Origin of the sequence: Exiguobacterium sp. s127, from assembly GCF_018618695.1 — a bacterium.
In the GTDB taxonomy this organism is placed as follows: domain Bacteria; phylum Bacillota; class Bacilli; order Exiguobacteriales; family Exiguobacteriaceae; genus Exiguobacterium_A; species Exiguobacterium_A oxidotolerans.
In genome coordinates, this window is record NZ_JACSMO010000006.1 from 114,682 (window position 1) to 165,153 (window position 50,472).

Genomic DNA, 50,472 nt, shown 5'->3' on the forward strand with positions numbered 1-50,472 from the left:
CGAGACGCCACCTTTATACGTTTTTTGCATCTCCGTACAGTTTTTAAATGCCTTCGCCTTAGTCGCTGCGTCACTTTGACCAGATGTAGCGCTAAGTAATGAAATACTAAGTACACCTGTCATGACAATCTTTAATGCTTTTTTCATCAGGTTACCTCCGTTTCTAAAAAACCAAATCTTAGTGATAATTTGATTATAATAGATTTCTTTAGAAATAGTTTCCTATTTTTAAAATTTAGAGATATGACTTATCTGACAGTTTAAAAGACAAAAAAAGACCCGCTTCATAATGAAGCGGGCCCTAGCGTGTAGACAAACGCTTATTAAATGTGAACATGCCGATTTGAGACGGATTGCGCTCAACTGTCTGCATGCCCGGCTTTCCGTCACGGTATTACCTAAAAAGCGTCACGTCTCGTTGTCTCCTACGGGAAAAAGTGCGTTTTTAACGCGACTTGCCAGAGGCAGGCAAGACCCTGCTCGTTGTCCGTGAGGATCAAGGAGCAACAGCTTGTGCCTCGCCCGAGGAAAGCAACGAATAAAGACGATTTATCTCCAGATAGCACATCGTTCGTTGTCTACAGTCTGAGACCCGCTTCGTTATGAAGCGAGCCCTATTTGTAATTACTATTCAGTAACGTAACCGTTCAATCTTGATTTTCTTATACCGTAGGCTTAGACCAAAGGCGATCAAGAGATAGAGGAAACCAATTAAAAATGAAAAATCACCATACGGAATTGCAGCAAAGGCATTCCAACCAAACATCGGCACGACAAACAGAACATACAGTGGATATTGGATTCCTGACATCATGTCAAACCACGTCTGATCCCAAAGGTGATTCTCAAACAATGTAATCAAGTAGACGACCATCCCGCCGATGAAACCAAAACGAAGGTAGTTAAACAGAAAACGGATGAGCGATGTGTTTTTAAGGATGAGGATTGATCCCATCAAGAAAGCAAACCAGCCAATCGACGTAAGAATTTGTACTATACCAATCGAGCCATCCGGATAAATTCCAGCTGGCCAGCCGTTCAACGCAATCGAAACGAGTAATAGCGTACAAAAAAGTACGAGATAAGACTTTGTTCCCTTCGGCATTTTCAAATTCCTCCATTACTTTTGATATGAACTAGTATTCGCTATTCCCACCGCTAAACCTTCCATAAAAAGTAAAAATATTTAATTTCACAACAAACGAGCCCTAACAGGTCAGGGCTCGTCCGGTTTATTTTACTTCCAGCTTCACATCATCAATCATCACGTCATGCGCGGTAAACGGAGAGCCTGCCGCTTTTCCCAGCAAGAACTTTAGACCAGCTGTATCGTCTTGTCCCATCGTGAACTCGTACTGGTACGTGTTCACCGTCGGACTGACTGCTACAACCTGACTGAAGTAACGCGTATACGCCGCATTTTCGACCGTCACTTCGAGCGGCCGTGCAACCGTCGACGACGCCTTAAACGTCAACTGGTACGTCTGTCCTTTGACGAGCGCTAAGTTCCCTTGCTCAAGCAGGACGCTCCATGGCTCTTGTCCTTCTGAAGCAATCGCGATTTTTGCAGCTCCATTTACCGTCGAGACGACCGCTTGTGCATCATAATGAACGTATGAACTCCAGAAGTTCAGCCCTTCCGTGAACGAGCCGTTTTTTAACGGCGACTTGTCGATCTCGATCGGCGTCGTGTCAAAGAGTTCAACATCATCGATGGTCACTTCCCCTTTCTCTGATCCAAGAATGAACTGGAGACGACTTTTTAAATCCGTCGCTTCTGTCATCGTAAACGGTACTTCAAACGTCTCCATCTTACCGCTCAGCGCAATCCGTTGTTCCGGCAGGTAAGTCGTCGTTCCTGTCGCATCCGTCAACTGAACATTTATCTTGTTCACCCGTTTTGCTGCTGCTTTGAAACGCAGCACATATTGATGGTCTTTTACGAGTTGTACGCCTTGTTGCGACAGTGTCGCGTTTTGTCCTTTTTTCGTATTCGTTTTGAATGTGAAGACGCGTGTTACAGGATCGACTACTCCCGTCCCCTTCGTTTTCCCGGCATCAAACTGCCAGTACGTCAAACGATCCATCGCTCCTTGGTCAAACGTTCCGTTGTAGATTTGATTGCCGTCCGGTAAAGCCGGTTTTGTTGCCGCTTCATCGATTTCACCGCGTGGAATCTGTTCGACACGGACGTTGCCGATTTTAACGCCCGCTTGCGCGAGACCTAAATTGAATTCGAGCCGGGCCGCAAGATCCGTTTCACCCGTCATGTCGAACGTAAACGTGTACGGCTTGACGGTCGTCGTTAAATCAATTGATTCTTCATTCGAGTATTTCGTATAACCGCGTTCAGCACCACCACCGACTTTGACCACCATCTTCCGCGCCTGGTCGCTACTCGCGTCGAAGCTGACTTGATAACGGCCACCTTGTGCGAGCGACACGTTTTGAATCAATTGGTGCGAGTACGTCTGTGCCCCAGGCTTTGTGATCATCACGTCAGCAAAACGTGTTCCGTCCTGCTCCGTCACGTCGACTGATCCCGTGCCGCCAAAGTCAGGCAACGTCACATAGTTCCAGTAGGTCGGATCAAGTGTCTGCGCGCCGTCCGTAATCGTCTTAATCGCTTTTTCGTACGCTTGGTCATAGACGAGGTTTCCGTCTTCAAGCGGTTGCTTCGCCCCGTCCGGTAACGTCACGTCTTCATAGACCGGCTCGACCGGTTCCCGGTAGGCGCGGTTCTTCAGGTCATAGACCCGGACATAATCGACTTCCATCTCAGCCGGGAACTTCGTCGTCGCGTCGACTTCCCCGTCGAACCAGCCGCCGACAGCGAGGTTCATCACGAGATAGAAATTTTGGTCGAACGGTGCCGGATAACTGTAGTTCGTCGCCGTATTTTTTCCTTTGCTGTACCAATCGTTTTGTGTCTGATAGAGGTTTCCGTCGACGTACCAACGGAGTTCACCCGGCTCCCACTCAACGGCATATGTATGCCACTGGTCAATCCGCTCACCGTCCGGGAAATGATAATCCTTACCGGTATATTTATTATTCGGCCAGTTTTCGCCGTAATGAATTGTCCCCGCGACCTTTTCAGGCTGACTGCCCCAGGATTCCATCACATCGATTTCACCGGACGATGCCCAGGCACCATACTTGTCCTGCTCCGGCAACATCCAAAACGCTGGCCACAGTCCTTTACCGGTCGGCAGTTTCGCTTTGATTTCATAACGGCCGTACGTCTTGCTGAACAGTCCTTTTGTCTTCAATTTTGCCGAAGTGTAGTCATAACTTCCGAAGGCGTCCGTCGTCTTTTCCTGTTTTGCGCGGATGACGAGTTTTCCGTCACGGATGAAGGCATTGTCTTTTTTGTCGGTATAATATTGTTTTTCGTTATTTCCCCACCCGGATGAAACGCCGTTGCCGTCCGCATCGACGATCCAGTTTCCCGTGTCGTAGTTCCATTTCGTCCGGTCAAGTTGTTGTTTCGTAAACTCGTCCGACCAGACCATTTTCCATTTCGTTTTGTCCTGTTTGTCTGCTTTTTCAGCATGCCCTGTCCCGGCATAAGTTAAGACTAAGCCTGTCCCAAGGGCGACTGCGAGCCATTTCTTCATCTGTAATCCTCCTTTGACAAAAAACAGGCAAGACCGATGTAATTCGACCTTGCCTGCGACTGAGTTACGCTTCCTGTGAGAGTGTTGCTTTATGTGTCTGGATGACATCGGCATACCAATGCGCGCTGTCCTTCCATGTCCGTTCCTGTGTTTCGAAATCGACATAGATGATGCCGAATCGTTTGTCGTATCCGAAGCTCCACTCGAAGTTATCGAGCAGCGACCAAAGGTAGTAGCCTTCGATGTTCATTCCCTCGTCGTTCAAGTCGGAGACCGCTTGCAAGTGTTGCGCAACATAGTCGATCCGGTTTTGGTCATGGACACGACCATCGACGAGTTGATCGTCGAACGCTGCCCCGTTCTCCGTGATGAAGATCGGGAGTGACGTATATTCCGCGCGAAGGCGACGAATCAAGTCCTTGAACTCGTTTGGTGCGATGTCCCAGCCCATGCCCGTCTTATCGTAGTCCGAGTACGCATCTTTGTGCAAGAAGTCATTCGCGGCACTGAATTCAACTAAGTTGCGGCTGTAGAAGTTGATCCCGAAGAAGTCACAGCCGACCGAAATCGTTGCCATGTCGCCTTCTTGGATGAAGTCGTAGGTATGGACGTATTTCGAGAACAGGTTCATCATGTCGACCGGATACTGTCCCTTGAAGATTGGGTCGAGGAACCAGCGATTCGCGTACCCGTCGGCGTTGTTCATCGCCAACTGATCATTGACGGAATCCGTCTTCGCGTACTTCGGTGCGAGATTCAATGTGATGCCGATCGGTGTCGCCGAGTTGAACTCCCCTTTGAGCAGTTCGACCGCTTTTCCGTGTGACAACAGCATGTGGTGAACGGCACGGACGGCTTCGTTCATGTCCGTGTGACCGGGTGCATGGTGCCCGAGGTGGTAGCTGAGGAAACCGGCACACCACGGTTCATTGTGCGTGATCCACGAATCGACGATGTCGTCGAGTTCTTCGAAGCAGACACGGGCGAAGTCGAGGAACCAGTCGACCGAGTCACGGTTGACCCAGCCCCCTTCGTCGTATGCCCACATCGGTAAATCCCAGTGGTAGAGCGTGACGGCCGGTTTGATCCCTTCTTCGCGTAAGCGTGTCGCGAGTGTCCGGTAAAACGCCATGCCTTCCGGGTTGTAGTGACCTTTCGCCGGGAAGATCCGTGGCCAGGCAATCGAGAAGCGGTACGTATCGACGCCTAACTGTTTGATGTGCTGGATGTCTTCTTCAAACCGGTGGTAATGGTCGCAGGCGACATCGCCATTGTGTTTTTCAAAAACTTTTCCGTCCGTATCGCAGAACGTATCCCAAATTGATGGTGTCCGTCCCCCCTCGTCGTGTGCGCCCTCGATTTGATACGAAGACGTAGCCGTTCCGAAGACGAAGTTTGATGCAAATTTCATACGCGTACTCCCCTTTAACTAACAGATTATTCTTTGACGGCACCAGCTGAGATGCTGCTGACGATGTATTTTGATAGGAACAAGAAAGCGATCATGATTGGGACGACAGAAATCGCGATCCCGAGATAAAGTGCCCCTAAGTTTTCTGCGACTTGTGAACCTTTCAAGAAGCCCATCAAGACCGGTAACGTGTATTTTTCTGGTGAGAACAATAGGACGAGCGGCATGATGTAGTTGTTCCACGAACCGATGAACGTAAAGATCGACATCGTCGCGATCGCCGGCATCATCATTGGCAAGGCGATCGTATGGAAGATACGCCATTCGCTTGCACCATCCATTCGCGCCGCCTCAATCAAACTTGGGTGCATGACGGTCTGTAAATACTGACGGACGAAGAAGACCGTGAATGGACTGGCAATCGCCGGAACGATCAGCGGGATGAAGCTGTCGAGAATACCTAAATTCTTACTGAGTTCGTAGAACCCGATCAATCCGAGTTGTCCCGGAATCATCATCATGACGAGCATGAAGACGAACAGGACGTTTTTTCCTTTGAACTGATAAAAAGCAAATCCGAACGCTGTCATCGCTGAGAAGTAACCCGACAAGACAGTGACGAGGATGGCGATGATCAGACTGTTCTTGAAGCCGGACCAGATGTTGACGTAGGAGCTTAACGCCGCATAGTTCTCAGCGAGCGAGTTCCCGGGAATCAAGGAGAAACCGGACAGGACTTCTTCGTTCGACCGGGTCGCGTTGATGATCATCATTAAAAATGGAATGATACAGGCGATGGTCAAGGCAATCAGGCTGACATAAATCAGGCTCTTGCCGAACCAGGCTTTTTTCTGTTTCGGTGGTGCCAACTTCAGCGGACGTTCTGAACGCTCCGGTTGTTCCTCCGTTTGCGGGACGATCCGCCGTGCTTCTGCATTTCGTTCCATCGGTCAGGCTCCTTTCGGTGAACGTTCTTTTCGGAACATCCCTTTGAAGACGATGATTGAAAAGACGAGCGTGATAGCAAACAATCCATAGGCGACGGCAGCAGCGTAGCCATAGTTGTTGTACTTAAAGGCTTGATTGTAGAGATAGAGGACCATCGTGTTCAAGGCACCATCCGGCGCACCGACACCGTCCGTAATCAACATCGGGAGATCAAACAGTTGCAGTCCACCGATCAGTGACGTGATCATGATGTAAAGCAGGATCGGTTTTAACAGCGGCAACGTGATTCGCGAGAAGATTTGCCAGCGTGTCGCACCATCAATCAAGGCCGCTTCGAAATAATCTTTCGAGATGCCGGATACACCGGCCATGACGACGATGAACGAGTGACCAAGCCACATCCAGGTCAGGATGAGTGAAACGGAAATCTGGGCTGTGACCGGTTGTGTCAACCAGTTGATCGGGTCGGAAATGATTCCGACTTTCATCAACATCATGTTGAGTGATCCGTGTTGCCAGTCGAGTAAAATCCCGAACAACAAGGCAACCGAGCTAATCGTGATTAAGTTCGGTAAGTAGAACGTCGCCCGGAAGAAAGCAAGTCCTTTTAACTTGAGTTGTAAGTCTGAGAACAGTAAGGCGAGCATCAACGCTCCACCAATTTGCAGGATGAAGTTCAGTCCCCAAATCTTGATCGTATTGAAGAAGGCTTCAATGAAGTACGTATCTCCGAGCAAACGCGTATAGTTCGCGAGTCCGACGAGTTGTTCGCCTTCTGCGCCTGTATAGTTCGTGAAGCTGTAATAGAACGTCAACGCGACCGGATAGATGCTGAAGATTAAGAAGACGATCCAAAACGGTGCGATGAACAGATAACCATGGCGATCGAGTTTTTTCACAGGTCAAACCCCTTTCTTAAACAAGAAGAGGTAGGGCGAGGTCCGCCCCACCCAGTCTCCTTATTCCGGTACTTTGACGTCCGGATACGCATTTTTGACTTTTTTGTAGAATTCAGCAAGTGCTTCGTCTTTTGATTTTTTGCCTTGGACGTATTCCATGACTGACGCACCGTATAATGTATCGAGCTGTTGGTCGTACTTCGTCACGATACCCGGTGTGATTTGATCCGCTTGATCGAGGAAGAACTCATAGTTGTTCTGTCCGCCGAGGAACTCATCTTTGAAGTCGGTTTTGATTTTGTCGGTAACCGGTGTATACGCAAGGACGTCACCTGTTTCTTTCGCCCAATCCGTCAAGAACTCTTCGTCTTGCGTCATCATTTTGACGAAATCATACGCAAGTTTTTGTTTCTTCGAATCTTTGTAGACACCTAACCATGTACCGCCCCAGAAGTATGGGCTCGGTCCGCTTGTGACTGCCCAGTCACCGGCTGATTTCTTCGCATTTTCTTTTAAGACACTGTGTAAGCCCCATGTTGGAAGGACGTACGAGAAGATTTCTGTTTCGGTTTCTTTACCGTTTTCTTTGACTTTGACCGGCTTATCCATCCCGGCGAACCATGATGGTGACCACTCTGGCGCAAGTGCTGTGTATTGTTTTGTCCGTAATTCTTTTGCGTAATCCATGTAGTTCTTCTTGTCTTCTGTCAAGACGAGCTCTTGCTTATCGTTGACCCAGGCCTGCGGATCATTACCTTGTGCGAACCAACGGATTGAACCTTCATCCGGGAACATTTTGTAGCCTTTGCCTTTCATTTTCTCAGCGACATCGAAGACGCCGTCCATCGAGTTCATCATCGCACCGATTTCTTTTGGATCATCTGTGCCGAGGACCTTTTTGGCGATGCTGCGTTTGTAATAGATACCACCCGGTGTTGTTTGCCATGACAGCGCACGGACGTTACCGTCTTTGTCTTTCCCCATGTCATAGACGTACGGAATGTAGTCATCTTTGACTTCGTCTGCGTTAAACGGTTTTTCAGATAGGTTCGCCCAGTAACCGGCGTCGACCCATTGTTTCAAGAAGGCGATCTCACCTGTGAAGATATCCGGTGCACCGACGCCGCTCTCAAGTGCCGGTTTTAATTTCGTTGGGTAATCCGCGATCGGAACGATCGTCAATTCGACTTTGACATCATTGTTCTCTTCGAACTTTTTGATTGGTTCTTTTAACTCATCCGTGAATGACCAGATTTTCAAGACTTGTTTCCCATCACTTGTCGTTGCTTCTTTACTATCTGAACATCCTGCTAAAACGCTTGCTGTTAACGCGCCGACTGTCAAAACACTGACTAACTTCTTACGCATGTCATCCCATCCTTTTTCTGATGTACTCGCTCACTAATTTAGTAAGCGGTTTCATTTCTTATCCAAAAATATCGAAAGCGCTTTCGAAAACTCCTAGAAAAAAGTTCCGAAAGCCCTTTCGGAAAGCTTTAAAAAAATATACTGTTTCGAAACCGCTCTCGCTTGTCCTCGCCTTCCACCTGCGAGAGCGATTTCGAAATCGATTGTTAGTCGTTGACGGGTCCCGTTGAATGGCGGACGATCAACTCGACGGGAATGATGTCCGTCGTCTTGAGACGTTGCTTGTTGACGATTTGTTCGATCAATAAATCCGCTGCATGTTGTCCGATCCGTTCCGTATCCTGCCGGACGGTCGTCAACTTCGGTGTGACGTATTTCGACATTTCGATATCATCGTAGCCGACGATTGAAATATCTGCTGGTACGTGTAACCCGGCTTCATGTATTGCTTCCATCGCACCGATCGCCATTTGGTCACCGGCAACGAATACTGCCGTTGGACGTTGTGGTAAGGCAAGTAACGTCTGCATCGCTTGTTTACCTTCTTCGACCGAGAAAAAACCACCGTTGATTAAGTAACCTTCTAAAATCGGTAGTGCGAGTTCAGCCATTGCCCGTTCGTACCCAGCAATCCGTGCACTTCCTGCGTCAATCGTCGTATCTCCCGCGATATGGGCGATTCGGCGATGACCGAGTTCATGCAAGTGATTGACAGCGAGTGCTCCCCCTGTCAGATTGTCCGAGAAGACGACGCTACAATCCGCGCTGTCCATATCGACGACGACGATTGGAATCGTGCTCTGAATTAACTCTTGGACGTGCTGGTCCATTTGATCGGAACAGATGACGACGATACCGTCGACCGCCCGGTGCTGAAAATGCTCGAGGTAACTCATGTCGCGGTTGCGGAGATTACGTGAAGCAAAGATTAAGTCGTATCCTTGTTGCTCCGTCGCTTGACGGAAGCTTTCGATGATCGCGTTGAAGAACGGATGCATCATCCCGACTTCGTTCGCTTCCGAGAACATGACCCCGATCGTCCAGGACCGTTTCGTCGAAAGGGACTGAGCATGCGCATTGGGTAAGTACCCCATATCCGCTGCCGCCTGAATGATTTTTGCTTTCGTTTTCTCACTGACATCGGAATAGTTGTTTAATGCCTTTGAGACTGTCGTAATCGAAAAACCTGTTAATTTTGCTAAATCATAAATTGTGCCCATCGTTAAAACCTCATTTCACCGAAAGCGCTTTCGATAAACTTAGTATAGACGGGAATTTGGAAAGACACAACCATTTTTTTCGAATTTATTTGGAATTAAAAAAATAAATGATATCGCTTTCATTAAGATAAGGCAACATACGCTAAACGATTCTAAATACCATAGAGTTTAACGTAAGTCCTGAAGAGACGTTCAATCATTCTTCCAGCATTACAGTTCTTCATTTCCAAAACACGATTAATGTTTTCTGATGAGATGAAGCATGACTCATTCAATTCCCAGCCAAAATATTACATTATCACTTCACTTACCCGACCGTCTTGAGTGCGACGTTTGAAAAAACTTCGTATGACAACCATTTCATCATAGAGATTAAAAAAACATTTAAACGAGAGTATTATGGGATTATTGAAAATTCGTTTGACATCTAGTAACAGCATAATCATGAAATGAATGAAGTCACAATGTTGAAAGTTCAAGCATTTCTTTCAAGATTGTAAGATTACAATCTGTCAAAATCACTTCATATTTTCACATTTTATGTTAGTTTATTTTAAGTAAAGATTGTAAGATTAACAATTTTTTAAATATTAATAATAAGGAGGGAAACAATGAACAAATCTTTTGTCACATCTGGAATCGTTTCAATTTTACTAGGAATTATTGTTTTGTTTACCACCAAAATATTTACAGCTTATTTAGAACTCACAAAAAGTGTAGGTATTGAAGATATTAAAACGTATGGTCTCAACAATTATGCGATTTATCTTTTCGTTATCGGAGCAGTTTTGATTTTATTGGGATTCTTCATAAACAAATTGCAAAAAAATTAATAAATTCTAAAATCAATAATTATTTTGTTTTTATTAATTAACTTTTGATGAATTGTAATATTAAGTGCAACACTAGAAGACACAAAAACCATAACGACCTTGTATAGAATAAAGCTACCTACCACACCAGATTCAACAGAGGATTCGTTATGAGCTGTGTTCAACTTACCATATCAGAAAGAGTCAAAATAGAGGCGTATCTTGAGTTAGATTTCTCTATCCGAAAGATTGCGGAAAGTTTATTCCAAGAAGAAAAACTATCGTTCAAGACGATTTATCGCTGGATCTATGCGGACCTCGTCGAGGTCGATTCTGGACTCCTTCGTCAAAAGGGAAAGCATCAGAAACCACGTGAGACAAGTAGATGCTTCAACATCGGACTGTCTATCAGTAAACGTCCGTCTGACGTCAAAAAGGCGCCAAATGCTCAGACATCGGGAGCTAAATACCGCCGTCTCAGGCAGAAGGGAAATCCAAGGCCTATGTCGCGACGTTCATAGAGCGGTAAAATCGTTTCTATATCGCTGTACCGAGGGAAGATCGGTCTGCTGCATCGATGGAGTCTGCAATTTGAGAATTGTATCTCTATTTCCCACTAGGAACGTTCAAGACCGCGGCGACAGACCGTGGAAAAGAGTTTAGCTGTCATGAATGTATTCGTGAAGCGTCAGACTTACCGATGTACTTCACTGATCTGTATTCTTTTTGGTAACGTTGGAGTAACGAGAACTCCAATAATCTTCTCCATGAATTCTTCCTGGAAGGGACGGATTTTAACAAGGTCAGTCGCTCTCCTGCATTAATGGTAGACCAAAAAAGTGTTTCAACTAGAAAACTGCATACGAGGTCTTCTCGGAAGAAGTGTTGCACTTAATATGATAAACTAACTTTTTTAAAAATATTCTTTTAAAATTCTTTTTGATAACAATTACATATTTTTGATTATCTTTTATTTACGAAGCATACTTTCAAACCTCGGAGGGATTTTAACGTGATTAAAAACAAGCAAATCGTATTAGGGATTGCTTCATTATCCTTATTTACTACGTTTTCAGTTAGTGTTCCCAATGCTGAAGCAAACGAGCTTTCTGAACAAAAATCATTTTATTCAGAAGAGTTCGGAAATTATATAATTCCATTCACAGAGACAGAGGATGGTGAAATGAAAACGTTATCTGAAAAATAAGTTGAAGAAGAATTTTCCTTAAATGTTTCTGGTAACCAGTTAGCTGATACTGAATCTAAAGAGGAAATAAATTCTTTTTCTTTGAATGATTCTATCATTTCAGAAGAAAGAGGTTCTACAAAAGCAGCTTATTATGAGTATCTTAAGTTTAAACCTACAAAAAGCACTAGTTATGTAGGAGATCCGTTAAAGGTGGTTGCTGACATTGGTTGTACAACCAGCACTTGTTCTATTGGACACGGTGTTACATATACAAAAACTATAACAGTAACTTACGGTGCAGCTACCGACATTCAAAAATCAGCAATAAAATCTTCATTAGGTATTAGTTATTCTTCAGCAAAAGCTAGTACTAGTTCATATACTTTTAATTTGAAAAAGGGAGAATACGGCTATATTGCATTCAAGCCTTATAAAATTAAAAAAAGTGGATATTTTTTAAATTGTGGAAACCAAGGGACAGGTTGTCATAAAAATGGTAAAACAGGGTATGTTCGTTTACCTAAAAAACTTGCTAATGGTAAGGCAGATGGAATGTTCTACTTTGTTTACACAACAAAAAAATGATTTAAAATTATATCATTGTCTTAATAACTAGAACTTTTAGTGTCAAAAATATTTCCTGAGCGTTCTTAGTTCTAAAAAATTAAGTTTCAAATTATTTATTCGATTTTCAAAACGTAATCTTGTTTGATTAAACTTTTAATTTTGAATGTATGATTTAACTTACAAACAGAAAAAAGAGCGGTCCGATAGTGGACCGTTCTTTTTATCTGCGTTCGAAAACTTCCTTTAAATAACAATTATGTTTTGAGCATGCTATATTTAATTTGTAATTTTTTATTCCATCACTAAGGATTTCGGAAGGACTGACGTTTGATTTGAAGAACCTTTACTTCGAGAAACACCGTTTCACCTACAGTGAAGTAACCAATCGGAAAACACTCTACATAGACGACTATCCGATTGTGTATTTGTTATACAATCGGAAAAAGGAACAAGCCTATGTCGGGCAAACTGTCCAAAAGAACCAGCGCTTAAAGGCACATTTAAAAGACGTGCGCCGAAAGCACCTCGACGAAACGATTTTGATTGGGCATGAACAATTTAACCAATCGGCAACATACAATATCGAATCCAATCTGATTAATTTCTTAATTGCAGATGGCCGGTATGTCTTACAAAATGTCAGTCAGACGACCTCCCGCCAGATGCACAACTATTTCCGGAAAGATTTTTTCAACGAGACCGTCTTCGAAAACATTTGGGAACAGTTACGGATAGAACAGATTGCAAAAGGAACGCTCGATCAATTACGCAATAAGGATGTTTACAAGCTGTCACCGTTTAAAGAACTTTCCGAGCAGCAACTTGAAGTCAAACAAACAATCCTTACATACTGTAAAACACACATCACTCAACCAGGCCATCATGTCTTTGTGATCGAAGGTGATGCCGGAACAGGTAAAAGCGTGTTGCTCAGCTCCCTGTTCAACACGATTCAAGACTTGACGAAAGAAGCGGATTCTCCGTTATACCGTACGGACAACTATCTGCTTGTTAACCACGGTGAAATGCTGAAGACATATAAATCGATTGCCGGCAGTTTACCAAACCTGAAGAAAAAACAGTTTCAAAAACCAACACCCTTCTTAAATACACTCGAGAAGCAGCAACATACAGCAGATATCGTACTCGTGGATGAAGCCCATCTGTTATTAACGAAAGAAGATGCTTACAATAACTTCAAACAACAAAATCAACTGCACGAAATCATCACTCGCAGTAAAATCACGATTCTGATTTTCGATCCGAAGCAAGTATTGAAGATTAAGAGTTACTGGGGACGGACGACTTTGCAGGACATCGTCGGTTCATTTTCAACGGCGACACTTCCCTTGACCAATCAATTTCGGATGCAGGCGAGTCCAGAGACGCTGCACTGGATCAACCGGTTCGTCGAGCAGGAGATTCTCCCGCTTCCAACTGATCCGCAGTACGATTTTCAAATCTTCCATGACCCGGAAGCCTTTAAGCAAGCAATCTTCCTGAAAAATGAGCAATATGGTCTCTCACGCATCGTTTCAACGTTTGATTACCTCCATAAAAAAGACGGTGCTGATTATGTAGTCGATGCAGGCGGGATTAATCTGCCCTGGAATCGAAGTTATCCCAATCAGACATGGGCAGAACAACGAGAAACGATTCAGGAAGTCGGTTCCATCTATACGATTCAAGGCTTTGATTTGAATTACGTCGGTGTCGTCCTAGGTCCATCCGTTCAGTATGACGAGCAGACGAAACGATTGAAACTGGAGCCGACACTTTACCAAGACACGGGTGCTTTCGTCGCCCGCCAAGATTTGAGCCAGGTAGAAAACGACCGGGCCAAAGAGGAAATCATTTTGAACTCACTGAATGTCCTGATGAAGCGTGGTGTCAAAGGACTCTATCTATACGCAACAAATCCCGCTTTACGTGAGCGACTATTACAACTAAAGGAGCAGCACACATGAATGAAATCAAAACTTTAATCCAAAAAATCGACGACTTCCGGGACGAGCGCAACTGGCGTCCCCATCATAATCCAAAAGACTTAGCGATTTCTTTATCAATCGAAGCGTCCGAATTACTCGAAGCCTTCCAATGGCGGAGCAGCGAAGAAGCATGGGAAGAAAATCAGGAGAACATCAAAGAAGAGATTGCCGACGTGCTGATTTACGCGCTGACGTTATGTAGCGAGTTGAATGTCGATGTGGAAGAGATTGTCGTAGATAAGATTAGGAAGAATGGGGAGAAATATCCTTCTATAAAATGAGTAAAATTCTGTTTTATTATACGAGGTGATTTTATTGGGTTGGAGATTAGATATTGCTGAAGCAAGCGAGAACTACTTAACAGAGAGCGATTTATGGCGCATTACACAACAATTTTTGTTGAATGCAACGCACACTACTACTTATAAGCATGTATTAATGAAAGCTCTATTAGAGTGTACAACAGAAATTGATGAGACAGGAAAAGTCACTTTTTTAGAAATTTCAAAGCATGTCACAAAAATTTATTAGAATTTAGTGGTCACAAATGGATTGCGCCAAGTTAATACGAAAACTGTAGAAAGCTCTGTAGAGAAAGTTCTAAAAAAATTTCAAGTCAAGCACAATATTCCTTTAGAATGGAGCTTCGAAAATTTATCAGGGTCTCTAAAAGAAGAACTCTGTAAAAGTGTTAATCAAGTCTATAAAAATTATGTATACGGTTCATTTTACTCGTCGTTTAATGGAACTGTTTACTCCTTTAACAAAAAAGAAGAGTGGATTAAAATTGTTCCAGTTTATATTGTTTTTTTCGAAAAATATAAACGGATTTTAATGAATGTTACAAACTATCAACTATCTATTTTTTTAGAAAAATACAACTCAAGTGAATTAATGCAGAATATTTTAAACAAAGTTGAATTCATTTCCGCAAGACACTCATTAAAAGAGTTTAAGGAAATCCTTTTACAATTTGGTCAGGATAAATGTTTTTATTGCCATAAAACACTTAAAAAAATTCATGTAGATCACTTCATTCCATGGTCCTATATTCAAAACGATGTACTTTGGAATTTCGTATTATCTTGTCCAAGATGCAATTCAAGTAAAAACAATTGAATTGCGGAAACTAAATTTTTAATTAAACTAGTTGACCGTAACAAAGAGATACAAAATTTAGAGTATATGACCAATTATACTGAACAAAAGTTACAATACGTATATGAGTATGCTATTCAAAATGGATTTGATACATGGGTTCCAAACAAAAACCTCTAAACTCTATGCACATATGACATAGACTTAGAGGTTTTTCGTATTTTTATTAATATTGGTCTTTAAAGGCAGTCTCGGTTAGTGAGCGATTTCTATAGTTCTCTAATGACTCCTCATCTTTAAAATCATATAGTAATTCAATGTAACGATCGATAGCATTACTTCCACTATTCTTAATCAGTAATTCATATAAATGAGAAACTCCACCTGCAGCGTAATTTTCAATTCTTTGAAATTCTTCTTTCCCAGGCTCTACTTCCCCAAACTCCTCATAAATAATAGAGTTAATTAGTAATTCATCGTCATTTGAAAAAACAGACTCGTTAAATGATTCTGTATTTTTCCCTCTTTTAAACAGTATAATTTTCCCAGTGCCCTTCCCTATCATCAATCCAGCCATAAAAATATCTTTGAAGGTATTGAAAAAACCAAATTCTCCGTCACGATGCAATTCATCGTATTCGTACTGTTGTGCTAAGCTGCGGGATAGCCTCATATTAGATTCTCCCTTCCATAATTTGCGTATATTCTAGATTATTTTCATCCTCAATATATCGTAATGTATACTCTTTACCTGCATGCTTATTTAATTGATTTTCTACTTCACCATCCCACTGTGATGTAGATACAATAACGATAACTTGATCAGATAATTGGTGTATGCCTTCCGCTACACGCTTTCGGTGATCTGCGTCTAATGCACCAAATGGCGAGTCCATTACAAGAGGATATACAGCCTTCATATTTGCACCTTTTATTTGAAGACTTCCACTCGGTTTTTCTACTTTTTTACGTTGCATATCAACAATAGCACCAATAAATGCAAGACTAGTTAATTGACCTTCCCCTTGAGACATTCCCACTTCTTCATGACCGTTGTCAGTAACAATCAATTCATATTCATTGGTCATTGTTACGTTGTAGTTTTTTCGTAAGAACTTAGAAAATACTTCTTTGATTTGAAAAGCAAGACGTTTCCGTACGTCTTCTTCCTGGAATTTAAGAAGGCGATCAATCACGTTTTCAAATTTCAGAGCTGTATTTAAGCTATTTTGAAGATTTAACTCTTTTAAATTCTCTCTTTCTTTTTTAATAATCTGTTTTTCAAGAACATCGAATTTTGCAATCAATTCTTCCCGTTGTTTTTCGTAATAGATAATCATCGCTTTTTGTTCTTGAATAGAACTTTCAAGTTGTGTAAATTTCTTTTGCAAATCAACTAGTTCTGGATTGTCTCTCGTACTTTTACTTATATTAAGTTCTGCAATTTCTTGTTGCACTGTCGTTATATCTTTTAATTGCTGATTTCTTTGATTTGAGTAAGCGCGTACTTGCTCAAATATGCCATTTCTTTTTTCTTTAATTATACTCATTTTTTTATGCAGGGCATTAATTCCGTTATCTTGTGAATAAACAGATGACGTTCTCAAATGTATAATATGTTCTTTTTCATGTTCTGAAATAGGACGACCACATATACAAATCTCCTCTTTTTCAAGCTTTTCTAGGAATGCTTCTTCTATATAAGACTCGATTCGATCATCATTTTCAGATTTATGTTCAATCTGCTGAATTAACGGCAGAGCGATAACAAGATGACCATTACTACTTAATAATTTAGCTAAATCAGTTTCAATTAAAATCAAATTTTTTTGCAGTCGTTCTAATTCTTTTTTCTTTGAATCGTACTCTATTTGTAATGCACCGATTTCTGCATCTGCTTGTAGTTTCTCATCAATCACTTTAAGTTCCTCTTGTAGTGCTGCTGTGTTATTTCTAGTATCTGAAAGATTCTTTTCAATCGTTTCTTTTTCGCCATAAAAAACTTTTCTTTTATTTATTAGCTCCTCATATTCGCCTCCATTTTTTTGCGCAAGTTCTACTTGTAGCTTATTTTTAGCTGATCGAAGATCTCTCCTTGCTGACACAAATAAATCAAGACCCATCATTAACTTAATCGAGTCTTTAATTTCTGTTTTAGCTCTTTGTTTACCTAAGTTATCAATTCTTTCACCATCAAAGAAGAAAAAAGAACTTAATTTTTGTGGAATAATTTTATCAATTGTATCTGTCACGCTCTTGATAATTTCACCTTCGCCTAACTCGTTAATTCTTTTTAAAAGTACTTCTGATTTTTTAGAGGGATTGTAAGCAGCACCATCAAATTTATGATTTAAAAATCGTTCAATCTCAAATTGATGATTTCCATCTTCAAAATAGAGTTTCACTGATGTATTAATTTCAGGTAGTCCGCCTAATATAGATTCCCGAGCAAATCGTCTATTTATCACTTCATTGGGATTTGGTAAATTTAGAGGTTTTCCGTATAAAACCCATAACAACGCATTAATTAAAGCGGTTTTCCCAGATCCATTTTCACCATGTATAACTGTTACATTATCTGTTTCTCCATGAGCAAAACTCATAGACTGTTCACCATAATATTGTCTGAAATTAGTTAACACTAATTTTTTTATAATCATTAGTTATACAACCCTTTCAGAAGACGTACAATTTCTCCTACTATATCACCGTTTGTTCCACTTTTCGTGCTTAAAAAAGTATCTTCAAGATTTATAATTTTTGAAAACACAAATGCTTCTTCTTTAGTAAAACCACTTAATTCTTCTTCTAGTATATCGTGTAAAGTTCTTTCTTCTTCCATTCATCCCCACTCCTTAATTAAAGATGTTGTAAGTTATATAAATTTTTCAATTCAAGTAATGTCTGAGAAGCTTGTGGTCCATTAATCGCTAATGAAGCAAATTCTTGGACTCTCTTCAACTCTTTCTCAAGTAAACTTCGCTCAATATTAAAATCGGTATCCGGTAATTGATTTGTATCTGAAATTTCCTGAGAAATAACGATAAAATCATGCAAAATAGCAAAATCTTTACCTTCTGCTCTTCTCAAAACTCGTCCTCTACGTTGAATAAATTCTTTTGGATTCGAACTACTGGCTAAAATATATGCAGTACGTGTATTAGGAACATCAACACCTTCATCCAAACAACGAATAGCAACTAGTGCTTCAATTTCACCAGAATCAAATTGACTAAGTAATTCTCGCCTCTGCTTATTATTTTCATGAGACGTATAACTGCTACTGTAAACACCTAACTCCTTCCCCATCATTTGAACAAGTCGATCAACTTGGCGTTCTCCTTCTTTTTTTTGATCGCCACAATAAACAATCGTATGTCTCATTTCTCCGCTATTTTTTTGCTCTTTTAATAAGTTTTCAAGTATCTCTTCTTTATTTTCAGCGCTATTTACTAATCGAGCACGCTTTATTAAAAGTTGTTCTAAATACTCATTTTTAGTATCTTCTCCTTGAGAAGCAAACAACTTCGCAATTTTTTTACTTAATTCCATGTATTCTTCTCTTTCCTGCTCTGTTAAAACCACAATATGCGGATAATAATAATAGGGTGTTAAGTACCCTGCTTGAATAGCATCTTTCAATTCGTACTTAAAGATGGGTTCTCCGCCGAAGTAAGAAAAAATAGCATCTGTTCCATTGTCATCATTCCATCGTCGTGGAGTAGCAGATAAAGCCAACCTGTATTTAAAATGATTTGGTAATGATTCAATTGATCTTGAAGTTCCTATGTTATGTGCTTCATCAACGACAATTAAGCTTTCTTTTGAAAGTCTACCCAATTGTAGTTGCACATCTTTTGACATTTTTAAGGTCTGCATTGTTGTAATAAAACATAATACATCTTGGTTCCCAATATTATATTGAGTGATTTCACTACTTGTTAAATCAAACCATTGCTTTCGATTTTGATAAATACGGACTGGTTGCAGACCAAATTGCTCCGCATTTTTCGCCCATTGATCCACCAAATCAATCAATGGACACACAATGATAATAGCTAATCGTTTTCTTTCTTGAAATAATTTGCATCCAGCTGAAAGAGCTGTTAGTGTTTTTCCTGTTCCAGTAGCCATCTCAAACAACCCCTGGTGTCTATTCTCTTGCCAACTTTCAATAGCTTTTTTTTGATAGGGATGTAGATTTAACCACCTTGGCATTTCATAAGATGTAGATTGCATAATTTTATCAACTCCATCATCAGAAAGAAAAATTTTGTTATACTTTGATTGTAATCTTTTTAGCAAATAATTGTTATTTTTTCTATAGTAAGTCCCAATAAATAATAAATTGAACTTATATAAGGAGTAAGAGTTATGAATGAAAGCACTTTTGATTTTTTAAATGAGTGGAATGAAGATGCATTTAAATTAGCACTCGATATGGAACGGCAATATTATATTGATTCTGACGCCTCTTTGACGTATTCACGCAAATTCATTGAAGAACTAGCAAAAGATATGGTTTGGCGAAGAAAGTTACCTACAGGATCATTAATGGAAATGATTCGGTCACTCCAGGTGTCTCATGTCCTTTCAAGCAAATCAATCGATGACTTACACTATGTAAGAAAACTTGGAAATAATGCTGCTCATAACCACTCAACAGAAAGCAGTACGCATTTAGCACGTGTACATAAAGCAATGTTTGATATTGCAGTTGACTACTGTACGCGACATTTTGATATGCCGAATATTCCACACTATACATTACCTTCAGTTCCTGCATTATCTACACCACAAATGGATGAACAGAGCGTAAAGGATCTCTTTATGCAATTGATTGGTGATGTTGGCTTGGCCGTTTCTCCAAACGCAGTACCTGAAGAAAGCCTGCAGGTTGAAGACGTAAAACGTCCTGCTCTTCGCTTTTTAAATGGAGATGTACAAGATAACTATCTGTTCACTTATATTTCTCGCTTACAAGAAACTTCTAAGGATGCTGTAGAAAACGGTAACGATCCATTGAGTGAACTGAGTGATTACTTACATGTCGATCGTAAAATTCAATTGGAGCTTGTTGAACAATTAAAAAATAATACCGGAAACCAACTTATTCTATTATGCGGAAATGTTGGGGATGGCAAATCCCATCTATTGAGTTATTTGCAAAAAACATATCCTGAACTTCTTTCAGATTATAAAATCTACAATGATGCTACAGAAAGTTTTGATCCTACTAAAAATGCTGTAGATACTCTGTCGGAACGATTAAAAGATTTTTCCGATCAATTTTTACAAGATAATTCGAACCCTTCAAAAATGATTCTTGCTATCAATATTGGAATGCTTGCAAAATTCCTTGAATACACAAAAGACGAATCTGAATATACTTACAGCGCACTTCGAGAGTTTGTTGAAGAAACAAATGTACTTAAACCAGGAGCAACTGTTAACGTACACTCCAAATCCTTTAAATTGTTTAATTTTTTGAGTTATCAACCGTATGAATTGACGGAGAAGGGCCCTAAATCTTCCTTTTACTCTACACTTCTTAAAAAGATTTGTTCTGACTCTGTAGATAATCCTTTTTACGATGCATATCGACTCGATAGAGAAAATGAAATTGATACGATTTTACATCGTAACTATGCACTATTGAGTCAAAAAGATATCCAAGACCAGATTGTACAAGTATTGATTGAATTGATTGTAAAACATCACGAATTAATTTCTGTACGGGCCTTCTTTAATCTGATTTCTGATTTATTGATTCCTGTAAACTGGAGCGAGCTAAAGCATGTTTCTGTTAAACCTTCTATTATGCTTAAAAACGGCTTGCCTGAACAACTATTCAATCGTCCGGAACGTTCGACCTTACTAAATCAAATCTCTAAACTTGACCCTTTGAGAACACGTCATCGCCCCATTGATGATTTGTATCTTTCACTCTATACCGGTGGAGATGTCGATGAAATCTTAGCGCATCTAGATGAGAACGCTCAATCTTTCTACTCTCCAGATCAAGTAGATGGTATCCAAGAGTGGACCGGACAATTGATTCGATTAATGGTCTTAAGCAATCCTGAATTCGCAGAAACAGTTCTAGATTCAGTTTATCGAGACTATCTTCAATATCTCTATCAATATAATAAAGGAGACACTCGCCGATTACAGCCTTTGTACGATATAAGTAGCGCGGCTTACTATAAATGGTTTGGATCTCCGAAACCAAACTATGTATACAAGAAAAAGATTACGAGTCGCCATCGACTTGCTTTTAAAGCGGAAATCGAAGGTAATCCAATGAGGATTAAGTCAAGTACAGAAAATATTTTGAGTAAATTCAGTTCAACTATTCTTTTAGATTTCAATAAAAAAGGTAACGATCATGACACGGCTGAACTTGAAATAGACTATCCGTTATTCCAGTTATTCATGGATATCCAAGATGGTTATCGTCCAACTATAGAAGATGATCATCGCTCTATAAAGTTTTTAGAATTTGCGGAAAAAATTCATGAAATGTGTACATCATCAACAGAGGTCATGATTGTAACTGAGGATTCTAAACAAGCATATTTATTAAGTCAAGATCGTTTTGGAACTAAAACCTTTAAACATATGGGAACAGCGGAGGATTAACATGGAACTGCAACGAGGAATAATCGAGAAAAAAGTTATCACGAGTACAAAGAGAGATTTGAATGCATTTCGTCAGATGTTTCCTTTTAATACTCTTGTCTCAAAAATAAAAGTAGATGAAACTTTTAAAGAGAATTGGACAGGAGAGTTTGCTTCTTTCGCTCGTTTGATTAGTGGATACGAAGCTGAATACTCTGACAGAATTCAAACAAAAGACTTTGAACCGCTTTTAAATGAAATGTCTATCGATTCAAAAGATCAAGATGAATTCGTTTCTTTACTAAACGAATTATTACTTGCTGGAGAAACCAAACAACAACTTCAACATCCAAGCATGTTACTTCATTTAGAACGAGCTAGCTCTAAAAATCGTATTTTCAAAATTTCAGATTATCTTTATGATTTGTGTAAAAATCATGTTGCACTTCAAAATATGTTCAAAATAGATGAACAAAAAGATGTTCTACAAAACATTATGGAGGACTTTAAACCGCAACTTGATAAGAGAAAAAAAACATATTCTTCTTTTGATCATAAACTACCATGGATTAGCGAGTTGTTTGCCGACGATCTATTATTTTTAAGAAAACACCCGGACTTCTTTATAAAATATGCTGATTTGGTTACGTATTACTATACCTTCTTTTTATTAAGTCAAAATATTATCAAGCTTTCGTTGCATGAACATGCTGATTATCGAAAAGGTAGTGTAGAACAGCTCTATTTTACACTTGATTGGGAATCTACCGTTTCAAGCAGACGTGATGCCGTTCGAAAAGGCTTTAAATACCTACAGGAAATGTCCGGTAAGTTATTTAGTACACAACTTACCTTAGCCCAACTGAGTTGTAATACGAAAAACCCTGAACTAGAAATCATGATGGACTTTCCTACTATTAAGTCACTATTCGATGATCTCTCAAGCTCTGATCAAGACAAGTGGCTAAAAGAAGTCGATGCACAGTCTACTTCGCTTATTGAAAAATCTAAATTACAGCGTGACATTACACAAAGCCAGACATTCTCTGATGCTGTAAAACAATTAATTTCTGTTATGGAAGTTTCTTCTCCTGATGAAGCTCAAAAGCGATATGGTAGTGGCGTCACTGAAATTGCAAAAGTTCGTCTTGTAAAGCAACGTGGACGAAATGGTAATGTCTTTTCACTGAATCAAGAAATTTTAACTATGTTTCTTATAGTCATCGTTCGTTCTTCAAAAATGCGTCTTCAAGATGTTTATAAAGAACTTGAAGTAAGAGGAGTCTTTTTAGACCGTTACAGCCGTATTGAATTCGAACATACATTGGAAAAAATGAATTTACTCATCAAAATGAGTGATAGTGGGGAGGCTCAGTATGTCAAATCAATTTTATGATTATCTATCATTACACATTAATGATTATTTTATTCAACATCCACCTAGCTCGGGAGATAAATATTTTATTCGTTTCGATCATCAAGAAGAAGTTACACAGTTCCTTGCATCTATTCAAAATAAAATATCATCAGATTTTTTAAACCCTTTCGAATATACACATGAAGAGCAAACCGCTTTCAATTCTTACACTATTCGTTATGGCAATACAAAGTTAATACTAGCTGCTCAAACTTCTGATGTTACAGCCGACTATTTAGTATTACTACGAAACTTAGTAAGTCAGCAACAAGAAGGATGGCAAAATACAGCACTTTTGATGCTTCTTCCTCAGCAATTAGATAGTATCGAAGGTGGTAGCCGAAATTTGCAAAAACAAGGAATGCCGCTTCACGTGAAGTCGCTTATTCAATCGTTAAAAAAAGATGTGGAACAGAAACTCTTCAATGAATCTGATCAAGCGTTGATGTCTTTCTATCTATCACAATTTATAGAAGACCATGGTGATGCTGGAAATGTGAACTTTATGGACTTTGAGCCTATTCTTGATGTTTTAGCAAAAGGAAAAGTTTCCACAAATGATTATGAAAAGCTCGGTTTTTTTAAAGATGACTTGACTCAATACGTTGGAACAAAAAATATTGAGTTACGACTTAAAGAAAATCAAGAACTCTATCAAATTATTCAAGACTATCACATTTATAATATCGAAAAAGTGCTGGATAAAAAATTCACACCAGAAGGACAAAAAAAAGTAAAAGCTGACGATTGGAAAGAATTGAGCTATTCTCAAGTAAATTCATATGTTGAACAAACGAAGAAAAAATTCGAACTCATAGCGACTTCAGCTAAACAAAATAATAAAAAATTGTGTGTTTGGGAATTACCTAAAAGTACGACTGCTGCTGGTAAAAAACATCGTCACATTGTTGTTTTTAATCCAGAAGGACTGGATCAAATGACGCTCACTCTGGAATTCAATATTGATGGTGATCATAAAATGCCTAAAAATATTAAGTCTTCTGGTGCTCAAAGTAAGAACACTTCAGGACAAGCACGAGTTTCATTCGAACATAGTGGAAAAAAATTAAAAATTATTTTGAATGAATTAGAAAACCAACCGTTTCATTTACATGCTGAGTATCTACATGTTACTGGTCTAAAAAATAACTTTTATGTCACTGTTCTTCCTTTTGACGAAGAGGTACTTTCAAGTTATAAAGCCACCTATTCGAATGGCTGGACAGATGGTCGTCCATTCCTCTCCTTAGAAGACCCAGAAGGTGTAATTCGTATCGGAAATCCTAGCTTCTCACTTCCTGAAGAACATACGATTACAAATTCCAAAGAAACTATTAAAGTATTAAAAGAAACAAATGCTGTGTTTTCTTTTGATTCCGAATTGATGGATGGTGATCAACTATTACGAATCAACCTTCAAGTAGAGGATTTTACTCCTGTCGAGTTACTTATTTCTGATTTACCAAATAAACCTCATCCAATCACAGGTACCCGTCTTTGGCAATTGAAACGGGAAAAAACTTCTTCTGTTGTTGTTGATGGAAAACGCCTCATTATCGGAAATGAGCAATTTTATGACCATGCGGAGTATCGCTTATTTGTCGAGCGGGAAAAGCATTGGATGGAAGAAAACATGTTTTCTGGTGTCATTCAGAATGGTGAACTGTTCTCTAATGACGACTATGAGGTAGAAAACCTTTTACTACGCGAGGCATACAATCGGTTCATTAATTACTTTAAAGGGACCCAAGTTCCACCTTTTTATACACAAATCGATGAGGGTTATTTAAGTGTTGCGATTCCTTATCTAAATGCTTATCTAGAATTCGTACAAAACCTTGAAACAAACGACAAATTAATGGAAGATGGACTCGGTACAGATCGCTTAGGAACAATTTATTCAATCGATCAAAACCAGATTTTTTTAACACCTTTCCATCCATTGAATGTCGCATATCAAATTGAACTTTATAGACAGCTGCAGAATAGCCATGTCAATTATTCCATCATAAACCGTCTACGACCTGATGCTCTCTTACCACTATTAAGTTATCAACCCGACGGTCAAAATCAACAATGGTACAAACCAGAGAGTCAGAATGTTGCTCCAGAATGGATCGTATATAAACCGCTCGATGAACTTGCTATCGTAGATGCCGAAAAATTCCTCGACAAAGTTATACTCGATAAAATGAATCAGTTCATCAATCATTTTGATTTCCTTTTTAATACCGACACGAAAGCCTCTTTGAAGCTAAACATTATTGAAATTTCAAGTGGACGTCCTATTCTCAAAGGAATTGTTTCTTGGATGTTTAAACAAATCGAAAAGCATGGTGCTGATCGGCTAATTCCTGTAGAAGTTCGATTATATAACCATCATCACGAACCTGGACATAAAGATTTAGATGAGTTTTCACAGTACGACTTTTTCAATGACCTTGAGAATCAATTTGATGATTTACGTTCTTTGATGAAGAGAAGTAGCAATTATTTATTTGAAGATTTGATTCGGGTTGTACGATCTAACTTAAAATTTTATCGGTTCAATCAGAGTAATAACTTCGAATATGCACATATTAGTTTTTATAAGATGCGAGGAAAAGAAAACATTTATCCAGACCGCGCGGATAACATGAAGACTGGAATGGCTTTGGGTGGTCTTTATTCTACTTTATCAGCGACCATTAATAAGAGTTCCTATTTAAGCGGATTCGGAACCAAGTTATACCCAATAGAGTCTGATGAGATTCTCGCAAAAATTGCATATTCCGTTAATGAGTTTAATTTCAATATGCGCGATAGCGGAAACAATCCGTATACAAAAGGTACAGTCGCTGTTTCCTCGATGAAAGTTTTACCGGATGACACGTTTAATGAGATTTATGAACAGTCCCACTGGGTAACTTTTATTGAACCGACAGTAGATTTAGGTTATTTTCATGGAAATAAAAATACAGACCAAGACTTACTCGTCATCCACTACAGTGATCAGTACACCTCATCATTCCGCTATGATGCGATTACTGTTACGAATAAAGCTGGCCAATATCAATCAATCGTTAAAGAATTCTTTAAATCGAATCCGATGATTCATCATGAACCAACGGACCAACACATTGTTCAGGCAATCAAAGCCTTTAATACCATTAACGGTGAGTGGCTTCTTGAAATGATTCGACGTGGTATCGAAAGTCCTGATAAACGAAAACACTTCAGTCGAGAAAAATTTAGTATTCTTTCGGCGGTTCGCTATGCGCTTGCCCTATTTGATCACCCTGCAATCACATGGGTTCCTATATCCCTTGAAGAAGTACTTAGAGTTGCCGGTGCTGCTGGTTTTACGCGTGATAGTGTATTCTCAGCTAAATCATTGAATCGTTCTGGAACTCATTCTGATGATTTACTTTTAATCGGTCTCGAAGAAGCTTCAAATGGACTTAAATTGCACTTCTTCCCAATTGAAGTAAAGATTGGTATCAACGATGAGAGTGTAATCAAAAAAGCAATTGAACAAACGAAACACACAAAAGATCTTTTCCGTACTAATCTCTACAACCGAATCGAGGATACGTTTGAAAATGATTACTATCGCCTCTTTTTCGCTCAACTTTTCTTGACAAATGCTAAAAAAATTCATGAAAGTGAACTTTGGCCTGAGCGAACGAACTATGACTTCGAAAATAATCGTCAATCAGTCATCACATCTTTATTAAAAGGAGATTTTACAATTGATGATTCACTTGAGCCTTACCTTGGCGATGGAATTGTTCTATCCTTCAAACATGATGTTCCAAATGCATCTCTCATAAAGCGAGAAGACCATACATTAGTCCATTTGCCAGAAGCATTTGGAATTAGAGGAGTCCTTCAACCGATTCAGCAAATTAAAGAAAATATCGATAAAATTACAAGTGACATAAAAAAAGAAGACTTATTAGAGACTCTTTATATTCCTTAATAAAAAAATCAGCATCGGGTAACCCGATGCTGATTTTTTTATAAGTCCAAAAAGACATCTAATTCTTTTTCTGATTGATAAGGAGAAAGCGAGAAACGAATTGTTGAACGTAGCTGTTCCATCGAACAGCCAATCTCTTGAAGTACGTGACTTGGTTTGCTTGAACTACATGCAGATCCAGTTGAAACTGCCATTACTGGTGCAAGTTCCTTACAAAGTACTTCGTTGTTCAATCCCTTGAATTGAACACTTAAAATTCCTGGGATTTTATTTTGCTTATCATTGTTGAAGTGAATGACATCTCCAAATTGTTGCATCAATAACTTACTGAGTCTATCTTCAAGCTTAACTAACTGCTCAATGTGTTCATCCAATTTCGTATGAGCTATTTCAGCTGCCTTACCCATTCCTACAATCAGTGGAACCGCATGTGTTCCACTACGATAACCGTTTTCCTGTGCCCCTCCATGTAAGAGAGGTGTTACCTTCAAGGACAATCCCATGTCGTCTTTTCGAACAATTGCTGCACCAATTCCTTTAGGTCCATAAAACTTGTGAGCTGATGCCGACAAAAATTGAACATATGGTAGCTTCTCTAAATCAACGTTAACCTTTCCAATTACTTGAGTCGCATCTGTATGAAAAAAAGAACCATATAGATTAGCAAGTTCAGATGCTTCTTTAATCGGATTTAATGAACCTAATTCATTATTACCCCATAAAAGTGTTACGAGTACAGTAGGTTTTTCTAACAGAGCTCGTTCTAAATCTTTTAAATCAATTCTTCCAAATGAATCTACTGAAAGATATACGACATCGAATCCTTGAGTTTCCAGATACTGAAGTGTTTCTAACACAGACGGATGTTCTGCAACACTGGAAATAATTTGATTGCCACGACTCGAATGTGCCGTAGCAATTCCTTTCAACAAAAAGTTATTACTTTCAGTTGCGCCACTTGTAAAAATCACTTCATCTGCTTTGACATTAACCAATTCCGCTACAGACTGTCTTGCTTGATTTACTGCTATTTTTGCATCAACAGCTTGAGAGTAGTATTTACTAGATGGGTTACCAAATACATCCGTCCAATAAGGTAGCATTGCATCCACTACTTCTTGGTGTGTTGGTGTTGTCGCACTGTTATCTAAATACAGCATGCCATTCCCCTTCTCTATTCAGTCTCTAAAATCTTCATCCAAAATTTTTGAGCATTTCCTGAATATTGATAAATTTTAAATAGTTCACTTGCTCCACGATCAATGTGCGCATTAAAGAGATCTGGAAAATATTTTTCTTCTTCAATCGCTTGGTTTGCGTGTTGTAGAATCATAGCCTTGTATGAAAAGTCATGTTCCCCAGTCAGTGTGGCTCTTGAGATTTCAAAATTAGAAATTTCATTAGTGTTCACTTTTGGGACTTGTTCATTTTTTAATGAGAATGCAACTGCTATTCTTGCTAATACATTAGGAGTGATATTTGTACTCGCTTGTAATTGTTGGAATATTTCTAATGTAGGCTTCGATAATTTTAAACGATGATTCATGATATTTTCTCCGTTTCATTAAAGCGGAAGTAACTCGGTACTACCTTGATTGAACGATCTGCTGTATCAAAGTTCAAACTATACTCTTTATTTATTACAGGCTTAAGCAATTTATAGTTTGCTTCAGTAACTTCAGAATCCGTTGATAGAATCAATACCTGTTCGCCAAAAGCAGGAATAAGTTCCGTCAATAGATTCTCACGGTGCTCTACATCTAAACGTCCCAAAAGTGTATCAAAAATAAACGGTAGTTTATTTCCAGATACATCGAATACGGCCCAGACAAGAGACATGAGTAATAATTGTTTTTCTCCTGCCGAAAGTGTAGATTGTGGAATTCGTTTTTGATCTTCAGCGTATAAAGTAACCTCATACGTACTTGAATTAATTACAAGGCGGTGGAGATATCCTCTTTTCCGGAAGAGACGATTAATCATTTTTAATGCCTGTTTTTCAATTAATTGAATCCCTTTTTGTTGCTGCTGATTTTGAAATTCTAAAAGAAGTGCTCGCATCGCTGTAGCATTATGCATAACACTACTAGACTGATTAGCTTCTCTATCAATTTCTTCACTCATTTGATTATATTCTTCTTGTAATTTGAGACGCTCCTCTTGTACAACACTCCACTGTTTAGTCGTTACTTTCAGTTCATGATTCTTTTCAGCATATTGCTCTTGTAACTGTTCAAGTGCAGATAACATATCCATAAAATCTTCAACGCTATCACTTTGAACCGTAAGCTTTTGTTTAATTAATTTAATTTCTTCATCCATGTTTTGTTGATCACTTATTTTTTTTCTGTAATAAGAAAAATCAATATTTTTAATTCCTTCAAACAAAGATTCGATTTGAGATTTTTCACCAAAAGATGCACGATGAATAATTGATTGGCTCTTCGGTTGAATTGCAGTTAGAGACTCACGAAGTGCTTCTTCTAACCGCTTAGAATTAGTTGAAGTACGTTCTGATAATTCACTAGCTAGTTCTTCAAGCATTTCTCTTTTTACATCATCAATACTTTCAATCAATTTCTCTTCTTTTAATTGCTCTCTTACCGTTGCAATTAAATCGCGGTTCATGAGAAAAGGTAAGTCCCCATTTATGAGTTCTTGAACACTCGCTTTGTTCTCTTTTTTCTTACGTTCTAACTCATTCAATTCATTTTTTAATTGATCTTCTTCTTCTTTTAAAAGACCACCAAATGATTTAAGCTCACTTTTCTGTGCATTCACAGTTAAAGTAATTTCTTCTACATTGTTAGATAAATCATCATATCGTTTTTGCAATCTATGATCTTCTTGAATTATGTCGTTTAAAGCTGATTTTAAGTTTTCAAACTTGCTTTGCTTATTTATATCAACGGTATTTTTAGTTTCGTCACTGATGACACGATTAATCGTGTCTTGTAATAAAAACGGGACTTCTAATTTCAATGCGCTTTTAATAAGCCGTTCTAAGTGATTCGATAACTCGTCTTGCTGAATGATTCGGTTAATCTCTTCCCCATCAAATAGGCAAACATCATATAAATATGGCGGAAGTGATTCACAAAAACGATTGAAAATCAAATCTCGTTTCTCTTCGCTCACCGGAAGACTTGAACCATCTTTATAGATTGAAAAAAACTCTTTTCCACCTGTTTCAGTGAAGTTCCATTCTCTCACAAAACGAATTTCTTCCCTTACAGAAGACTCTACTTGTTCAAAAGTTAAATCAATTTTGAACCAAGGTATCGATATTTTTAACCCCTCTATTTTTTCTAGCTCATCATGATTCATTAATCCTTTAATTCGCTTAAAATATGTTGATGAAGCAGTCTTCATGTCGTAAGCGAGTGGTCCAAATAGTCCTAACTTCATTGCAGATAAAAATGTCGTTTTCCCTGCACCATTTTTCCCACCAATCAATGTCACATTCTGCTTACTACGTTTACTTGAAAAATCAAAAGTTTGCTGTTTATACGCACCAATATTCTTAAGCGTCAATGACTTTAGTTTCATGTTCTGTCTCTCCTTCATGATACAACTGAAGGTAATCCTGCTTGAGCAAAGATGTCACTTCTTTTTGGAATCCACGTTTTACTTTAAGGCTCACGTACTCATTTCCCACATGGAACAATTTTTTTACAGTGTTTAAATCGAGTTGATGTTTTTGAACTAGTAATTCTAAATCTGACATTTGATCTGCAGTCATCAATGGTCGATCATCGTGTTCCCAATCTAGTTCTGTACCGAATACTTCCATATAAATTTGTGGAAGTGAATCATTCCAATCTCCTTCACGCAACCACATTCTTCTAATCATCCGAAGCTCTTCTTCTTGAATCAGTGGAATATCATGTGTTGTTGGTGCATTTAAGTCGCGTTGTACTTCTAATAATTCTTTTAATAACATTTGTCGTGCTTCGAGCGTAAACGGTCCTAAACCTAATTGTGAATACGTAACAGTTCCCTCATGGTCAGTTTGACGAATGAAAAAGTCCCGATGTTTCTCTGGGCGACTCAAATCGATTTGATTGTTTACAATGTATGAATTCAAGTTATACTCATCTACAACTTCAGCTGTCTCTACTTCATTTGCTTCTACGTATTCTGTAGAGTAAAGTTTTGCCTGTCTGCCACCTTTTTTCTTAATCGAAAGGTATGTGATTCCGTCTTTTTCGTAATCTTCAACGCCAATTAAATAAAATTTACCATTCATTCGACGGTGCATTCTCAAGTTTCGATCATCACGTACATGTACTAAGCGATTTCTATACTTTAATAAAGGTGTCATCCACTCTTCACCACTATTGATGAATCCAGTTAACGATTTATCTTCAGACACTACTGGGCATACCCAACATCCGAAACGACTGTTACCACATGAACCAGCGCTTTCTTTAATGGATTGGTCGACTACTAGCGGACACTCACCACTAGAGTTTAAATACATTTCTTGTAATTTCGCATTATCTTCTCCCCATGGTGAAGGATTTGATAAAAGATATCCCCATACATCATCTAATCCAAATTCTTTTATAGGTGCAAAAACAAAAGCATTGTTCAAAGTCGTATGTTTCAATAATTCTGTACCTTGGATTTCATGCTCTTTGATTGAGTTCCCCCGACTCTGACTTTCTTTAGAGCGGACACCTAAAACCATAATCACTTCGCCAAACCGGTTCACTTTATCTTTGATGAAGCGATCTGCCGGATCAATTTTCAGTCGATCCGTACACCATCTGAATGTTTGGTTAGGTGTTGGATAGCCTCGACCAATAATATTTGACCAGAATGTTTTCTCTGTTAATGGCTTTACTTTTTGTGTTTCTAACGGTAAACCTACTCTTAATGCAGTATCTTGCATTCGTTGTAACGAACCATTGATCATCGCTGCGACCAAAGGATTTTCCACCATTGTATCTGATGAAATGACATAGATTTTTTTATGCCACTGTTCGGGAGTCATTTCTAACAACGCCTCAAATATAAGCTGAACTGTTAAGGTAGAATCTTTTCCACCACTGTATCCAATTACCCATGGTCGCTCATCTTGTGCGTATACACGTTTAATCAATTCTTTAGATTGTTTTGCTAAAGGATTGTCTTCTTTCTTTGCTAGTTGATTACTAATAATCCCCATTTAACTTAACTTCCTCTCTACAGAAAACTCCTGCTCCATCGACATTTCTTTATCATTTAATTCAATATTTAATAGCTGTTTAATACGTATAGATGTCAGTGCAATCGTTCGACGATTCTTAATTATTCTTCCAGAGTCATCATAAGCTCGACCCTTCCAATCCTTCTCATTATTTCGACTCCAATCAATACGTGAAAGTTCTTTAATACCTAGTAACCACGAATCCGGTCTTTGAGCAATCAATGTTCTTCCTACTTCTGCTACTGCTTCAATGAATAATCCTTGTGCAGTTATCGACTGTAATCTTAATGTTCTAGGCGAAATATTTCTTTTGAGAACTTCTTCCCATTCCGGAATGGTCTCACAAAGTGTGCTCCAAAACAAATTAATCACCTCAACATCTTCTTCAGTGATTGGTTCTCCTTTAGATTTTTCGATTAACCTTAAATTGGCGTTATATACATGGTTGATTGAAAGAAGCTTAGGTGAATTTTTTGAAAGCGACGTTCTTTCTTTTTCGGTATATCGAGCTAGTAGTGGTATTTCACTTAGCAAGTTTTTCGTGACCATAGATAATTGATCGCGATGGTCATACAAAATGCCAATTGATGAGGTCGTATTAACAGCATGACGGTTCAAATCCGAGAAAATTTGTTGCGATCGCTTCAAGCCAGCGTCTTGAAAGAAAACAACAGATATCGTCTCATTTCCAAGCTCAGGTGCAAGTTTCAAGGCTTCTTCAATCGCTGCTCTACGATGCTGACCGTCATTTATCAAGAACCGCGACTCTAGAGATATAGAAAGCTGTCCTAAATTTTGATAGTTAGGATGATCATTAAATGGTTCGAAATTCATTTCACCATCAACTGATGCAGTTAAAGAGGAGAAGACATAATCTTCAGGATGATGTACGATATACTCTGTTATTTCTGGAATACGTCCCTTGTTAATAATTCGCTGAGCACGATACTCAACTGGAACTTCTTCTTCATCAAATAAAAAAATTTTAGGAATAAGTTTTAAAGGGCACATCACTACAAAGTATTCTTTATTCGCCTGATATCCTTTTAAAGCCGGAAAATTATAATTAAATGTAGCATTCATGTCGTATATAATCCCCTCTCATTACGTACGTAACTTTGTAATAAGTATAAAAAAATAAAGACTAATATTCAAGTGAATACAGCCTTTATTTGGATTTTATTCATTTAATATTTAATTTAAATTCTTTTAGCTAAGAATTTTGATTTTAAATTCCTCTAAATCACCACTATTATGATGGTCTTCCCATATTTGATACAACGATGAAATTCCATACTCTATGAATGTTCTCATATATTTTTTGATTTCAGAGTCCGTTAAAGAACGCTTGGCTTCATTAATGATTAAATGTTTAAAAATCATGAAATCATCACCTGAAATTATAGATCCCATCTCCCAGTCACTCGTCTCGCAACCAGAAGGGAGTTTTTCATACAACCCTTTACTATTAGCAATTCCAGTAGAGAGTCCTAACTTTATAACAAACGGTCGAATTTCTTTTGAAGCATCATCGAAAGAGTCAGCGAACTCACCCATCAAATCATCTATTCTTGCCTTAGTTAACTTAGAAAGTTTTATGCCCTTAGAATCCATTACGATACCCCCTTCGCAAACTCGAAGTATCCTTCACGAATTACTGTATACTTCTCTTCTTCGTTATAATCTAACATCAGTTGTTTTGCAGTATTCTGCTCCATCAATTCCATGTACTCTTTTGTAATTTCTGTATCCGTTGATAGAATAACTACTTGCTTACTTAATTTTCTATAAAAATGTGTGATCAAATTATTGCGATGATGACTATCTAGTCGTCCCAATGGTGTATCAATCACTACGGGTAAGTCTAAATCAGATGCTTTTGTCATTGCCCATATGAATGCTGAAGATATAATTTGTTTCTCACCAGCTGAACGTTCTTCGATAGGAATTTCCGTCCCGACTTCGTTTTTTATTCTGATGCACATGCTTTGTTCATCAAAATATGCATTACCGAATTCATTTTGCTTTCTAAATAAGGCAGATAACATCTCTTTAAATTCGAAACTAATCAAAGCAACCTTCCAATTTAATACTTGCTCTGTGTAATGATTAACAGCCTTTTGAACTTTCTTTGAAAAATCATATTTTTGTTGTAGATCAGCGTCTACTTCTGCTGTTTCACCCAAACGTCTTAATTCATTCAGAAGTTTTGTAAGTTCTTCTTTAATTTGGTTAACTTTATTCCTTCTAACTCGCCGAGTTTTTTCTTTGTCTCCCACATCCCGATTTAAAACCTCGATTTCGCGTTCGATCTCAGAAACATCAATCGCTGAAGGCGCTAAACTCACTCGTCTATTAAGGTTTTTTAACTCATTTTCATATTTAGAAATATTACGAATCGAAGCTTTAATTTGATCGGATTTAGCATTTGAAGCTAAGCTAGATAACATGCGCTTTGTATCATTCGTAACATCATGAAGAATTTCAATTTCTTCTACTTTTGAGATCTTATGATCTTCCATCCAAATCGTCTTACCTAATTCCTGAATTTGAATTAGTTGTTGATCAGTTAATGCCGGTGTTAATGGTTTGGATAATAACTGCTTCATGAATTCGTCATAAGGCTTTAATGCTGCTGTAGAGCGAATTAACTTCTCTTGCGAAAGCTGCTCTTCCTTCATTCGATTAGAGAGTAACTCTATTTTATTTTTTAAAATCGTCGGAATAATATTTTTCTTATATAAAATATTTAAGTTGTTTTTTTCATTCTTTAATCGTTCCTCTAATTGACTAACCTCTTTCACAATTACATCACGTGTGTCTCTGTTCTTCATCAAAGTATCGTTTTTTTGTTTACGTAGGTCCGTTAATTTTTTATTACGCCCATCTAAATAAGTATCTACTCGGCTTAACTTTCCCTCCGCTTCTCTTAACTCTTCTTTAAGAGTTTGAATAACTTTATTAATGCGACTTACTTTTGCTGAATCTGTCATTCTAGCAAGTGATTTTTCATAATCTTTTACTATCGAATCGATATCACTTTTAAGATTGTCATAGAACATCAAACCAATCATTCTGTTAATAGCATCTTTAAATTTCGTTGAATTTCTAGAGGCTACAAGTGTACTAATCTCTTCTCCATCAAATATAAAGTAAGGTGATGATTCTAAAGGAAGCCATCCATCAATCAGTCGGTTAAAAGTATCCAAATTTTGATTCGTAATAATATTTTTGCTAATTGGTCTTACTGAACCATTCCTTTTTTTCTCCAAGGTTCTTGTTTCACTAATCATTCTTTTAGCATGATCATATTGCCATGTTAATCTTATTGTGTGGGTATAATTATCATCTACTGAAAGGGTCAACTCCGCACTCGATTCGCGCCCTCCTTCAGAAAAGAAGCGATTGTTAATCGTATTTGCAAATTGTTCTTTGTATTCAATATCTGTCATATTTCGTTTTCCATACAATAAAACACGTAATGCTTTTAAAATAGTAGTTTTACCAGCACCATTCATTCCGCCTACTAGGATGATATTTTCTTCTGAATGCGTAGGCATCTTAAAATTTAACTTTTGTTTCCCATAATAAGTTTTATAGTTATTTAATTTTAACTCAATAAAATCAACAGCCTGTACCTGCAGCTTTAGAGCTGAGTCATCTGCTAAGATTTTTTTTCTTTAGAATACAAAACAATTTCTTCTCTTATTCGCTTTCTTCTTTTTGCATCTGTACCCTTTTCAGAGTAATGATCAATTTTTGCACTTTGTAATATTTTATACAAAGTGTTCGGAAAAATATTGTTATTAAGTGCCGCCTCTTTTAAAATATCGACTTCTGTTTTACTTCTCAGAGAATCGTCATACATATTTATTAACCTCCGTTATTCTCATGAAGAACTGAAACACTTTTAAAATAATCATGTTATATTTAAAGTTCTATAAATTAACTTTATCATTTGTTTCTATTTGTTAATAGATACCTTGTATTTTTTTTGAAAAGGTATAAGTTTGAATTTAAAATTTTATTTTATCAAATTTAATGGGAATACTTTTATAAAAAATCTATACTTAGATAAAAAGGGGACTTATGTTAATGAAGACACTTAAAAAAATCAACACAGACCAGGCACCTGCTGCCATCGGTCCCTATTCCCAAGGTTTCATCGCCAACGGTACGTTCTATGCCTCCGGTCAGATTCCGATTGACCCAGCGACCGGTGAACTCGTTGCCGGCGGGATTGCCGAACAGACGGAGCAGGTCATGAAAAATGTCGATGCGATCTTAAAAGAAGCCGGCCTGACGCCGGACCGTGTCGTCAAGACGACGTGTTACTTAACGAGCATGGAGCACTTCGCGGCCTTCAATAAAGTTTATGCCGCGTACTTCGAACCGAATCACCATTTCCCGGCCCGCTCTTGTATTGCCGTTAAAGAATTACCAAAAGGTGCTTTGGTCGAAGTTGAGATTTTAGGATTAGTATGATTTAAAGCCATCCTCTTCATTCGAGGGTGGTTTATATTTGTTCACCAACTCTTGTTTTATTCTAGATACGTACTTGTCTAATTTTTTTATTTCTTAAAATGGTAAATTAATGGATTGTATGCTAATATATTTTCAAAGGTATTGTTTTTCAAATATGGTATTTTATATCTATAGTAAAATTCCAATAAGAAAAATTAGTGTTGATTACATACGAGTTTCTCTGAAACTCAAGAAAAGGAAGGTATTTATAGAATGAAAAAGTTTTTCAAGCTCGTCATTGGTTTTATTATCGCATTGGTCATCTTAATCATCGCCATGGTCGCGTGCACATCATTTTTTGCAAATGAAGTTGACAAAGAATTGAAGAAAAGTGATTCTGTTTCATCGGTCGATAGTAAGGATGATTCAAAGGAATCCGCTAAAGATGAATCTCCAAAAGAATTTAAATTAGGAGATACAGTAAAAGTCGGCGATATCCAATTAACTATTTCTCAAGCTCAAAATCAATCGCCTGATCAATATAGTGAAACTAAAAATAACAATGTTGTTGTATTTGATATTACTGCTGTGAACAAAGGTACTGACTCAGCCTATATAGATAACACAGAATTTGACCTCTATATCAATGACGAAAAAGTTGAATCTTATTATGGTAGTGATGAAATGGCAATTAGTGATGATCTAAACAAAGGAAAAACACTCAAAGGCAAGATTTTCTTTGATGCTCCAAAAGGACAGCAATTAGAACTTATTTACAAACCATCGTTCTCTTGGAATGATAACGAAGTCGTTTTCACAGGTAAAAACTAAGTTATCATTTGATGTCATCTGTCTATCATGGCAGATGACATTTTTTATTTTGGTAATTCTTTTTATTCTTTCAGCAGTTAATGGTTCGAAGTATCCATCCCAACTAAATTTGTCTAGCCAACGTCGATCTAATCGTTTAGATTTTTTTCATGATGAAAGAAAATTTTAAAATGGAGGCCTTTCCCATGACCAATCAACATCTCTTCTTATTCGGCGGTGGTCCACCGTTTACGGAAGGACTCGCCCGTCGTTTCGCGAGCGTTTGTGCATCGGCCGGTCCCATCGCTTTACTGTACGTTCCGCGTGAAGGTACGTCATGGATGTCTTACGCCCCCGTCTTGACCGGTCCGCTCGAAACGCATGGGAAGACGGACTTTTTCCACTTTCCGCTCTCCGGGCATCCGACTGCTGCTCAGCTTGCGACGCTGAAACAAAGCGCCGGGATCATCATCGCCGGTGGTGAAACGGAGCGGTATCAACAGTTCATCGTTCACACACCAATCGGCGCCGTCATCCAAGAACGGTATCAGTCTGGTGTCCCGGTCGCCGGTTTTTCTGCCGGGGCATTACTCGCACCGGACGAGTGCCGGATTCCGGCGATTGATCAGTGGGACGGCCGGGACTTAGTCCTTGAAGGACTCGGCCTCTTACCGGACGCCGTCCTCTCCGTCCATTACGATACTTGGGATGAAGCCGCGAATTTACAACAGGCATTTATTACGACCGGAAGCCTATACGGTTACGGTTTACCGGAACGGACAGGGATTTACCTTAACAACAATCAACTCGTACGACAGGAAGGCCCCCTGCCTGTCGTGCTCAAGCGAACGGAGGAACACATATGCCAACCATCATCACCGCCGTCAAAGGCATCATCCGGCAAGATCACCGAATCCTGATCGTCCAGCGTGCCGCTGCCGACTCGGGTGGCGGGACCTGGGAATGTCCGGGCGGGAAGATTGATTTCGGGGAGCAACCGGAAGCGAGTCTGATCCGTGAAGTCCGGGAGGAAACGGGACTCTCAGTCACGGTCGACCGGATTGCGTATGCCTCCAGTTTCCTGACCCATCCCGATCGTCAAGTCATCTTACTCGTCTATTTCTGTACGGCGGAAACCGATGCTGTCAGCTTATCCGACGAACACGACGCCTATCTTTGGGCTGACGAAGCAATGATTCGGAAACAGATTGCACCGAACATCTTAACGGACTTTGAGCGGTATCAGATATTTCCTCAGCTCGTCTCGACTTGAAAACACGTCACGTGAAGTGGCGTGTTTTTTTGTTGTCCTGCCCACCAGGACAGATCGTCTTTTTCCTGAAATGCAACTTCCTTGATTGCATCACGTCACAATGTTGACGTCGTCATTCCTTAAGTAAATTTACATATTTGTTTAATCGCACCCAAATATATATTAAGATTGTTATATATTGAAAATCAGCTTAGCGCCAGCTTCAGGGATGTTGAGAAAACAGACGGGTGTGCTTAAGTGAAAGGAGTGCGGCATGAAAAAACGAATGTACCTTGCATTACCGCTAGCGGCCCTGTTACTGACGGGATGTGCGAGCGACGAGGAGACAGTTTCTTCGACAGACACGAAGACGGAGGAACGTGCTCCAAAAGAAGAGACGCCGCAGACGAGCGACGTCAAAAAACCGACAGCGGACATCGTTAAAGAAGACGCGAAACAGGAGACGCCTCCTGCAGAGCCGGTTGCGAAAGAGACGACCGAAAAAAAATCAGATACGACAACGGATCAAAAAGAAACAGAAGACAAGCCCTCGGTCACGGCGTCCAGCAATGATCCGTTCACCGGATACAAACAGATTCAAGTCGATGGCGGCGACCAGTCCGGCTCGCGTCAGGCGAACGTCGTCGTCGATATCGGGTTCGGGGACCGCGAGTACTGGGCATTTACGAACAAGCATGGACAACTCGTCAAAGTCATCGCCAAAAAGATCACCTTACAAAATGATAAAACGGAAGACGTGACGTCAGCCGGTCGCTACTATCATGATGAAGCGAAGGTCCCGGGTGTCGAACACCGTGATCTTGATGAAGGACATGTCATCGCCGATTCGCTTGGCGGTGTCTCGAACGCCTACAACATCACGCCGCAGGACAGTACGCTCAATCGCCACGGCGATCAAGCGTACATGGAAGATAATATCCGTAAAGCCGGTGGTGCGACGAATTTCGAAGCGATCATCCGCTATGAAACGACGAAAACGCAAATTCCTTCGAGTTATCAGTACACGTACACAATCAAAGGCAACGTCATCGTCGACAAGTTCGATAACGTCAACCCGGATGGTGTCAACGCGTCGCTCGGTCTGACCGAGAGTCCGGAAAGTAAACCGAAGGCTGAACCAAAGGCAGCGCCAAAAGCAACACCAAAAGCTGAACCGAAGGCGAAAACGCCTGCCGCTTCGACACCAAGCACGACGCCGGAAACGGGCGGTGACGTCTCAAGCGTCGATGCGAACGGAAACGGACAAGTCACGATCCAGGAAGCGAAGGATGCCGGTTTCAGCATGCCGATCCGGAGTGACCACTGGCTCTATCCGTACATGCGGGACAACGATCACGACGGCATGGTCGGTGAATGACAACACGAAAAAGGCAGGCTCCGCGGAGCTGCCTTTTTTTAATTATGTGTCACATCATAACCGACGACTTTGTTGCGCCCCGTCTGTTTTGCCTGATACAGCGCCTGATCGGCTTTTTGGACGACTTCGAACGCCGTCTTGGCTTGATCGGACGATGCGACACCCATCGAAAGCGTGACATGGAAAGCCGGATACGGTTTGAAGATGAAGTGTTGATCGGCGCACGCCGTCCGGATCCGTTCCCCGAGTCGCTCCGCTTCACGGTGCGAGATATCCGGCAGGACGACGACGAATTCCTCGCCGCCATACCGGGTGACGAGTCCCGTTTCCGGACAAAACGTCGTCAACAGATGACTGAGTTGCCGTAAGACGACATCCCCGCCATCATGTCCGTATTCGTCATTGACCGACTTGAAGAAGTCGATATCGACAATCAGGACCGAGAAGGCATACCCGTGTTTGTCATAGTCGGCCAATGTCTCATCGAGTTTCCGCCGATTGGCGAGATTCGTCAGACTGTCCGTCAAGGCAAGCTCCTGCTGGGCTTGGACGAACTGGAAATGTTTCCGTAACTCCTGCAGGAAACGAAACGTCACGTACCCTCCGAGAAGATTGAAGATGATGTAGACGAATGACATCTCGAAAAACCGAATGAACGTATCCGTCAACAAGTACAGGGCCGGTAAGCTGTAGCCGATTCCGATGCTCAGTAGGACAAGGTAGTCTTTGAACGTCTGGGCAGCAAAGCGACGGTAAATACTTGCCGTGACGAGTAAAGCAAGACAAATCAGCGTCGCGAGAATCAAACCTTGGTAGACACCGGGTGGCGTGACGAGAAAGCGGGCCCCGATGACGGCGACCGTCGTCAATGCGCCACTGATCCAGCCGCCGTAATAATACGCCGTGACGAGCGCGACGAGTCGTAAGTCAATCTTTGCCCCGTCGTAGGAGATACTGTTTAAGACGAGCAGTGCACCGATCACGCTTGCAATCAATCCGACGGCAAGCCGGATCCGGATTGAGGAGTGCGGTGAAATGCGTTTGATGTTGCGCATCGGTAAGAAAGCGAACAGCAGGGACGTAATCAAAAGGGAAAAGTTTAATAGAAACTGGTTGAATTGACTCAACACGACGATCGACATCCCTTCAAAAAATAGCTTTTTCTGTCTATATCTTCTTTATCGTCTTACCGGCACCCTTTTTCTAGCCGTTTTGCAGGTTTTCCATTTTCTTAAAGGGGAATCATTATGACAGATGCATCTGTTAATTCGTAAAAGGGGGAACTACCTGTGGACATGAACGAAGAAAAACGAAAAAGTAAAATGCCTTTCTTCATCGGGCTCGTCATCGTCATCTTTTTAATCGTCGCCGCTGCGTTAATCATCTACGTCACGTCTGAACCGAAAGAGGAAACGCAACAGCTCCTCCAACTGACGGTGAGCCAAATCACGCCGTACTTACCACTTGCCGGCTAACGACACCTTACTTTTTTTCAACCAAAAGGGCAGACCGATTTTCTTCGGACTGCCCTTTCCTTCTGCCTACATGACATACCGCGCCTCTTTCTTATCGATGATATTGCGGACCCGGTTTTCAGTCACCCCGTACACGAGCGCAAGCTTTCGAATCGACGCTTCGCCCGTCCGGTAGCGCCGCCGGATCTCCCGAATCTGCCACGCCGACAATTCGACATGGTCCGTCAACAGCAGATCGAATTCAGCGAGTAAGGAAGCATAGGCTTGGCTTGGCGAAGGCTTGACGGACAGATTATCAATCTGGTCATTCAAGCGGTCACCGTCCGCCCGCACGAGACGTTCCTGGCAGGCAGTCGGGTCAAGAAACGCCCGGGCGACGAGTTCACCGACGTAAAACCGTTCACCACGCCCCTGCTGATACAGCGTCACTTTCCGATAGCCGTCCTGATTGATTCGCGGACGCAGGACGACACCCGTGCGCCGCTGTTTGACGCCACGGCTTGTCTCGACAATCCGGTCGAGCGAACGGACATTTCCCGACGTCGACACTTGATAACTCCCTTCATATCCTTGTACCATCTTCCAATGTTCCATCTGCCCGAACACCCTCCATTCGTTGTGACACGCCATCCGTTGTTATCTCCATTATATCATTTTACGAACAAACGTTCTAACTCCAACATGCTGAACCGGTATGGTAATCTAACAAAAAAAGGAAACGGGGTCTTTTGATGAAATTCGTTTTATTGCTCGGTCCGCAGGCGGTCGGAAAAATGACGATCGGTCAGGAACTCGAACGGTTGACCGGGATGAAGTTGTTTCATAACCACCAGACAATCGATTTGCTGTTGCCCTATTTCGACTTTACAAAGCCCGCCCATCACAGGCTGAAGGACTTGATCCGCCGGGAGATGTTCAAGGAGATGGCGGTCAGTGATCTCGAAGGTGTCCTCTTCACGTTCCTCTGCCTGTTCGGGGTCGAGGGCGGGGGAATCGAATTCATCGAGGAGACGGTCGCGTTGTTTGAAGAGGCGGGTTCCGACGTCTATATCGTCGAACTCGAAGCATCCGTCGCGACTCGTCTCACGCGGAATACGACGGAAAACCGCCTCACCCATAAGTTTACGAAACGGGATCTCGCCGCTTCCGAAAACGACTTGCTCGAGACGGCAGACGGCTACCGGACGTCCTCCCTGCCAGGAGAACTGCCGTACCCGAACTACTTCCGCCTGGATACGGAAGGACGCTCTGCCGCTGCAAGTGCCGAAGCAATCTGTGCCCGCTTCGGCTGGTCTTACACACCCGTCAGGTAACGTCATGAAAGGGGAATGCCGCTTGAAGTCGCACCGGAACGAATACCACTCTCTGATCCTGACTTTCATCCTCTTGATTGTCAGCATCCTGCTGTTCTTCGGGCTGAACGGACGGACGTTCCCGAATATGAGCCTTTGGGTCCCGATCAGTCTGTATTCGCTCGTCGGCGTCGGCTATGTGATGTCACTCCTGATTGCGCTCCGGTTGAAAAACACTGTCATCAAGACCTTCAGCCTGCTTGCCACTCTGATGCTGTTGCTCCCGCTCGTGATTTGGGTTTATCTCCTGCTGCTCGCGAACGGCATCTCGGAACCTTAAAAAAAGAGGACAAGCCGTTCGCAGTCTGCGACGCGGATTGTCCTCTTTTTCGTTTAGTGCGTCAAGGCTAACGAAAATCCGTCATCCGTTCTCTCAAATCCACTCTTCTCCCAAACGACGGCTTCCCCGCCTCTGCCCGTCACGGACGGTAACAATAATGTCCGTGCCAGATACGCCGTGATGACCCTCAAGGCTTCTTCAACGTAGCCGGCGGCGTCAGACGGATCGATTGCGTCATAGCTGAGTTGCTGACCGGCTAACTGCATCGTCGCAACCTGTTGGTGCTCGTCCCGCAGCTCCAATGTCCAAACACAGCCGTCTGTCGTATCCACCGCTTCGATGTGTAAGCGGGACGTCGTAAAGTCAGGATGGCGTCCGTTCATCTTCATTCCTCCCCTGTCACGTCAAACGTTGCCGTTGCGTAAGCTTGCCCATTAATCAAGATGGTCACACGATGCGTCCCCGGATAGTGGACACGTGTCGTCAAGTTACGAAACGATTGCCTCTTCGTGAATGTCTCCCGCTCACGGACGAGCCGTTCACTGATTCGGAAGACCTTCCGACTCGTTTTCCGCTTTTTGAAATAGTCAATCGCATATTCAATCCGCAGGACTTGCGGTTCCGTCGTCGCGAGGCTAAACGTAAATGACAGCTCGCCCCCGATCGGCAGCGACGGTGTCACCGTCAAATCATCGACCGTGACCGTGCCGCGTGTCACGAGACCAAATGCCTTTAGGACGTCAGGGTGTCCTTGTTTCAGCAACGTCCGCGAAGCATGACGTAACACCCAGTCCGTCTGCGGATTGTTTCCGAGCTGATCGAGTCGTTCAATCACAAGTTCCGGGTGCGTCTTCGTGATGTCGTTCAAGTGATTGGCGACACTCTTGCGGACGTAAAGTGAGTCGTCGGTCAGCAACCGGTCGAGCAGCGGCAGGACGGGACGCGGATCGGCAATCAACGCCGGGATGGCCTGTCCCCATGGTAGGCGTGGTCGTGTCCCTTCCGATGCCAGGCGCCGGACATGTTCATCGTCCGACGTGCTCCAGAGCAGTGCCTGTTGTAAGTACCGGTCTTGGTCGCTCAGTAAAAATCGCCGGACAGCGAACTCCGCTGTCGAATACGGCGTCAGCCGTTCGAGTGCCAGCAACGACCGGTCCCAGTCGTCGCCGTAGAGCTCGATATAGTCGGGAAACACGATCCCGGCGAGTCCCGTGAACTCCGGGGCAAGCCGTTCGAGTGTTGTCGCCGCCCCATCAAATTCACGTGGCACATACGATCCAAGCGACGTCGAAATTCGGCGGACCCGTTGTTTGAAGGCGAGTTCCTCCCAGTCGGCTTGTTTGATGTCCTGCTGCAGCCGCGGCGCATCCAGCGCCCGACTCAGGCGGTCGAGCCAGTCGTCTGAAAAAACATCTTTAATCAGTGCCATGCAGCATCCAGTCCTTTCGTCGTTCGGTTTCGAGTAACGTCGCTTTCCGGGCGAGCCCGCCGGCATATCCGCCTAAGTCGCCATTCGCCCGAATGACGCGGTGACACGGGATGACGAGTGCCAGTTGATTGGCACCGTTCGCCCGGGCGACGGCACGAACGGCGAGTGGATTACCGATCCGGATGGCAAGTTCTTGATAGGAAATCGTCTCCCCGGATGGAATTTGCTCCAACTCGGCCCAGACGAGACGCTGGAATGGTGTCCCGTACAGTTTGCGCGGCGTCGCGAACTTGTTCAGCGTCCCGTCGAAATAGTCGGTCAGCTCCTGTCCGATTTGCTCAAAGATGATTGATTCCCCCGGGACGATGACGGCACGTGCCGCGAGACGAAGCCGTTCGATCTCCCGTTCCAGTCCTCGGCGATCGACGAATTCAAGCAAATGAAGGGCTGCGTCGTCCGCAATCGCGAGCATCGGACCGAGTGGCGTATCGAGCCATTTCGCCTGCAAGTAAGTCCCGTCCCAGCGTTTTGGTGTCGCACCCATGATTTTTGCGAAAGCATCCCGAAAGCCGCTGCTCGATTCGTAGCCACCCGCGAGCTGGGCCTCGATGACCGGTTTCCCGGTCCGGATTTCTTTCATCGCCAGTCCCATCCGACGTGAGCGGGCATACTCGACGAACGTCATCCCGAAGCGTTTTTTGAATTGGCGGCGCGCCGTTGACGCATCGAGTCCAAGTTCCCGGAAATCGCCCTCCTTAAATCGTTTTTCCGGTGTCGCTTCGACAGCGGCAACAAGACGGCTGATGATGTCACTCGCACCGGGGTGCGACAAGGGTTTACAGCGGAGACACGGGCGATATGAAGCGAGTAAGGCTTCTTTCGCCGTCTTGTAAAATTCACAATTCTCCCGTTTCGGTTTCCGGGCCGGACAGGACGGACGGCAAAAGATGCCTGTCGTCTTGACGCCGACGAAGAACCGCCCTTCATAGGTCGCATCCCGGCGGACGAGTGCCGCATAATACTCTTCTGTTTGATGGTCCTCCATGCAATCGCCTCCTTCTTTCCTTCAGTATACCGAGTTCTTTCGTCGCGATGTCGCCGAAAATCAGGCATCGATGTTTTTGTTTTTGCATCATGTCTGATCCGGACGCGTGTCCACTTCAAAAAAAAAATCCGCCTCTTCAGCCACAGATGGCTGAGAAACGGATCGTGCTTTCATTTAACGCTTTGGTTTACGTCGCAGGAGGAGGAACGTCACGAAGGCACTGAGCAATAGACTACTGACAATCCACGGTAAGATACGCGGGACGATACCTGGCTCGACTGCACGATCTTCGACCGGGATGATTTCGCTCGATGTCAATGGATCCTGCAACAGATGTTCAACTGCCACTGCATGCAGTTCTGGTGTCATGAGAGCTATGAAGACGACGAAGACGAGTACTACTACCACGCCGATGGTTCGTTTCATTGTTCCTCCTCCTTTCCTGACTTCTATTCTAGTGACCGTCCTCTAACAGAGATTCGTTTCCCGAAGAATGCGGGAGTAGGAACGAATCTTGAACCCTTCAAAATCATTGAGTCTGCAATCTAATGCAACTGACTTAAACGTCAGTCTTTACAGAGGCAAGGGTGGCCGATGTTACATCCGCCACCCTCCTCTCGTCTAAAAGAACGCACGCGCTTCAGGCGACTTTTTTGAGTCATCTCCGTCAGACAGCTTATTGTTGTTCGCGACGACCGCGGATTGCAAAAAATCCTAGAAGTGAAGCGGCTGCAATTCCGAACAGTGACCATAAGATACCGGCTGACGATTGAGTTTCAGCGGCTCCGCCAAGACCTGTGTTCGGCATGCTTGCTGGCGTCCCTTGGAATTTATCCGGGAATTGATCGACGATTGCTGTCGCTGTTCCTTCACCGACTCCGTACATATGACCGTAAGCTTCACGGATTGCCGGGTACGTTTTATCGTAGTCTTTTTCATTGTAGCTGTTGAAGGCGAGTAACAATTGATCAACGTGCATCTTCAAGCCTTCTTCCAGGTCTTTTGACTTCAGGCGACCTTCCGTTGCTGCATCAAGGAAGGCCGCTTGTTCGACACGGTATTCGTCGAGCTCTTTGACGGCCATGTCACGTGCGTCTTCATCTTCCGCCCCCGTTGCTTTGACATAGTCGACGAAGTAGCCGATGTGGCTCGACCAGATTTTTTTGAATTCTTTCGCTGCATCACTACCGTAGACCGAGCCGATTGATGCTGTCAGGTCGTCCGTGTTTTCACTGAGTGCACCGGCTGCGGCATCAAAGTCTTTTGCTCCTTCAATCCCTTTTTGCATCGCAAGTATTGCGAGTGCCGCGTGTTCCGAGAAGTTGTGGTTCAGACCGGCACGTAAATCGGCTGCGGGTGTATCGACTTTCGTATTTTCAAATTTATCCGGGTATTGATCGACGATTGCTCCCGATAATCCTTCCCCGACCATGTACATATGCTCGATTGCTTTTCGCAAATTGCTGTACGTGGCGTCATAATCACCTGCAACGTAACTGTCGAACGACGTCAAGAGTTGGGTGACGTGGACTTTTAAGCCACCTTCGAGATCAGCTGCTTTCAATCGCCCTTCCGTTGCTTTATCCAAAAAGGCTGCCTGTTCGACGCGGTACGAATCGAGGTCATCGAGCGCTTTTTGTTTTGCTTCCTCATCTTCTGCCCCTGTTGCTTTCACGTAATCGACGAAGTAACCGATGTGACTTTTCCAAATTTCTTTAAAGGCTTCTCCGCCTTCATCCCCGTAAACTGATCCGACGGCTGCTGAGAGATCATCGGCATTTTGATTCAGTGCACCTGCTGCTTGATCAAAATCATCCGCCCCATCAATCCCTTTTTGCATTGCAACGACTGCGAGGTAGGCATGTTCCGATAAAAGCTGATCGAGTGTCGCCCGGAGGTCGGACGCTGGTGAGGAGACATCGAGAGACATGTTTCCGGAGCTGGCCATCTTGCTGTGATCTTCATGACCATGGGCACTGACGCCGGCTGCCGGAATCAACAATGCGGCACTGAGTGGAACTGCGAGAAACGACTTTTTCATTTTCATCTTGTAAACACCCCTTTATTTTTTTGGACTACACATAGATAACGTAAGAAGTTCACAAATAGTTTTGATTTTTAATATTTTTCCCAAAAAAATAAAGACTTCGGCAGCGAAGTCCTTATTTCCCATTAATGATGTCCATGATGATCCGTCTGTTCCCCTGCCGGTACGGCCTGTTTCAATAAGCTCTGTGCCGCCTCGAGCTCTTTTTCTGACACATCCCCCACTTGAACGAGTGCTTTTGGTGTGTAGACATGCGAACCGACATGGACCATACCATTGACGAGATAGACACCGGCTTTTTTAAAGGGAATACTGCTGACATAATGTCCCTGTTTCTGTTCTGCCATATACGTTTCTGTCTCGTCACTTCCTACTGGCGTAACTTGAACATGCACCTGATCGATGGCTTGTGGGTTCTCAATTTCAAGCGCGACCGTCGTGTTCGTGTCTGCTGCGATTTTCTCCGGTGCGTAAAGTCCGACTTTCATCGCAGGCGCAGCCGCTTTTGTCTCGAACTGACAGCCGGCCAGTAACACCATACTACTGGCGAATAAACCTGTTAATACGATCCGCTTCATGCTGCCGCCTCCTTATTTCCTTTACGTCGACGCGTGAAAATCAAGAAATCGAGCACGAGGATCGTCATGACCGACAGTGCCGCGAGTGGCATCGTCAAACTGATCACTACAATCAAACCGGCAACGATTTTTTGCACGCGTTGATCACTCGCCCGTTTTGGTGCCACTAGTTTTCCTGCACCATTTCGGCGTTTCCACCATAGAACAAATGAACTGATGACGATGAAGATTAATCCTAGACATAGTGCTAATCCGACGAGTTGATTCAAGAAGCCAAACAACCGTCCTTCATGAAACCCAATCCCAAGCGTAATGCCCTTCGCGAGGAGTCCGTAGTCTGCATAAGAGACATTGGATAAGACCGTTCCCGAATATTGATCGAGATTAATCGTCGCTTCTTTGGTCGGCGCACTTTGAAGAGAGGATAACGTATAGACCCCTGTTTCCCCTTGTGGAAGTGTAATTTGATACGGGCGTCCCATCCCTAACTGTTTCGCTTCAGCCGCGACTTCCGTCACAGACAGTGTCAACGGTCGAGCTGGTCCCGAACTCGGAACGACGTCGTTTTGTGTCGCCCAAGGAATATCCGTCGCAATGTCCTTCGTGACGATTTTTGACGCCATACTTTCATCCGGTCCGTACGCAAACTGTGGATAGTTCGAATTGGCTTTCGTCGCAATCGTATTGATCCACTGACCTGCGACACCCGACCATGCGAGTCCGGAACCGATGATCACGAGTAATCCAATCGTCGACCAGACGGCAACTGAACCATGAAGCCCCTTCCAAAAATTACGTGCTCCGTTTTTCTGTCTGAAGGACGGGAAAAATACACGCTTGAAGCTCCCCGTTTTCCCTCGTGGCCAAAAGAGATACGTTCCTGTGACCAATAAAATGATTGCCCAGCTCGCTGCAAGTTCGACGAGAAGATTTCCGGCTTTCCCAGCGAATAGTTCGCCATGCAGCGTTTTGATGAAGCCAAGTGGTCCTGCCCCGAGTCGTTTCCCCGTCACTTCATCCGTGTATGGATCAACATAGACATATCCCGACTCCTCTTTGAACGTCACGCCAATCCGTGTCGTCCGGTCTGCCTCTGCAAACTGGCCAATTGAAGTGACACTTACTTCCGGATACTTAGTTGTCACAGCCTGCATTTGATTTTCGAGCGGCAAACGTTGCCCTGTCTCTTCCGTGAAGATCATGTCACGGTATAGCATGTCTTCAAGTTGCGGTTTAAATAAGTAAATCGATCCTGTGACGGCAAGTATGATAAAAATCGGTGCAAAAATAATGCCTGCATAAAAATGCCACCGCCACATCGATTGGTACCAGCTCTGCTGCACGCGCGAAGCTTGATTCCGTTCTTTCATGATCATATCCCCCGTTCTTTCCTATATATGATATGTCCCACATGTGAACACGTCTTTAATTATAAGCGGTTACATCAAGCCAACTTTTAACACACTATGGCGAATTCTTGCCAATCCAGTGTTGTTTCTGCGTAGTCCCTATGAAGAAAATGCACACATACTGGAGTCTTTTTTCATAGATTCCACAAATGACTTAAAAAAGATTTCACTTTTTTTTGCTTTTTTAAATCCAAACGAAATCCGGGTGCGTATGCTGTTCAGAACGATGAGGAAACGAATTACCAGATTGGTTAAAATAAAACCCAAATTTGAAAGGATGATTACAAATGAAACACACTAAAAAATTCGCAGCATCAGCAATGGCAGCAGCACTCGTATTACCAGGAACGGCGGCGTTCGCATCAGGCGGTTCAGACGACATGATGCATGAGGACAAAGCAAAAAACGTCACGGTCAAAACGAAAGCAGCAGATCTTCGTGCGACACTCGACCAATTACTTTCTGAGCACTTCGTGCTTGCTGTCATGGACATGAAAAAACAATATGACGGTTCAAAAGATGCTGAGTATTATGAAGCAGCACTCAAACAAAACGCACTCGACATGACACCGGCAATCGCTTCAGTCTATGGCGACGAAGGCGCGAAACAATTCGAAAAAATCTTCGTCGATCACAACAA

47 protein-coding genes and 2 pseudogenes (1 of these 49 only partly in view) are annotated in these 50,472 nt (G+C 41.8%); 20 read left to right on the forward strand and 29 right to left on the reverse strand.

Going from position 1 to position 50,472, the window contains the following annotated elements:
* From KNP98_RS09860 to KNP98_RS09895, 8 genes are all read right to left on the reverse strand, one after another.
* Positions 1–147, reverse strand: partial view of an excalibur calcium-binding domain-containing protein gene (locus KNP98_RS09860; protein WP_088836165.1) — the 5' end (the start) only. It extends 153 nt beyond the left edge of the window; the window shows 147 of its 300 coding nt (coding positions 1–147); it begins with the start codon at positions 145–147; the stop codon falls past the left edge of the window.
* 484 nt (positions 148–631) lie between these two features.
* Positions 632–1,105, reverse strand: a complete 474-nt coding sequence (locus tag KNP98_RS09865; RefSeq protein ID WP_214767275.1) for a hypothetical protein — start codon at positions 1,103–1,105, stop codon at positions 632–634.
* Between the two features lie 127 nt (positions 1,106–1,232).
* Positions 1,233–3,620, reverse strand: a complete 2,388-nt coding sequence (locus tag KNP98_RS09870; protein ID WP_214811317.1) for a carbohydrate binding domain-containing protein — start codon at positions 3,618–3,620, stop codon at positions 1,233–1,235.
* Positions 3,621–3,684: 64 nt separating this feature from the next.
* The gene (locus KNP98_RS09875) at positions 3,685–5,031 is read right to left on the reverse strand and encodes a GH1 family beta-glucosidase (RefSeq protein WP_088836162.1); all 1,347 of its coding nucleotides are present in this window, start codon (positions 5,029–5,031) and stop codon (positions 3,685–3,687) included.
* 26 nt (positions 5,032–5,057) lie between these two features.
* Entirely contained in the window at positions 5,058–5,978 is a 921-nt protein-coding gene (locus KNP98_RS09880) for a carbohydrate ABC transporter permease (protein ID WP_088836161.1), read from the reverse strand.
* A gap of 3 nt (positions 5,979–5,981) precedes the next feature.
* On the reverse strand, positions 5,982–6,878 hold the full coding sequence (locus KNP98_RS09885; RefSeq protein ID WP_088836160.1) for a carbohydrate ABC transporter permease: 897 nt from the start codon (positions 6,876–6,878) through the stop codon (positions 5,982–5,984).
* A 60-nt stretch (positions 6,879–6,938) separates the two neighbouring features.
* On the reverse strand, positions 6,939–8,246 hold the full coding sequence (locus tag KNP98_RS09890; RefSeq protein WP_214767279.1) for an ABC transporter substrate-binding protein: 1,308 nt from the start codon (positions 8,244–8,246) through the stop codon (positions 6,939–6,941).
* Positions 8,247–8,452: 206 nt separating this feature from the next.
* Positions 8,453–9,466, reverse strand: coding sequence for a LacI family DNA-binding transcriptional regulator (locus KNP98_RS09895; RefSeq protein ID WP_088836158.1), 1,014 nt, complete (start codon positions 9,464–9,466; stop codon positions 8,453–8,455).
* A 611-nt stretch (positions 9,467–10,077) separates the two neighbouring features.
* On the opposite strand from KNP98_RS09895, the gene KNP98_RS09900 reads away from it, so the two are divergent.
* From KNP98_RS09900 to KNP98_RS09930, 8 genes and pseudogenes are all read left to right on the forward strand, one after another.
* A complete protein-coding gene (locus KNP98_RS09900; protein ID WP_214767281.1) occupies positions 10,078–10,299 on the forward strand; it encodes a hypothetical protein in 222 nt (73 codons plus the stop codon).
* A gap of 149 nt (positions 10,300–10,448) precedes the next feature.
* Positions 10,449–11,130 (forward strand): annotated as a pseudogene (locus KNP98_RS16330) (IS30 family transposase).
* A 160-nt stretch (positions 11,131–11,290) separates the two neighbouring features.
* On the forward strand, positions 11,291–11,485 hold the full coding sequence (locus KNP98_RS09905) for a hypothetical protein (RefSeq protein ID WP_214767283.1): 195 nt from the start codon (positions 11,291–11,293) through the stop codon (positions 11,483–11,485).
* An 81-nt stretch (positions 11,486–11,566) separates the two neighbouring features.
* Positions 11,567–12,052: a DUF6060 domain-containing protein gene (locus tag KNP98_RS09910; protein WP_214767285.1), complete on the forward strand. Its 486-nt coding sequence runs from the start codon at positions 11,567–11,569 to the stop codon at positions 12,050–12,052.
* A 314-nt stretch (positions 12,053–12,366) separates the two neighbouring features.
* On the forward strand, positions 12,367–14,001 hold the full coding sequence (locus KNP98_RS09915; RefSeq protein WP_214767286.1) for a DUF2075 domain-containing protein: 1,635 nt from the start codon (positions 12,367–12,369) through the stop codon (positions 13,999–14,001).
* Positions 13,998–14,303 carry a nucleotide pyrophosphohydrolase gene (locus tag KNP98_RS09920; RefSeq protein WP_159172958.1) on the forward strand — a complete coding sequence of 102 codons (306 nt, stop codon included), beginning with the start codon at positions 13,998–14,000 and terminating at the stop codon, positions 14,301–14,303. Before KNP98_RS09915 ends, KNP98_RS09920 begins: the two co-directional genes overlap by 4 nt.
* A gap of 34 nt (positions 14,304–14,337) precedes the next feature.
* Positions 14,338–14,553 (forward strand): hypothetical protein, encoded by a 216-nt coding sequence (locus KNP98_RS09925; protein ID WP_214811319.1) that lies wholly within the window; start codon positions 14,338–14,340, stop codon positions 14,551–14,553.
* 21 nt (positions 14,554–14,574) lie between these two features.
* The gene (locus KNP98_RS09930; protein WP_214811321.1) at positions 14,575–15,141 is read left to right on the forward strand and encodes an HNH endonuclease; all 567 of its coding nucleotides are present in this window, start codon (positions 14,575–14,577) and stop codon (positions 15,139–15,141) included.
* A gap of 205 nt (positions 15,142–15,346) precedes the next feature.
* On the opposite strand, the gene KNP98_RS09935 is transcribed toward KNP98_RS09930, so the two are convergent.
* Genes KNP98_RS09935 through KNP98_RS09950 form a run of 4 tightly spaced genes read right to left on the reverse strand, consistent with a single transcriptional unit; the run spans position 15,347 to position 19,359 of the window.
* Positions 15,347–15,793, reverse strand: a complete 447-nt coding sequence (locus KNP98_RS09935) for a hypothetical protein (RefSeq protein ID WP_214811323.1) — start codon at positions 15,791–15,793, stop codon at positions 15,347–15,349.
* 1 nt (position 15,794) lies between these two features.
* Complete coding sequence (locus KNP98_RS09940) at positions 15,795–17,780, reverse strand: AAA family ATPase (protein ID WP_214811324.1); 1,986 nt, start codon at positions 17,778–17,780, stop codon at positions 15,795–15,797.
* Complete coding sequence (locus KNP98_RS09945; protein ID WP_214811327.1) at positions 17,780–17,962, reverse strand: hypothetical protein; 183 nt, start codon at positions 17,960–17,962, stop codon at positions 17,780–17,782. The genes KNP98_RS09940 and KNP98_RS09945 overlap by 1 nt, the downstream gene beginning before the upstream one ends.
* 17 nt (positions 17,963–17,979) lie before the next feature.
* Positions 17,980–19,359, reverse strand: coding sequence for a DEAD/DEAH box helicase family protein (locus KNP98_RS09950; protein ID WP_214811330.1), 1,380 nt, complete (start codon positions 19,357–19,359; stop codon positions 17,980–17,982).
* A 135-nt stretch (positions 19,360–19,494) separates the two neighbouring features.
* Between KNP98_RS09950 and dptF the strand changes: the two genes are divergently transcribed.
* The 3 genes from dptF to dptH are packed head-to-tail and all read left to right on the forward strand — an operon-like array spanning position 19,495 to position 27,119.
* A complete protein-coding gene (gene dptF / locus KNP98_RS09955) occupies positions 19,495–21,762 on the forward strand; it encodes a DNA phosphorothioation-dependent restriction protein DptF (RefSeq protein WP_214811333.1) in 2,268 nt (755 codons plus the stop codon).
* 1 nt (position 21,763) lies between these two features.
* Positions 21,764–23,137, forward strand: a complete 1,374-nt coding sequence (gene dptG / locus KNP98_RS09960) for a DNA phosphorothioation-dependent restriction protein DptG (protein WP_214811336.1) — start codon at positions 21,764–21,766, stop codon at positions 23,135–23,137.
* A complete protein-coding gene (gene dptH / locus KNP98_RS09965; protein WP_214811339.1) occupies positions 23,118–27,119 on the forward strand; it encodes a DNA phosphorothioation-dependent restriction protein DptH in 4,002 nt (1,333 codons plus the stop codon). The genes dptG and dptH overlap by 20 nt, the downstream gene beginning before the upstream one ends.
* Before the next feature lie 38 nt (positions 27,120–27,157).
* Here the strand turns inward: dptH and KNP98_RS09970 are convergent, their stop codons facing one another.
* The 8 genes from KNP98_RS09970 to KNP98_RS10005 all read right to left on the reverse strand — a co-directional run bounded on the left by KNP98_RS09970 (position 27,158) and on the right by KNP98_RS10005 (position 36,181).
* Positions 27,158–28,279, reverse strand: a complete 1,122-nt coding sequence (locus KNP98_RS09970) for a cysteine desulfurase family protein (protein ID WP_214811342.1) — start codon at positions 28,277–28,279, stop codon at positions 27,158–27,160.
* Positions 28,280–28,293: 14 nt separating this feature from the next.
* Complete coding sequence (locus KNP98_RS09975) at positions 28,294–28,665, reverse strand: DndE family protein (RefSeq protein ID WP_214811345.1); 372 nt, start codon at positions 28,663–28,665, stop codon at positions 28,294–28,296.
* The gene (gene dndD / locus KNP98_RS09980; protein ID WP_214811347.1) at positions 28,662–30,668 is read right to left on the reverse strand and encodes a DNA sulfur modification protein DndD; all 2,007 of its coding nucleotides are present in this window, start codon (positions 30,666–30,668) and stop codon (positions 28,662–28,664) included. Before dndD (KNP98_RS09980) ends, KNP98_RS09975 begins: the two co-directional genes overlap by 4 nt.
* Positions 30,643–32,292 (reverse strand): DNA phosphorothioation system sulfurtransferase DndC, encoded by a 1,650-nt coding sequence (gene dndC / locus KNP98_RS09985; protein ID WP_159174140.1) that lies wholly within the window; start codon positions 32,290–32,292, stop codon positions 30,643–30,645. The genes dndD (KNP98_RS09980) and dndC overlap by 26 nt, the downstream gene beginning before the upstream one ends.
* Positions 32,293–33,396 carry a DNA sulfur modification protein DndB gene (dndB, locus tag KNP98_RS09990; protein ID WP_159174141.1) on the reverse strand — a complete coding sequence of 368 codons (1,104 nt, stop codon included), beginning with the start codon at positions 33,394–33,396 and terminating at the stop codon, positions 32,293–32,295.
* A gap of 126 nt (positions 33,397–33,522) precedes the next feature.
* Positions 33,523–33,927, reverse strand: a complete 405-nt coding sequence (locus KNP98_RS09995; RefSeq protein ID WP_159174142.1) for a hypothetical protein — start codon at positions 33,925–33,927, stop codon at positions 33,523–33,525.
* Positions 33,927–35,984, reverse strand: a complete 2,058-nt coding sequence (gene dndD, locus KNP98_RS10000; RefSeq protein WP_214811368.1) for a DNA sulfur modification protein DndD — start codon at positions 35,982–35,984, stop codon at positions 33,927–33,929. The genes KNP98_RS09995 and dndD (KNP98_RS10000) overlap by 1 nt, the downstream gene beginning before the upstream one ends.
* Positions 35,978–36,181, reverse strand: a complete 204-nt coding sequence (locus KNP98_RS10005) for a hypothetical protein (protein ID WP_214811349.1) — start codon at positions 36,179–36,181, stop codon at positions 35,978–35,980. Before KNP98_RS10005 ends, dndD (KNP98_RS10000) begins: the two co-directional genes overlap by 7 nt.
* A 227-nt stretch (positions 36,182–36,408) precedes the next feature.
* On the opposite strand from KNP98_RS10005, the gene KNP98_RS10010 reads away from it, so the two are divergent.
* The 5 genes from KNP98_RS10010 (at position 36,409) to KNP98_RS10030 (ending at position 40,217) form a co-directional block, all read left to right on the forward strand.
* Positions 36,409–36,798, forward strand: coding sequence for a RidA family protein (locus KNP98_RS10010; protein WP_214811351.1), 390 nt, complete (start codon positions 36,409–36,411; stop codon positions 36,796–36,798).
* Positions 36,799–37,050: 252 nt separating this feature from the next.
* Positions 37,051–37,608: a DUF4352 domain-containing protein gene (locus KNP98_RS10015; RefSeq protein ID WP_214811353.1), complete on the forward strand. Its 558-nt coding sequence runs from the start codon at positions 37,051–37,053 to the stop codon at positions 37,606–37,608.
* A 185-nt stretch (positions 37,609–37,793) separates the two neighbouring features.
* Complete coding sequence (locus tag KNP98_RS10020; RefSeq protein WP_214811355.1) at positions 37,794–38,507, forward strand: Type 1 glutamine amidotransferase-like domain-containing protein; 714 nt, start codon at positions 37,794–37,796, stop codon at positions 38,505–38,507.
* Positions 38,450–38,860, forward strand: a complete 411-nt coding sequence (locus tag KNP98_RS10025) for an NUDIX hydrolase (RefSeq protein ID WP_214811357.1) — start codon at positions 38,450–38,452, stop codon at positions 38,858–38,860. Before KNP98_RS10020 ends, KNP98_RS10025 begins: the two co-directional genes overlap by 58 nt.
* A gap of 253 nt (positions 38,861–39,113) precedes the next feature.
* Positions 39,114–40,217, forward strand: coding sequence for a DNA/RNA non-specific endonuclease (locus KNP98_RS10030; RefSeq protein ID WP_214811360.1), 1,104 nt, complete (start codon positions 39,114–39,116; stop codon positions 40,215–40,217).
* Between the two features lie 38 nt (positions 40,218–40,255).
* Here the strand turns inward: KNP98_RS10030 and KNP98_RS10035 are convergent, their stop codons facing one another.
* Positions 40,256–41,347, reverse strand: a complete 1,092-nt coding sequence (locus tag KNP98_RS10035; protein ID WP_088838401.1) for a GGDEF domain-containing protein — start codon at positions 41,345–41,347, stop codon at positions 40,256–40,258.
* A 165-nt stretch (positions 41,348–41,512) separates the two neighbouring features.
* Between KNP98_RS10035 and KNP98_RS10040 the strand changes: the two genes are divergently transcribed.
* Entirely contained in the window at positions 41,513–41,692 is a 180-nt protein-coding gene (locus KNP98_RS10040) for a hypothetical protein (protein ID WP_239456898.1), read from the forward strand.
* A gap of 66 nt (positions 41,693–41,758) precedes the next feature.
* Here KNP98_RS10040 and KNP98_RS10045 read toward each other — a convergent pair whose 3' ends face one another.
* Entirely contained in the window at positions 41,759–42,286 is a 528-nt protein-coding gene (locus KNP98_RS10045; protein ID WP_157898460.1) for an NUMOD4 domain-containing protein, read from the reverse strand.
* Between the two features lie 137 nt (positions 42,287–42,423).
* On the opposite strand from KNP98_RS10045, the gene KNP98_RS10050 reads away from it, so the two are divergent.
* Positions 42,424–43,005 carry a DEAD/DEAH box helicase family protein gene (locus KNP98_RS10050; protein ID WP_088836142.1) on the forward strand — a complete coding sequence of 194 codons (582 nt, stop codon included), beginning with the start codon at positions 42,424–42,426 and terminating at the stop codon, positions 43,003–43,005.
* Positions 43,006–43,027: 22 nt separating this feature from the next.
* A complete protein-coding gene (locus KNP98_RS10055; RefSeq protein WP_251132069.1) occupies positions 43,028–43,324 on the forward strand; it encodes a hypothetical protein in 297 nt (98 codons plus the stop codon).
* 53 nt (positions 43,325–43,377) lie between these two features.
* Here KNP98_RS10055 and KNP98_RS10060 read toward each other — a convergent pair whose 3' ends face one another.
* From KNP98_RS10060 to KNP98_RS10090, 7 genes are all read right to left on the reverse strand, one after another.
* The gene (locus tag KNP98_RS10060; RefSeq protein ID WP_088836140.1) at positions 43,378–43,707 is read right to left on the reverse strand and encodes a hypothetical protein; all 330 of its coding nucleotides are present in this window, start codon (positions 43,705–43,707) and stop codon (positions 43,378–43,380) included.
* Between the two features lie 2 nt (positions 43,708–43,709).
* A complete protein-coding gene (locus KNP98_RS10065) occupies positions 43,710–44,753 on the reverse strand; it encodes a DNA alkylation repair protein (RefSeq protein ID WP_088838399.1) in 1,044 nt (347 codons plus the stop codon).
* On the reverse strand, positions 44,740–45,798 hold the full coding sequence (locus KNP98_RS10070) for a bifunctional transcriptional activator/DNA repair enzyme AdaA (RefSeq protein ID WP_214767331.1): 1,059 nt from the start codon (positions 45,796–45,798) through the stop codon (positions 44,740–44,742). Before KNP98_RS10070 ends, KNP98_RS10065 begins: the two co-directional genes overlap by 14 nt.
* A gap of 174 nt (positions 45,799–45,972) precedes the next feature.
* On the reverse strand, positions 45,973–46,224 hold the full coding sequence (locus KNP98_RS10075) for a hypothetical protein (protein ID WP_088836138.1): 252 nt from the start codon (positions 46,222–46,224) through the stop codon (positions 45,973–45,975).
* Positions 46,225–46,474: 250 nt separating this feature from the next.
* Complete coding sequence (locus KNP98_RS10080) at positions 46,475–47,845, reverse strand: copper amine oxidase (RefSeq protein WP_088836137.1); 1,371 nt, start codon at positions 47,843–47,845, stop codon at positions 46,475–46,477.
* 125 nt (positions 47,846–47,970) lie between these two features.
* Positions 47,971–48,423, reverse strand: a complete 453-nt coding sequence (locus KNP98_RS10085) for a hypothetical protein (RefSeq protein WP_214805621.1) — start codon at positions 48,421–48,423, stop codon at positions 47,971–47,973.
* The gene (locus KNP98_RS10090) at positions 48,420–49,793 is read right to left on the reverse strand and encodes a PepSY-associated TM helix domain-containing protein (RefSeq protein ID WP_251135169.1); all 1,374 of its coding nucleotides are present in this window, start codon (positions 49,791–49,793) and stop codon (positions 48,420–48,422) included. The genes KNP98_RS10085 and KNP98_RS10090 overlap by 4 nt, the downstream gene beginning before the upstream one ends.
* A gap of 326 nt (positions 49,794–50,119) precedes the next feature.
* Between KNP98_RS10090 and KNP98_RS10095 the strand changes: the two are divergent.
* Positions 50,120–50,472 (forward strand): annotated as a pseudogene (locus KNP98_RS10095) (copper amine oxidase); the annotation flags it as partial.

Bases quoted from the DNA above. Each gene is read 5' to 3' on its own strand.
- KNP98_RS09865 (WP_214767275.1), bottom strand. From the start codon at position 1,105: ATGCCGAAGGGAACAAAGTCTTATCTCGTACTTTTTTGTACGCTATTA.
- KNP98_RS09870 (WP_214811317.1), bottom strand. From the start codon at position 3,620: ATGAAGAAATGGCTCGCAGTCGCCCTTGGGACAGGCTTAGTCTTAACT.
- KNP98_RS09875 (WP_088836162.1), bottom strand. From the start codon at position 5,031: ATGAAATTTGCATCAAACTTCGTCTTCGGAACGGCTACGTCTTCGTAT.
- KNP98_RS09880 (WP_088836161.1), bottom strand. From the start codon at position 5,978: ATGGAACGAAATGCAGAAGCACGGCGGATCGTCCCGCAAACGGAGGAA.
- KNP98_RS09890 (WP_214767279.1), bottom strand. From the start codon at position 8,246: ATGCGTAAGAAGTTAGTCAGTGTTTTGACAGTCGGCGCGTTAACAGCA.
- KNP98_RS09895 (WP_088836158.1), bottom strand. From the start codon at position 9,466: ATGGGCACAATTTATGATTTAGCAAAATTAACAGGTTTTTCGATTACG.
- KNP98_RS09900 (WP_214767281.1), top strand. From the start codon at position 10,078: ATGAACAAATCTTTTGTCACATCTGGAATCGTTTCAATTTTACTAGGA.
- KNP98_RS09920 (WP_159172958.1), top strand. From the start codon at position 13,998: ATGAATGAAATCAAAACTTTAATCCAAAAAATCGACGACTTCCGGGAC.
- KNP98_RS09935 (WP_214811323.1), bottom strand. From the start codon at position 15,793: ATGAGGCTATCCCGCAGCTTAGCACAACAGTACGAATACGATGAATTG.
- KNP98_RS09940 (WP_214811324.1), bottom strand. From the start codon at position 17,780: ATGATTATAAAAAAATTAGTGTTAACTAATTTCAGACAATATTATGGT.
- KNP98_RS09945 (WP_214811327.1), bottom strand. From the start codon at position 17,962: ATGGAAGAAGAAAGAACTTTACACGATATACTAGAAGAAGAATTAAGT.
- KNP98_RS09950 (WP_214811330.1), bottom strand. From the start codon at position 19,359: ATGCAATCTACATCTTATGAAATGCCAAGGTGGTTAAATCTACATCCC.
- dptF (WP_214811333.1), top strand. From the start codon at position 19,495: ATGAATGAAAGCACTTTTGATTTTTTAAATGAGTGGAATGAAGATGCA.
- dptG (WP_214811336.1), top strand. From the start codon at position 21,764: ATGGAACTGCAACGAGGAATAATCGAGAAAAAAGTTATCACGAGTACA.
- dptH (WP_214811339.1), top strand. From the start codon at position 23,118: ATGTCAAATCAATTTTATGATTATCTATCATTACACATTAATGATTAT.
- KNP98_RS09970 (WP_214811342.1), bottom strand. From the start codon at position 28,279: ATGCTGTATTTAGATAACAGTGCGACAACACCAACACACCAAGAAGTA.
- KNP98_RS09975 (WP_214811345.1), bottom strand. From the start codon at position 28,665: ATGAATCATCGTTTAAAATTATCGAAGCCTACATTAGAAATATTCCAA.
- dndD (WP_214811347.1), bottom strand. From the start codon at position 30,668: ATGAAACTAAAGTCATTGACGCTTAAGAATATTGGTGCGTATAAACAG.
- dndC (WP_159174140.1), bottom strand. From the start codon at position 32,292: ATGGGGATTATTAGTAATCAACTAGCAAAGAAAGAAGACAATCCTTTA.
- dndB (WP_159174141.1), bottom strand. From the start codon at position 33,396: ATGAATGCTACATTTAATTATAATTTTCCGGCTTTAAAAGGATATCAG.
- KNP98_RS09995 (WP_159174142.1), bottom strand. From the start codon at position 33,927: ATGGATTCTAAGGGCATAAAACTTTCTAAGTTAACTAAGGCAAGAATA.
- KNP98_RS10005 (WP_214811349.1), bottom strand. From the start codon at position 36,181: ATGTATGACGATTCTCTGAGAAGTAAAACAGAAGTCGATATTTTAAAA.
- KNP98_RS10010 (WP_214811351.1), top strand. From the start codon at position 36,409: ATGAAGACACTTAAAAAAATCAACACAGACCAGGCACCTGCTGCCATC.
- KNP98_RS10015 (WP_214811353.1), top strand. From the start codon at position 37,051: ATGAAAAAGTTTTTCAAGCTCGTCATTGGTTTTATTATCGCATTGGTC.
- KNP98_RS10020 (WP_214811355.1), top strand. From the start codon at position 37,794: ATGACCAATCAACATCTCTTCTTATTCGGCGGTGGTCCACCGTTTACG.
- KNP98_RS10025 (WP_214811357.1), top strand. From the start codon at position 38,450: ATGCCAACCATCATCACCGCCGTCAAAGGCATCATCCGGCAAGATCAC.
- KNP98_RS10030 (WP_214811360.1), top strand. From the start codon at position 39,114: ATGAAAAAACGAATGTACCTTGCATTACCGCTAGCGGCCCTGTTACTG.
- KNP98_RS10040 (WP_239456898.1), top strand. From the start codon at position 41,513: ATGAACGAAGAAAAACGAAAAAGTAAAATGCCTTTCTTCATCGGGCTC.
- KNP98_RS10045 (WP_157898460.1), bottom strand. From the start codon at position 42,286: ATGGAACATTGGAAGATGGTACAAGGATATGAAGGGAGTTATCAAGTG.
- KNP98_RS10050 (WP_088836142.1), top strand. From the start codon at position 42,424: ATGAAATTCGTTTTATTGCTCGGTCCGCAGGCGGTCGGAAAAATGACG.
- KNP98_RS10060 (WP_088836140.1), bottom strand. From the start codon at position 43,707: ATGAACGGACGCCATCCTGACTTTACGACGTCCCGCTTACACATCGAA.
- KNP98_RS10065 (WP_088838399.1), bottom strand. From the start codon at position 44,753: ATGGCACTGATTAAAGATGTTTTTTCAGACGACTGGCTCGACCGCCTG.
- KNP98_RS10070 (WP_214767331.1), bottom strand. From the start codon at position 45,798: ATGGAGGACCATCAAACAGAAGAGTATTATGCGGCACTCGTCCGCCGG.
- KNP98_RS10075 (WP_088836138.1), bottom strand. From the start codon at position 46,224: ATGAAACGAACCATCGGCGTGGTAGTAGTACTCGTCTTCGTCGTCTTC.
- KNP98_RS10080 (WP_088836137.1), bottom strand. From the start codon at position 47,845: ATGAAAATGAAAAAGTCGTTTCTCGCAGTTCCACTCAGTGCCGCATTG.
- KNP98_RS10085 (WP_214805621.1), bottom strand. From the start codon at position 48,423: ATGAAGCGGATCGTATTAACAGGTTTATTCGCCAGTAGTATGGTGTTA.
- KNP98_RS10090 (WP_251135169.1), bottom strand. From the start codon at position 49,793: ATGAAAGAACGGAATCAAGCTTCGCGCGTGCAGCAGAGCTGGTACCAA.